The 47526-nt window shown below is 41.6% G+C and carries 49 protein-coding genes (1 of these 49 running past the window's edge); 11 read left to right on the top strand and 38 right to left on the bottom strand.

The features are described 5' to 3' along the window. The 7 genes from RM553_RS04670 to trhO all read right to left on the bottom strand — a co-directional run. Positions 1–557 carry the 5' portion of a CoA transferase subunit B gene (locus RM553_RS04670; RefSeq protein ID WP_311533788.1) on the bottom strand. 97 nt of this gene lie to the left of the window's left edge, so only the first 557 of its 654 coding nucleotides appear in the window; the start codon lies at positions 555–557; its stop codon lies off the left edge, out of view. Positions 558–587: 30 nt separating this feature from the next. Next, a complete protein-coding gene (locus RM553_RS04675) occupies positions 588–950 on the bottom strand; it encodes a four helix bundle protein (RefSeq protein ID WP_311533789.1) in 363 nt (120 codons plus the stop codon). A gap of 32 nt (positions 951–982) precedes the next feature. Continuing rightward, positions 983–1678, bottom strand: coding sequence for a CoA transferase subunit A (locus RM553_RS04680; RefSeq protein ID WP_311533790.1), 696 nt, complete (start codon positions 1676–1678; stop codon positions 983–985). 107 nt (positions 1679–1785) lie between these two features. After that, on the bottom strand, positions 1786–4116 hold the full coding sequence (locus tag RM553_RS04685) for a penicillin-binding protein 1A (RefSeq protein ID WP_311533791.1): 2331 nt from the start codon (positions 4114–4116) through the stop codon (positions 1786–1788). A 5-nt stretch (positions 4117–4121) separates the two neighbouring features. Next, positions 4122–4613 carry a gliding motility lipoprotein GldH gene (locus tag RM553_RS04690; RefSeq protein ID WP_311533792.1) on the bottom strand — a complete coding sequence of 164 codons (492 nt, stop codon included), beginning with the start codon at positions 4611–4613 and terminating at the stop codon, positions 4122–4124. Further along, positions 4606–5775: a PSP1 domain-containing protein gene (locus RM553_RS04695; RefSeq protein WP_311533793.1), complete on the bottom strand. Its 1170-nt coding sequence runs from the start codon at positions 5773–5775 to the stop codon at positions 4606–4608. Before RM553_RS04695 ends, RM553_RS04690 begins: the two co-directional genes overlap by 8 nt. Positions 5776–5896: 121 nt before the next feature. Continuing rightward, complete coding sequence (gene trhO / locus RM553_RS04700; RefSeq protein WP_311533794.1) at positions 5897–6928, bottom strand: oxygen-dependent tRNA uridine(34) hydroxylase TrhO; 1032 nt, start codon at positions 6926–6928, stop codon at positions 5897–5899. A 317-nt stretch (positions 6929–7245) separates the two neighbouring features. Between trhO and recA the strand changes: the two genes are divergently transcribed. From recA to RM553_RS04720, 4 genes are all read left to right on the top strand, one after another. Continuing rightward, complete coding sequence (recA, locus tag RM553_RS04705; protein WP_311533795.1) at positions 7246–8259, top strand: recombinase RecA; 1014 nt, start codon at positions 7246–7248, stop codon at positions 8257–8259. A 104-nt stretch (positions 8260–8363) separates the two neighbouring features. Then, positions 8364–8885 carry a hypothetical protein gene (locus RM553_RS04710; protein WP_311533796.1) on the top strand — a complete coding sequence of 174 codons (522 nt, stop codon included), beginning with the start codon at positions 8364–8366 and terminating at the stop codon, positions 8883–8885. A gap of 12 nt (positions 8886–8897) precedes the next feature. After that, complete coding sequence (locus RM553_RS04715; RefSeq protein WP_311533797.1) at positions 8898–9440, top strand: RNA polymerase sigma factor; 543 nt, start codon at positions 8898–8900, stop codon at positions 9438–9440. A 34-nt stretch (positions 9441–9474) separates the two neighbouring features. Then, complete coding sequence (locus RM553_RS04720) at positions 9475–10920, top strand: hypothetical protein (RefSeq protein ID WP_311533798.1); 1446 nt, start codon at positions 9475–9477, stop codon at positions 10918–10920. On the opposite strand, the gene RM553_RS04725 is transcribed toward RM553_RS04720, so the two are convergent. Further along, positions 10917–11660 carry a lysophospholipid acyltransferase family protein gene (locus tag RM553_RS04725; protein WP_311533799.1) on the bottom strand — a complete coding sequence of 248 codons (744 nt, stop codon included), beginning with the start codon at positions 11658–11660 and terminating at the stop codon, positions 10917–10919. The two genes, RM553_RS04720 and RM553_RS04725, sit on opposite strands and share 4 nt — an antisense overlap. 74 nt (positions 11661–11734) lie before the next feature. Between RM553_RS04725 and trpS the strand changes: the two genes are divergently transcribed. Then, a complete protein-coding gene (trpS, locus tag RM553_RS04730; RefSeq protein ID WP_311533800.1) occupies positions 11735–12703 on the top strand; it encodes a tryptophan--tRNA ligase in 969 nt (322 codons plus the stop codon). On the opposite strand, the gene dprA is transcribed toward trpS, so the two are convergent. Then, positions 12700–13800: a DNA-processing protein DprA gene (gene dprA / locus RM553_RS04735; RefSeq protein ID WP_311533801.1), complete on the bottom strand. Its 1101-nt coding sequence runs from the start codon at positions 13798–13800 to the stop codon at positions 12700–12702. The genes trpS and dprA overlap by 4 nt on opposite strands. Positions 13801–13886: 86 nt before the next feature. Here dprA and RM553_RS04740 point away from each other — a divergent pair, with 86 nt between their 5' ends. Together RM553_RS04740 and RM553_RS04745 are read left to right on the top strand one after the other, a co-directional pair. Next, on the top strand, positions 13887–14819 hold the full coding sequence (locus tag RM553_RS04740) for an HU domain-containing protein (RefSeq protein WP_311533802.1): 933 nt from the start codon (positions 13887–13889) through the stop codon (positions 14817–14819). A gap of 61 nt (positions 14820–14880) precedes the next feature. After that, positions 14881–15390 (top strand): acyl-CoA thioesterase, encoded by a 510-nt coding sequence (locus RM553_RS04745; RefSeq protein ID WP_311533803.1) that lies wholly within the window; start codon positions 14881–14883, stop codon positions 15388–15390. Between the two features lie 9 nt (positions 15391–15399). Here the strand turns inward: RM553_RS04745 and RM553_RS04750 are convergent, their stop codons facing one another. The 19 genes from RM553_RS04750 to RM553_RS04840 all read right to left on the bottom strand — a co-directional run bounded on the left by RM553_RS04750 (position 15400) and on the right by RM553_RS04840 (position 33787). Continuing rightward, positions 15400–16620: a murein hydrolase activator EnvC family protein gene (locus RM553_RS04750; protein ID WP_432271446.1), complete on the bottom strand. Its 1221-nt coding sequence runs from the start codon at positions 16618–16620 to the stop codon at positions 15400–15402. Continuing rightward, positions 16617–17387 carry a lipoprotein insertase outer membrane protein LolB1 gene (gene lolB1 / locus RM553_RS04755; RefSeq protein WP_311533804.1) on the bottom strand — a complete coding sequence of 257 codons (771 nt, stop codon included), beginning with the start codon at positions 17385–17387 and terminating at the stop codon, positions 16617–16619. The genes RM553_RS04750 and lolB1 overlap by 4 nt, the downstream gene beginning before the upstream one ends. Beyond that, on the bottom strand, positions 17387–18760 hold the full coding sequence (locus RM553_RS04760) for a tetratricopeptide repeat protein (RefSeq protein WP_311533805.1): 1374 nt from the start codon (positions 18758–18760) through the stop codon (positions 17387–17389). The genes lolB1 and RM553_RS04760 overlap by 1 nt, the downstream gene beginning before the upstream one ends. A gap of 79 nt (positions 18761–18839) precedes the next feature. Beyond that, entirely contained in the window at positions 18840–19850 is a 1011-nt protein-coding gene (locus tag RM553_RS04765; RefSeq protein ID WP_311533806.1) for a sugar phosphate nucleotidyltransferase, read from the bottom strand. A 23-nt stretch (positions 19851–19873) separates the two neighbouring features. Continuing rightward, the gene (locus tag RM553_RS04770; protein WP_311533807.1) at positions 19874–20503 is read right to left on the bottom strand and encodes a hypothetical protein; all 630 of its coding nucleotides are present in this window, start codon (positions 20501–20503) and stop codon (positions 19874–19876) included. Between the two features lie 20 nt (positions 20504–20523). Further along, on the bottom strand, positions 20524–20958 hold the full coding sequence (gene dut / locus RM553_RS04775) for a dUTP diphosphatase (RefSeq protein ID WP_311533808.1): 435 nt from the start codon (positions 20956–20958) through the stop codon (positions 20524–20526). Positions 20959–20961: 3 nt separating this feature from the next. Continuing rightward, on the bottom strand, positions 20962–22413 hold the full coding sequence (locus RM553_RS04780; RefSeq protein WP_311533809.1) for a lipopolysaccharide biosynthesis protein: 1452 nt from the start codon (positions 22411–22413) through the stop codon (positions 20962–20964). Positions 22414–22472: 59 nt separating this feature from the next. Then, the gene (locus RM553_RS04785) at positions 22473–22916 is read right to left on the bottom strand and encodes a hypothetical protein (RefSeq protein ID WP_311533810.1); all 444 of its coding nucleotides are present in this window, start codon (positions 22914–22916) and stop codon (positions 22473–22475) included. A 205-nt stretch (positions 22917–23121) separates the two neighbouring features. After that, positions 23122–23982, bottom strand: a complete 861-nt coding sequence (atpG, locus tag RM553_RS04790) for an ATP synthase F1 subunit gamma (RefSeq protein ID WP_311533811.1) — start codon at positions 23980–23982, stop codon at positions 23122–23124. Positions 23983–24065: 83 nt separating this feature from the next. Further along, positions 24066–25646, bottom strand: coding sequence for a F0F1 ATP synthase subunit alpha (atpA, locus tag RM553_RS04795; protein ID WP_311533812.1), 1581 nt, complete (start codon positions 25644–25646; stop codon positions 24066–24068). A gap of 42 nt (positions 25647–25688) precedes the next feature. Further along, positions 25689–26243, bottom strand: coding sequence for an ATP synthase F1 subunit delta (gene atpH, locus RM553_RS04800; RefSeq protein WP_311533813.1), 555 nt, complete (start codon positions 26241–26243; stop codon positions 25689–25691). Between the two features lie 7 nt (positions 26244–26250). Further along, a complete protein-coding gene (locus RM553_RS04805; RefSeq protein WP_311533814.1) occupies positions 26251–26745 on the bottom strand; it encodes a F0F1 ATP synthase subunit B in 495 nt (164 codons plus the stop codon). 79 nt (positions 26746–26824) lie between these two features. Next, positions 26825–27046 (bottom strand): ATP synthase F0 subunit C, encoded by a 222-nt coding sequence (gene atpE / locus RM553_RS04810; protein ID WP_311501808.1) that lies wholly within the window; start codon positions 27044–27046, stop codon positions 26825–26827. A 24-nt stretch (positions 27047–27070) separates the two neighbouring features. Then, positions 27071–28159 (bottom strand): F0F1 ATP synthase subunit A, encoded by a 1089-nt coding sequence (gene atpB, locus RM553_RS04815; RefSeq protein WP_311533815.1) that lies wholly within the window; start codon positions 28157–28159, stop codon positions 27071–27073. A 134-nt stretch (positions 28160–28293) separates the two neighbouring features. Then, positions 28294–28677, bottom strand: coding sequence for a hypothetical protein (locus RM553_RS04820; protein WP_311533816.1), 384 nt, complete (start codon positions 28675–28677; stop codon positions 28294–28296). A 1-nt stretch (position 28678) separates the two neighbouring features. Continuing rightward, on the bottom strand, positions 28679–28891 hold the full coding sequence (locus tag RM553_RS04825; RefSeq protein ID WP_311533817.1) for an AtpZ/AtpI family protein: 213 nt from the start codon (positions 28889–28891) through the stop codon (positions 28679–28681). A gap of 41 nt (positions 28892–28932) precedes the next feature. Next, positions 28933–31464, bottom strand: coding sequence for a type IX secretion system periplasmic lipoprotein PorW/SprE (gene porW / locus RM553_RS04830; protein ID WP_311533818.1), 2532 nt, complete (start codon positions 31462–31464; stop codon positions 28933–28935). Positions 31465–31549: 85 nt separating this feature from the next. Continuing rightward, the gene (locus tag RM553_RS04835) at positions 31550–32290 is read right to left on the bottom strand and encodes an ABC transporter ATP-binding protein (RefSeq protein WP_311533819.1); all 741 of its coding nucleotides are present in this window, start codon (positions 32288–32290) and stop codon (positions 31550–31552) included. Positions 32291–32302: 12 nt separating this feature from the next. Continuing rightward, positions 32303–33787 (bottom strand): DUF5687 family protein, encoded by a 1485-nt coding sequence (locus RM553_RS04840; RefSeq protein ID WP_311533820.1) that lies wholly within the window; start codon positions 33785–33787, stop codon positions 32303–32305. A gap of 98 nt (positions 33788–33885) precedes the next feature. On the opposite strand from RM553_RS04840, the gene RM553_RS04845 reads away from it, so the two are divergent. Further along, positions 33886–34932 (top strand): 2Fe-2S iron-sulfur cluster-binding protein, encoded by a 1047-nt coding sequence (locus tag RM553_RS04845; RefSeq protein WP_311533821.1) that lies wholly within the window; start codon positions 33886–33888, stop codon positions 34930–34932. A gap of 156 nt (positions 34933–35088) precedes the next feature. Here the strand turns inward: RM553_RS04845 and RM553_RS04850 are convergent, their stop codons facing one another. The 3 genes from RM553_RS04850 to RM553_RS04860 form a co-directional block, all read right to left on the bottom strand. Then, a complete protein-coding gene (locus tag RM553_RS04850; protein ID WP_311533822.1) occupies positions 35089–36192 on the bottom strand; it encodes a glycosyltransferase family 9 protein in 1104 nt (367 codons plus the stop codon). Between the two features lie 18 nt (positions 36193–36210). Further along, complete coding sequence (locus RM553_RS04855; protein WP_311533823.1) at positions 36211–36816, bottom strand: DUF4254 domain-containing protein; 606 nt, start codon at positions 36814–36816, stop codon at positions 36211–36213. A 111-nt stretch (positions 36817–36927) separates the two neighbouring features. Next, the gene (locus tag RM553_RS04860) at positions 36928–37851 is read right to left on the bottom strand and encodes a DUF6427 family protein (RefSeq protein WP_311533824.1); all 924 of its coding nucleotides are present in this window, start codon (positions 37849–37851) and stop codon (positions 36928–36930) included. 48 nt (positions 37852–37899) lie between these two features. Here RM553_RS04860 and RM553_RS04865 point away from each other — a divergent pair, with 48 nt between their 5' ends. Beyond that, positions 37900–38136, top strand: coding sequence for a DUF6341 family protein (locus tag RM553_RS04865; RefSeq protein ID WP_432271447.1), 237 nt, complete (start codon positions 37900–37902; stop codon positions 38134–38136). Here the strand turns inward: RM553_RS04865 and purD are convergent. Next, entirely contained in the window at positions 38128–39402 is a 1275-nt protein-coding gene (gene purD / locus RM553_RS04870; protein ID WP_311533825.1) for a phosphoribosylamine--glycine ligase, read from the bottom strand. The two genes, RM553_RS04865 and purD, sit on opposite strands and share 9 nt — an antisense overlap. A gap of 85 nt (positions 39403–39487) precedes the next feature. Here purD and RM553_RS04875 point away from each other — a divergent pair, with 85 nt between their 5' ends. Then, entirely contained in the window at positions 39488–40798 is a 1311-nt protein-coding gene (locus RM553_RS04875) for a phenylacetate--CoA ligase family protein (RefSeq protein ID WP_311533826.1), read from the top strand. On the opposite strand, the gene RM553_RS04880 is transcribed toward RM553_RS04875, so the two are convergent. Genes RM553_RS04880 through RM553_RS04905 form a run of 6 tightly spaced genes read right to left on the bottom strand, consistent with a single transcriptional unit; the run spans position 40791 to position 47078 of the window. Beyond that, positions 40791–41567 (bottom strand): glycosyltransferase family 2 protein, encoded by a 777-nt coding sequence (locus RM553_RS04880; protein ID WP_311533827.1) that lies wholly within the window; start codon positions 41565–41567, stop codon positions 40791–40793. The two genes, RM553_RS04875 and RM553_RS04880, sit on opposite strands and share 8 nt — an antisense overlap. A gap of 32 nt (positions 41568–41599) precedes the next feature. Then, on the bottom strand, positions 41600–42466 hold the full coding sequence (rfbD, locus tag RM553_RS04885) for a dTDP-4-dehydrorhamnose reductase (protein WP_311533828.1): 867 nt from the start codon (positions 42464–42466) through the stop codon (positions 41600–41602). Then, on the bottom strand, positions 42463–43008 hold the full coding sequence (gene rfbC / locus RM553_RS04890) for a dTDP-4-dehydrorhamnose 3,5-epimerase (protein WP_311533829.1): 546 nt from the start codon (positions 43006–43008) through the stop codon (positions 42463–42465). Before rfbC ends, rfbD begins: the two co-directional genes overlap by 4 nt. A gap of 6 nt (positions 43009–43014) precedes the next feature. Continuing rightward, positions 43015–44703 (bottom strand): DUF6909 family protein, encoded by a 1689-nt coding sequence (locus RM553_RS04895; protein WP_311533830.1) that lies wholly within the window; start codon positions 44701–44703, stop codon positions 43015–43017. Between the two features lie 5 nt (positions 44704–44708). Then, on the bottom strand, positions 44709–46211 hold the full coding sequence (locus tag RM553_RS04900; RefSeq protein ID WP_311533831.1) for a GH3 auxin-responsive promoter family protein: 1503 nt from the start codon (positions 46209–46211) through the stop codon (positions 44709–44711). A gap of 3 nt (positions 46212–46214) precedes the next feature. Next, positions 46215–47078, bottom strand: a complete 864-nt coding sequence (locus tag RM553_RS04905) for a M23 family metallopeptidase (RefSeq protein WP_311533832.1) — start codon at positions 47076–47078, stop codon at positions 46215–46217. 217 nt (positions 47079–47295) lie between these two features. Between RM553_RS04905 and RM553_RS04910 the strand changes: the two genes are divergently transcribed. Further along, positions 47296–47505, top strand: a complete 210-nt coding sequence (locus tag RM553_RS04910) for a twin-arginine translocase TatA/TatE family subunit (protein ID WP_311533833.1) — start codon at positions 47296–47298, stop codon at positions 47503–47505. The last annotated feature ends 21 nt before the right edge of the window (positions 47506–47526 follow it).

A 47526-nucleotide genomic window follows, 5' to 3' on the forward strand; every position in this document is an offset into this window, starting at 1 on the left:
AGTTTAAATCCTTCTTTAGTGACTTCTAGAACGGCAAGGTTGGTAACAATTTTGGTAACGCAGCCCACCCCGGTAAGCGGCAGCGTGCAGCGTCTTAGCAACTTTGATTCTCCCGCCCTGTTGGTATGCATCATGGCCACAATAATATTTTCTGCGGAAGCCACCAAATCCATGGCGCCGCCCATACCTTTTACCATTTTCCCGGGAATTTTCCAGTTAGCGATGTCTCCATTTTCAGCTACTTCCATAGCACCAAGAATAGTCAAATCTACATGCTGGCCGCGAATCATCCCAAAGCTCATGGCCGAATCGAAAAAGCTTGCTCCGGGCAAGGCCGTAATGGTTTGTTTTCCTGCATTAATAAGATCGGCATCCTCGGTTCCTTTAACAGGAAAAGGGCCCATTCCTAAGATTCCATTTTCGCTTTGGAATTCCACCTCAATATCATCCCGTACAAAATTAGCTACCAGTGTAGGAATGCCAATTCCGAGGTTTACATAATATCCGTCCTTAACTTCTTTTGCTATACGTTGCGCTATGCCTTCTTTGTTTAACATCTTTTTCTAATTAGGAGATTTGAAAATGTGTCAATTTGCTGATTTCTTTTTACTACTTGAAATTATTTTCGATAGAATGAGAGTAATAGATTTTAACTGATCAAACAGTAACTGGCTTGGTCTAGAATAATATTCAGATTTTTCGCAGAGCAGCAGCCAGTACAAAACTTCATCAGCTTCTTTTGCGGCTATTTTGCACTTATGAATAAAATCTGCCCTACTTTCAGCATTTTGCGCTTCATGTACATTAGCACCAATAGAAGTTCCACTTCTAAAGATTTGAGAAGCCATTTCATATTTTTTATGTTCTCTCAACTTTTCGGAAAATGCAATTATTCCCAAAGAGAACTCGAAACTTAACTTCAAAATAAGATTTTCCTTAGCAGGATTCATCTTCACATTAACACATTAATTAATCTTCAAATTTATAAACGTACCGTTCTCTTCTCTATCCTCTTCTCATATTTCTCTCCCTGAAAAATACGCTGCACGAAAATCCCCGGAATATGGATCTGGTTAGGGTCAAGTTCTCCTGGTTCTACCAGTTCTTCCACTTCAGCAACGGTGATTGTTGCCGCCCCACACATAAGCGGATTGAAATTTCTTGCAGTTCCTTTAAAGATTAAATTTCCGGCTTTATCGCCCTTCCAGGCTTTCACAAATGAAAAATCTGCTTTAAAGGCTTCTTCCAGAACGTAATGTTTACCATCAAATTCACGGGTTTCCTTTCCTTCAGCTACCTCGGTTCCGTAGCCTGCGGGAGTGTAAATTGCGGGATAGCCCTGTTGTGCGGCCTGGCACCTGCCGGCCAGTGTTCCCTGCGGAATAAGCTCTACTTCAAGCTCTCCGCTAAGCATTTGCCTTTCAAATTCAGCATTCTCCCCAACATAGGAAGACACCATTTTGTCAATTTGCTTTTTATGAAGGAGAAGTCCGAGGCCAAAATCGTCCACCCCGGCATTGTTGGAAATACAGGTAAGGTTTTTAACATTCAGGCGCACCAGTTCAGAAATGGCATTTTCAGGAATTCCGCTAAGGCCAAAGCCGCCAAGCATAAATGTCATTCCATCTTCAACTCCCTTCAGCGCTTCCTGTACATTATCTACAGTTTTTCGAATCATTTCAGAAAATTTATTCTGAAAAATACAAAAATAAAAGAGCTGTTACAACGTCTAAAGCGGTGTGAATTAAATTTTATACAAAAAGGTAGCCCGGAAAATGAATTATTCTAAAAATCCAGCTCGTCTGGCACCGTAGTATCCGTGTTTTCTGTTTTACCGTATTCGGCGCAATTTACTTCAATAGAAAGATTTTCAGGTCGCTCAAATTCTTCTTTGGAAACCTTTAGCTCATCATTGGCATAGACCTTTTTCATATACATTCCCCAAATTGGAAGAGCCATGGTGGCTCCCTGGCCATAAGTAATACCAGGAAAATGAACAGATCGATCCTCGGCCCCAACCCAAACCCCGGTGGCAAGGTCGGGCACCATTCCCATAAACCAGCCGTCACTCTGGTTTTGCGTGGTACCGGTTTTCCCGGCAATAGGATTTTTAAAATCGTAAGGATAGCCGGTTACCGCACGTTTATAATGATCGAGATTAGCAGCGTAAGTTCCCCTAAGCCTAACCCCTGAACCAGATTGGGTAACACCCTCCATTAATTTAATGGTTACGTAAGCGGCTTCCTTGCTCAAAACATCCCGGGTTTGCGGCACATTTTGATAAAGCACCGTGCCGTTTTTATCTTCAATCCTGGTAACGATCACCGGCTTTACATAAACCCCTTCATTGGCGAAAGTGCTGTAGGCCGAAACCATTTCAAAAAGGCTTAAATCTGCTGTTCCCAATGCAATAGAAGGCACGGCAGGAATATTTCTCGTATCTATGCCCAATTTATCGATAAGATCAATTACCGGGCGCGGACCGGTTCTATCGATAAGCCTTGCGGTAACCGTATTTACTGAATTAGCAAGCGCATCTTTAAGCGTCATCATACCCACGTAACTATCTGGATCATCACCGGCATTTCTAGGAGACCAGTCTTCCAGAAGCCCATATTTTCCAGCTTCAATGGTAAAGCGGTTTTTTGGAAGCGTATCGCAGGGAGACATTTTTAGCTGATCTATGGCCGTTGCGTAGACAAACGGTTTAAAAGTAGAACCTACCTGGCGTTTCCCCTGTTTTACGTGATCGTACTTAAAATGTTTAAAATCTGTACCGCCCACCCAGGCTTTTACTTCCCCGGTTTGAGGACGCATAGACATCATTCCCGCCTGCAGGTAGGATTTATAATACAGGATAGAATCCCGTGGCGTCATTACCGTATCTTTGGTATGTTTTGGGCTGGTCCAGCTAAACACCCGCATTTCCCGTTCCTTATCGAAAGAAGCGCGGATTTTCTCTTCAGACATGTCTTTGGCCTTCATTTGCCTCCAGCGATCGGAGCGTCTCATGGCGCTTTCCACAATCTGGTCTACTTCACTCTTTTCCACATCCCGGAATGGTGCAGTAGGATTGTTCCTGTTCTGCCGTGCAAATTCCTTCTGAAGGTGTGCAATATGTTGCTCCACCGCTTCTTCAGCATACTCCTGCATTTTGGAATCGATACTGGTATAAACTTTTAAACCGTCGCGGTAAATATTGTATTCTGAACCATCCGGCTTTGGGTTTTTATCTATCCATTCCCCTAAAAATTTCTGCACATAAGCCCGGAAATAAGTAGCCATGCCTTCATCGTGGCCTTCAGGAGAAAAATCGAGTTTTAAGGGAAGGGACTGCAGGGAATCTTTTTCAGAAGGCGTTAAATAACCATTTTTTTCCATCTGCTTCAACACCTGATTTCTTCGGGTTAAAGCATTGTCTTTAAATTCTTCTTTGGCAGGATTGTACAATATCGGGTTCTTAAGCATGGCAACAAGAACAGCAGCTTCTTCGGTTTTAAGCTCTTTCGGCTCTTTTCCGAAGTAAATGCGCGAAGCAGAACGAATACCAACCGCCTGATACAGGAAGTCATATTTATTAAGATACATGGTGATAATCTCCTGTTTGGTGTACTGCCTTTCCAGTCTCACCGCAATCACCCATTCTTTCATTTTCTGAAAAACCCTTTCAATTTTACTATCAGGCACATCAGAAAAAAGAAGTTTTGATAATTGCTGTGTAATGGTACTCGCGCCACCTTTAGATCCCAGGTAAGCGACAGCCCTTAAAGTGCCGCGGGCATCAATCCCGGAATGGTGGTAATAGCGTTCATCTTCTGTCGCCACCAGCGCCTGCACCAGGTTCTCCGGCAAATCATCATATTTTACGGGAGTACGGTTTTCGTTATAGTATTTTCCCAGGGTTTTCCCATCGGAAGAAAAAACTTCTGTGGCCAGGTTGGTCTCCGGATTTTCCAGTTCTTCAAAGGTGGGCATTTTTCCAAAGGCTCCCCAACCTGCCATTAAGAAAAGGATTACTACCACTAATAAGCCTATTCCAAAAACGGTCCAGAAACCAATAATATATTTACGCTTACTTTGCCTGGGTTTAGTTTGCTTTTTACGAGATTCAGCCATTTGCTCTAATTGTTCTGTGTAGTTTTTTCTATTCTGAAACCAACATCGGTGATTCCTTCTAAATTTTCTATGCCATCAACTTCGCCATTTTTTCTCATGGCCTGTTTTATACGGACTTCATATTCGCCGGGTTCAGGAAAGCTTACATTTTCCTTATACCAGAGTTTGCTTTCCTTTACGTCACCAAAACCCGTACCAAGCCAGGTACCATCAGGCGCAGCCATCTCATATTCCAGCGTATCGCTAATCACCTTCCCATGCGGAAACTGAATTTGCGTAATCAGGAAAAGATTGCTGTACTTATAATCACTGTTATTCCTGATATTTATAAATAAGTTATAAGCTTCAAGGCTATCCAGCTCCTGAAATTTAAACGTAACGATAGAATCTTTATTCCATGTGGAAACTGATTTATATTCGTCAAATACACGATCTGAATCACAGGATTGTATTCCTAAACCAGTAATCAACACTAGTAAAAAAAAGGCCTTATGCATTTTTTGAAGGTTTTCCTCTCCTCTTTTTTCTCTTCTTATTTCTTTTTTTTCCCTGGGAACCTTTTGGTTTATCAAACCTGGTAAGACTATCCTGCCCAACTACGTTGTTAAAATCAGGTTTTTTGGTTTCTTCCATCTGCAGCACCGCCTCAAATTCTTCAAGGCTGCCTACAGGTTCTTTTTTCTTATTGGATGCGATGATCTTGTTGGCCTGCTCTGCAGTGAGTTTATGCCAGTTCATCCATTCTCCTTCATAAGCGTACCAAAGCACTCCCTGGAAAATGTCGATTTTCTGGCATACCGCAGTTCCTTTTTTGGTGTACAGTTTAGTATCTGTCCGTGGGAAAGATTTTAAGGCTTCAAGATAGGTGTCCAGTTCATAATTAAGGCAACATTTAAGTTTTCCGCATTGTCCCGCAAGCTTCTGCGGATTTAGGGAAAGCTGCTGGTACCTGGCCGCTGAAGTGCTTACCGATCTAAAATCTGTAAGCCAGGTAGAACAGCAAAGTTCCCTTCCGCAGGAACCAATACCGCCCAGCCTGGAGGCTTCCTGGCGCAATCCTATCTGCCGCATTTCAATTCGTGTATTGAATTCGCGTGCAAATTCTTTGATGAGTTCCCTGAAGTCTACGCGATCATCGGCAGTATAATAAAAAGTTGCTTTTGAAGCGTCTCCCTGAAATTCGATATCGCTAATTTTCATGCTAAGGTTTAGCCTGATGGCGATTTCCCGGGCACGCACCTTCATCTTTTCTTCTCTGTCCCTTGCCTCCTGCCACACATCTATATCTCTCTGGGAAGCTTTGCGGTAAACTTTTAAAACTTCTTCGCTATTTGGAGAAACCTTCTTTTTTCTCATCTGCACCCTCACCAGTTCCCCGGCAAGGCTCACTATGCCCACATCGTGCCCGGGGCTGGCCTCTGTGGCCACCACGTCTCCTATGCTGAGGCTAAGGTTTTCTGGATTTCGGAAAAAATGCTTCCTCCCGTTCTTAAAACGCACCTCTACAAAATTAAAAGGTTCTGTGCCGTTGGGAAGAGACATATTGGAGAGCCAGTCGAAAACAGTGAGTTTATTACAACCGTCTGTTCCACAGGTTCCGTTATTTTTACATCCTTTTGGCTGACCGTCTTTGCCGGTCGAGCAACTAGTGCAAGCCATAAACTATATATATGTTGAAACTCCTGCAAGGGCAGCTGCCTTGCGGAGTTTTTGGGTTCATAAAAAAATCTACCGTAAAGATACCAATATTAATTGGCACTACGTTTTATAGAACGGGAAGTTAGACTTTATATTTTAAAACTTCGGAACGTCCTTTTTTGAAAATCTTATTGCTGTTGCCTTTGCCTTTTCTAAGCGCCTTCTGCTCTTCAAATGGTAAGGAATTGATTTTCATACACTCTTCAGAACAGCAATTATTCATCTCCATTGCGCATTCTTCACATTGGATAAACAGCAAATGGCAGGCTTCGTTTGCACAATTTACATGGGTATCGCAGGCTTTTCCGCATTGGTGGCAATGGGCGATAACATCTTCTGAAATCCGCTCGGAGCGGCGATGGTCAAAAACAAAGTTCTTGCCTAAAAACTTATTTTCAAGATTCTGCTTTTCCACCTGCCGGGCATATTCTATTATCCCGCCTTCCAGCTGAAAAACCTTCTTAAAACCTTTATGTTTATAATATGCGCTGGCCTTTTCGCAGCGAATGCCACCGGTACAGTACATTACCAGGTTCTTGTCTTCTTTATAATCTTTTAAATCTTCTTCAATTATTGGAAGGGAGTCCCTGAAGGTATCCACATCTGGCGTAATGGCGCCTTTAAAATGGCCAATTTCGCTCTCATAGTGGTTGCGCATATCCACGAGCACGGTATCTGGATCGTCCAGCAGGGCATTGAATTTTTCAGCGTCTACGTGAATGCCACGGTTGGTGACATCAAAACTGGCATCGTTCAAACCGTCGGCCACAATTTTCTTGCGCACCTTTACCTTCAGCTTTAAAAATGCTTTGGCATCATGCTCTATAGCGATGTTCAGCCTTACATTTTCAAGAAAATAAATTTCATCAATAAATTTTTTAAAGACATCAAAGTTCTTGGCGGGGACAGATAACTGGGCGTTAATTCCCTCATGTGCCACATAAATCCTCCCGAGCACATCCATCTGGTCCCAGGCTAAAAACAAATGGTTTCTGAATAATTGGGGATTGCCAATTTTCGCGTAGGCGTAGAAAGAGAGCGTTAACCGGTCTTCCCCGGCTTCTTCTATTAAAGCTTCCCTTTCTTTAGCGCTTAATTTATTGTACAGTTGCATGCTATACCAATTTAAGAGTTAAAGAAATTTGCGCAAAGATAGGAAAAAGATCTACAGCCTGCCAACAGGGAACAACAGCCTGAAAGAGCCAGGGCCTCAAGAAAAAAGAACCTCACGTGTTTTGCCAAAGCAAAGGAACAGGCGCTTAAGGTTGGATGCCGTAAATAATGCCCATATTAAAACTATTTAAATACCAAAAAACTGATATATTAAAACCTTGCAGCACAAATAATAAACCATGTACTCTTTCGCATCATAAAATTGTGATGCAGCAAAACTTATAGTATTTTAGCAGCACTTAAAAAAGAAAGAAAACCATGAGCAACGATAAAGAAAAAGAGGCCAAGTTAAAAGCCCTGAAACTTACCCTGGATAAAATGGATAAGACCTATGGTAAGGGCACTGTTATGAAGATGAGCGACCAGGCCATTGTAGATGTGGAGGCTATTTCTACCGGATCCCTTGGCCTGGACCTGGCTTTAGGGGTTGGAGGTTACCCCAGAGGAAGGGTAATAGAAATTTACGGCCCGGAATCTTCAGGTAAAACAACCCTTACCCTTCATGCGATTGCTGAAGCGCAGAAGTCTGGCGGAATTGCCGCTTTTATTGATGCGGAACATGCTTTTGACCGCTTCTATGCCGAAAAATTAAATGTAGATATAGAAAACCTTATTATTTCCCAGCCCGATAACGGGGAGCAGGCATTGGAAATAGCTGATAACCTCATCCGCTCCGGCGCGATTGATATTATAGTGATAGATTCTGTTGCGGCGCTTACCCCAAAGAGCGAGATTGAAGGGGAAATGGGGGATTCCAAAATGGGGCTTCATGCGCGTTTAATGTCCCAGGCCCTGAGAAAACTTACTTCTTCCATTAGCAAAACCAATTGTACGGTAATTTTTATTAACCAGTTAAGGGAGAAAATTGGGGTAATGTTTGGAAATCCCGAAACCACTACCGGTGGTAATGCCCTAAAATTTTATGCTTCGGTAAGGCTGGATATTAGAAGGTCTACCCAGATTAAAGATAGCAATAGTAATGTGATGGGTAACAAAACCCGCGTAAAAGTGGTAAAGAATAAGGTAGCCCCGCCCTTTAAAACTGCCGAATTCGATATTATGTACGGCGAAGGCGTTTCCAAAATTGGGGAAATAATCGATATAGGCGTAGATTATGAGATCATCAAAAAAAGCGGTTCATGGTTTAGTTATGAAGACACCAAATTAGGCCAGGGCCGGGATGCCGTAAAAACCATCCTGAAAGACAATCCCGACCTCATGGACGAGCTGGAAACCAAAATTAAGGAGGCGATTAAAGTCGCCAACGAATAACTCCAAATTAAAATCCCTTTTTTAAGGGATTTTTTTTGCTCCCTACGCAACCTTTACGGCCTCTGTGCATCTTATGGGTGTAAACTTTAAATTAAAAAATAAAAATGAAAAAACTTAGTTTATTATTAGTCTTAGCCTTAACGCTTGTAAGCTGTAATGATGATGACGGTGAAAACATTGATTTTAGCTTTGCTGAAATTACAGGGGAAGACCTTCCCGAGTATTTCGAGCTTGGAGAAGAATATGAAATTAATGTCACTTATGAACTTCCAGATGCCTGCCATACGTTTTATGGATTTAACGGGCAGAATTTCAGGGATGAGGATGACGAAACAGTTTATGTTTATGAGATTGTTGCCAACACTTCTTATGACCCAAATGAAACAGATTGTGATGGAGAAGGTGCAGATTTAACTGAAACAAAAACACTTGCTTCGGCATTTAAGTTAGGCCCTTCATTTCAGTATGAAACTGTACGCTTTAAATTCTTAACCGGAGTTTCTGAGACAAACCCAAATGAAGGAGAATACATGACCGTTGATGTACCTGTTGGCGCTCCTGATGATGATGGCGAAGACACCGGGGACGACACAGAAGACGACACCAGCGAAGAAAGCAGTAACTAATAACCAGATTTAGTGAGTCTAAAAAAGCTCATAAAAAACTGCAAAAAACAGGATATTAAGGCACAGGAAGCGCTTTACCGGATTTATGCCGATAAGCTCTTTGGCCTGTGCCTTAAATATTCTTCAAATTACCATGAAGCCGAAGACAACCTTCAGGATGGCTTCCTTACCATTTTTGAAAAAATAAGCCAGTATAAGAACAAAGGCTCTTTTGAAGGCTGGATGAAACGTGTGGTTATTAATACCGCGCTGCAAAAACACAGAAAAACAAAATTCTTACAAATCATCAACGAAAACCAGATAGAAGAACCCGAAGCGGAAGTTGATGATGAGCGCCTAGACCAAAATTTCCTTTTACAAACCGTCCAGGAATTACCAGATCGTTACCGGCAGGTTTTTAACCTGTATGCGCTGGATGGTTATTCCCACAAAGAAATTGCCGAAATGCTCGAAATCTCTGTGGGCACCTCAAAATCTAATCTGGCGCGGGCCAGGAATATCCTAAAGGAAAAAATTGAAAATCATCAAAACAACAATTCCGTGCAATCCCTATGACGGCTAAAGCATACGTCGTCGCAAATTGATGAAGATGAAAGAACGAAAAAACATAGACCGGCTTTACCAGGAGAAGTTCAAAGATTTTGAAGCTGCTCCCAGGGAAGAAGTTTGGCAAAATATTTCTGCCAAACTTAAAAAGAAGGAGGAAAAAAAGCCTCTTATCATTCCTTTCTGGTACCGGCTTGGGGGAATAGCCGCTGCGCTTGCCGTTATCCTTGGCCTTACCTATTTCCTTAACAAAAATAACATCCCTGGTACAGACACAGAAGTGGTTTTTGAAATTGACGAATCTGCCCGGCCCACCATCAATGTTCCTGAAAACATTCCCACCCTTCAAAAAGCCGCGCAACTTTTAGATTCGGTTAAAATAGAAAGCAAACAGAATATTCCAAATTCACAAATTGCGGGCAATTCCCCGGGTGTTTCCCGCGGAAAAGCTTCAGCTTCAGGACAGCAAATTGCTGCTTCCAAAAAAGCCATTCAAACTACACAAAACAGCGATCGCATTGCTTCTGAAAACAACACGCATAAAACTTCAGGAGAAAAAAATAATTCCAGCCCAAAATCTGCCATAGAAAATTCTCCAGCTATCGCTGCAGGCGAGCCTAAAGAACCCGAAGCCGCCAAAGCATCTGCTTCAGAAAAAACAACAAAAGAGAATAGCATGGAAGAAGTTAATCCTAACGCCCTTGCCGAAATCGCCGGTAAAAAGAACAGCGAAGAGGTGTCTGTCCCGGAGGCCCAAAAAGGAAAGGTAAGGTTAAGCACCTTTGCGGCCCCCATTTTCTATGATAACCTTGGCAAGGGCAATGCTATTTCGCCTGAATTTAAAGACAACAATTCCCAGGCGAGGGTAACCGTGGCTTACGGGCTTAATTTGGCCTACCCCATCAGCAAGAAATTAAGCGTCCGCACCGGTGTGAGCAAAGTGAACATTAGTTACGATATCGAGGAGATTGCTTACGGCCCTTCGGCATTTGCGGGAAGCATTGAAAGTATAAACTACCATACCAACAACAATGTACAGGTGCAGGACGAGAGCCCCGCGATAAGAATTCCCAATTCGGGGGGGCAGTTTTCAGAATTCAGTAATAATTCCGGCATTTCCCCGGCTTATGTATCCGGAGAAATCAATCAGCAATACGGCTTTATTGAAGTTCCCCTGGAAATTGAATACGCCCTTATCGATAGGAAATTCGACCTGAACATTATTGGGGGTGGCAGCAGCCTGTTCCTGGATCAGAATTCGGTTAGTATAACGGCCAATAACCAGCGCACCGAGCTGGGAGAGGCAAATAACATCAATAACGTGAGCTTTAGCACCAATATTGGCCTGGGGATGGGCTACGAATTCCTGCCCGATTTCAGGCTGAATGTGGAACCTATTTTTAAATACCAGCTCAATACCTTTAAAGGAACAGATGGAGTGCAGCCGTTCTTCTTCGGAATTTATTCCGGGTTCAGCTATAAATTTTAATGAATGGAAGGATCTTGTAGTTCCTGCAGAATAATTTCCCTTGTGGCTTCCTTCAATGCTTTTTTATCTGAAATGTTTTTTCCTTTTGTGGGTAAAAAATGATGAATTTTCACCCGCAGTTTTCCCGGCCCTCCACTGAAGAATTTATAGGAAAACCTCTTTTTACAGTCGTGAAATGTCATAGGTACAACAGGAATCTGGTGCTCAATTGCCAGTCTAAAGGCACCATCTTTAAACTGGTCCAGAAGGATATTTTGATCATCGGGCACCCCGCCTTCCGGAAAAATACAGATGCTGTTGCCCTGCTTTAACCTGCGCTGGGCTTCATTAAAAGCTCCCTGCCTGCTTCGCTGGCTTTTACGATCTACCAGAATAGAGGTTTTCCGGTAGAAATGCCCAAAGAGCGGAATCCTGGCCAGTTCCATCTTTCCAATAAAAATAAACGGATGCCTGTTAACGGCCAGCATTAACATGATATCTACAATAGAAGTATGATTGGCCACAATCATATAGCTTTTTCCCTTTTGCATTTTTTCAGCAGATTTCACTTTGGGATAGAAGCCCATTCCGTAAAGGATGCATTTTGCCCAAATTCGGGCGCAAATATAGAATTGAGGGTAAAACCGTTCAGCAGAAGCAACTACAAGAAGCACCGGTAACATTACCAAAATGGGCAATCCCAATAAGATGTAAAACCAGATGCGCCATAATAATATGAACAGCTTTTTGAGTGTACCCATAGAAACCAAAAGTACTAAAATGAGTCGACTGAATTCTACAAAAAGGCTAACTTTGTAAAAAATTGAAAAAGTAAATGTCCAGAATACTTACAGGAGTACAAAGCACGGGAACACCACATTTGGGAAATTTATTGGGCGCTATTCTGCCTGCCGTGAAAATGGCCAACATGCCCGGGAACGATTCGTTTATTTTTATTGCAGACATGCATTCCCTCACCCAGATAAAAGATGCCGAAACCTTAAGAAACAACACCTACTCTGTAGCCGCCACCTGGCTGGCGTGCGGACTGGACATAGAAAAAAGCGTTTTTTACCGCCAGAGCGATATCCCGCAAGTAACCGAACTTACCTGGTATTTAAGCTGTTATTTCCCGTACCAGCGCTTAACACTTGCACATTCTTTTAAAGATAAGGCCGACCGGCTGGAAGATGTAAACGCTGGGCTTTTTAACTATCCTTTGCTGATGGCCGCCGATATTCTGCTTTATGATGCCGAAATTGTACCGGTGGGAAAAGACCAGCTGCAACACCTGGAAATTACCCGGGATGTCGCTTCCCGCATCCACGCCAAAGTGGGAGAAATCTTTGTTCTGCCCGAAGCCAAAGTGGAGAAGAGCACCATGTACGTACCGGGAACCGATGGGGAGAAAATGAGCAAATCCAAAGGAAATTTTATCAATATTTTTCAGCCGGATAAAAAGCTGAGAAAGCAGGTGATGGGAATCCAAACCGATAGCACGCCTTTGGAAGAGCCAAAGAACCCTGATACCTGCAATGTATTTGGCCTTTACCAACTTGTAGCGAGCGAAGCTGAGGTTGCCGAAATGCGTCAAAATTACGAAGGCGGGAACTACGGTTACGGCCATGCCAAGCAGGCTCTGTTTGAAGTGCTAAAGGATAAATTCAGCGAAACAAGAGAAAAATATGATTATTATATGAACAACCTGCCGGAGCTGGACAAGGCCCTGAGCCATGGCGCTGAAAAAGCCTCGGATGTTGCAAATACAGTTCTTAAAAGGGTGAGGGAGAAAATGGGGTACTAGACAAGTTCAAACAACTTCCCCGGCAATGGCCTTATAAGGCCTTTAAGCTCCATATTCAGCAATACCGAAGCAGCTTTAAAAGTGGGATATTTGCAATTTAGCGCGATAAGGTCAAGTTCGGCCTTACCCATATTTTGAAGGTATTCTGCTATAATTTCTTCTTCGGGTTCCAGTGATACAAACAGCTGTTTTTGAACTGCTCTTTCTGTAGAGGGAAGCTCCCAGTTTAAAATATACACAAGGTCTGCCGCTGAAGTAAGCACATGTGCGTTTTGGGACTTGATAAGGTCATTACAGCCTTTGCTGTAAATATCGCCGGGGCGCCCCGGTACTGCGAATACTTCCCTGTTGTAGGAGTTCGCAAGATCTGCAGTAACCAGCGAGCCGCCTTTTTCCGCGCTTTCAATAACTATTGTGGCTTCGCTAAGGCCGGCAATAATCCTGTTGCGTTTCAGGAAGTTGTTCCTGTCGAATTTATCGGTGCTCCAGAAATCGGTAAAAAAACCTCCATTTTCTTCTATTCCGGCCATATATTTACGGTGCGCTTTAGGATAGATTTGATTAAGCCCGTGCGCAAGGCATCCTACGGTTTGCAGCCCGTGTTTTACCGCAGCGCGCTGAGCGGTAATATCTACCCCGTATGCAAAACCCGAGACAATAACAGGATCCAGTGGAGCAAGCCCGGCGATAAGCTCTTCACAAAACGCCGCCCCATGGCCGGTAATATTCCTGGTGCCCACTATACTTATGAGCTTTTTCTTCTGTAAATTAATGTTCCCGCGGTAGAAAAGCAGCAGTGGGCCGTCAAAACAATGCTTCAATTTTTCAGGATAGTCCTGATCCCGAAAATATGCCACACCAATCCCGTTCTTTTCAATAAACTTCAGTTCTTCCTCCGCGGCTTTTAAATGCGCTGTATGCTGTAAATTGGCAATCCTGGTTTTTCCAATACCGTTAAGCTTCAGCAAATTCTGCTTTTTTTCCCGAAAAACAGCTTCCGCAGAACCGCAGTGCCTGATAAGCTTTCTGGCCGTGCTATCCCCCAGGTTCGGAACATGTTGCAGGGCCAGCGCATAGAGTAGTTCGGGTAAATTCATCTACTAAAATTACACAAAAAAAGATTTGTTAATAAAATTTCTTTAGGTAACTTTATCAAAACCCGTGAACCCTTATTTTTGTACCGATGAACATAGCAAAGCATATTCAGGATTTACTTTATCGTTACGAATGCATAATCGTGCCCGGGTTTGGAGCTTTTCTTTCCCAAAAACAACCGGCATTTATAGAGCATAAAACAAATACCTTTCATCCGCCCAAAAAGGTGGTTTCTTTTAACAGGCAACTGCTGAAGAACGATGGTTTGCTCGCCAATTATATAGCTGAAGCGGAACAGCTATCCTATAACAATGCCGTTTATAAAATTAATGAATTTGTCGCGTCCCTCGAGAAATCCCTTGAGGACGATAAAAAGGCCGAACTGGAAAATATCGGAGAATTCACTTTTTCTGCGGAAAAGACTTTGCAGTTCGAGCCTTGTACCGAAATAAATTACCTTACCGATTCTTTTGGGCTGGAATCTTTCCAGAGCGAAGTGGTGCAGAGAGAGGTTTATAAAAAACAGGTGCAGGAACTGGAAGAAAAGACACCTTTCCTTTTCACTCCCGAAAAAAGAAAATCTCCTTCTTATCTTAAATATGCGGCCATTGGCCTGCTTGCTTTAGGCTTAACAGGCTATGCCGGTTTAAACATTTACAGCAACCAGGTTTCGGAACATAATATCGCCGAACAACAGGAGGCAGAGAACCAGCTACAGCAGCAAATTCAGCAGGCTACCTTCATTATAGATAACCCGCTGCCTGCCGTAACCCTGGAAGTTGAAAAACAATCGGGCGATTATCATATTGTAGCAGGCGCTTTTCGGATGCCTGAAAATGCTGAAAAAAAGGTAGACGAGCTTAAAGCTGAAGGATATAAAGCCAGGCTTATTGGTGAGAACAGATACGGCCTTCACCAGGTTGTTTATGCCAGCCTTCAGACTAGAAGGGAAGCGATTAATATGCTGCGCGAGGTGAAGAAAACCAATGAAGGCGCATGGCTGTTGGTTGAGGAGCTTTAATTTAATACTTCTTTAACCGGAAATCGGGCTAAGCACCTTATTTTTGCCGAAAATTTAAAATATGCAAGCAAAATCCCCGGCAGAATCCAGAACTACCCTTACCGACCTTGTATTACCAAGTGAAACTAATCCGCTTAACAACCTGTTTGGAGGAGAACTTCTCGCGCGTATGGATCGCGCCGCGAGTATTGCAGCAAGACGTCACAGCCGGAGAATAGTAGTTACCGCTTCTGTAAACCACGTGGCTTTTAACAAGGCCGTTCCCCTGGGCAGCGTGGTAACCGTAGAGGCAGCGGTATCCCGCGCGTTTAAATCTTCTATGGAGATCTTTATTGATGTTTGGGTGGAAGACCGTGAAAGCGGGCAGCGCAGCAAGGCTAATGAAGCCATTTACACCTTTGTTGCGGTAGACGAAACCGGCACACCCATACAGATACCACCTTTAGAGCCTGAAACAGACCTTGAAAAGGAGCGATTTGCCGCCGCTTTGCGAAGAAAACAGCTAAGCCTTGTTCTGGCGGGAAAACTACAACCAAATGAAGCTACAGAGCTTAAAGCCCTGTTTGAATAATATCAAGACCTACATCTGATAAATCCAATCCGCCGGATTCATTTTTTGGGTATTCCTAAAGATTAAAAAATGAAGGGTTGTTTTGCCGGTGGTCCTGTTGGTGGCCACTTCTCCTATCTCCTGCTCTGTACTTACCACGTCTCCCCTTTTCACATAAACCTCATCCAGATTATCGTAAATAGTGATATAATCCCCATGCCTAATCATTACCGCCTTGTTGGCTCCTTTCAGCAATTGCACTTCGCTAACCGTGCCGTCGAAGACCGCGCGGGCTTTTCCACCTGGATCGGTATCTATGTTCACTCCATTATTGTTAATAATGGCTGTTTTGACTATAGGATGCGGATGCTGCCCGAACGACATGGTCACCACTCCAGATTTTACCGGCCAGGGAAGTTTTCCCTTATTATTGGCAAAATCGGCTGCCAGTGCTTTGGCCGCCGGGGTAAGTTTGTATACATCGCGAGAGGTAGAGCCGCTCTCCTCATTTGCTTTGGCAATAGAAGCCCGTATCATTTCCTCAATTTGCTGGTCTATCCTGTTTATTTCACGCTGCCGCTCTTTAATTTGCGCAGCGAACTGGCCTTCCTTCTTATTAATGGTGGCCATTAGGGCCTGCTGGGCCTTACGGTTTTCTTCAAGCTGTTGCCTTGTGTTACGATTTTCGGCAATCAACTGTTCCTTTTCTTCCTTTTGATCTGCCAGGTTTTTGTTTAAACGCTGCAAATCCTCAGTACGGGAACGTATTTGCTCTCCCTGCTCCTTTCTATAGTTTGTGTACTGCTTCATGTACTGAAGCCGTTTATAGGCCTGTAAAAAGCTTTCAGAAGACAACAGGAACATTACCCGGCTTTGCTGAGATTTGCTTTTATAAGACCTCTTTATCATTTTGGCGTAATCGTCTTTTAGCTGCTGAAGCTCCTTCCGCAGGCTGGAGATCTTTTGGGTATTGGCATTAATTTCCTGCGTAAGCAAATTCGCCTGCTGATTGGTAACTCTTATAAGATTTTCCGTGCGCTTTATTTGCTGGTTAAGGTCTTCTACCTGGGTAAGGACAGATTTTTCCTTTTGCTTATTACTGGACCGCAGTTCATTGATTTTCCTGATTTCATTGCGCAGTTCCAGCCGTTTTTTCTCCAGCTCCTCCCGATTGGTTTGAGCGTATGAGCTACGGCTTAAACCGAAAAAACACAGGAGCAAAAGGATATATCCAAATTTCTTCATTCTCATTTTACGCTGATTTCATCATATCCTGAAGGAATATCGAATGGAAAACTAACTTTCTCATTAAAATCTACTGAGCGGTAAGTGATATCAATATTTGTAGATTCCCCTCCTTCATTGGCAATAATCTTAATGTTTTCAGGGAAAACTCTCCCGTCTATAGTTTGGTAATCCGAATAAGTAATCGTTACGCTGCGGTTTTCTGCAGCCTGTGCCAGCTGCTGTGCCGTAGCTTTATAATTTGAAGGGTCTATCAGGAACATTCTTTCTATCGCGACATTTTGTTCAGGTAAAAACTGATATCCCCTGGCTGATTGTTCCATTTCATAAGGCTCTTCCCGAAGATCATAAATCGCCTGGCCAATTAAAAGATTCTGAAGCTTTTGAAAATCCAGCGGGGTTCCCAGCCATTCACTCACCAGGCTAAAGTCCCCGTCGAAATAACTTTTGCTGATTTTTTCATAGTAGCTCACCGAAGTTGGGGTGATATAAACCTTGGCAACAGGAAATCCCAAAACCGTGGCACTCATCCAAATGGCTTTGTCTTTTTCCATCCTGAAACTAAGACTCACCGACTGAGTTCGCTCTTCAGTTTGATAAACCGCCCGCAATTTGCCTGAAGCAGTTTCAAAATCCACCTCGTTCTCATAATGGCGGGCAATCACGTTGGCAGCTTTAGCATTCCTGGTGGCGATTCCTTTGGTTGCCCTGCCTCCTCCACAGGAAACCAACACGAGCATTAGAAAACAAAGGGTAATACTATTTTTAAACATCAGTTTATTTCTTTTAGTGTTAACTCTGCCTTCCTGGAAAATTCGGCAGCTTTTTCTTCATTATCCAATCCCGCATTCGCCAGTGCCAGCTGAGCATAGAAATCGGATTCCACTTTTTTATCATCGATCAAAAAATCAAGTCCAAAAGTAAGGATTTCCTCTGCTTCTTTGTACTGCTTTAAGGCATTTAAGGCCACTCCACGTAATAAATAAAGCACAGGCTGTGCCGGGAAAATTTCCAGGGCTTCTTCGCTTACGGCAGCGGCAGCTTCAAATTTGTTAAAATCGATCTGCAACAATAAAGTGCTTTTGGTAAGTTCAAAATTATCCGGATTTTGCTTCAGCGCCTTTTCAAAATACTCCAGTGCCTCTTCTTTACTACCATTTCTTAGATAATATTGCCCCAGTTCCTGGTAAAGTTCGGGCCGCTCTTCAGCATTAGAAAGCAGCTGGGTCATTTCCATTAAATCATTTTCATATTCAGGATTATCACCCACAAAAAGAAGGAAATCATTTAAAACCTTATACTTGGAATCAGGATCAATTTCTTCACTATGGAAGACCATTTTCATAGAATTAACAGCGGCTTCGGTTTCACCTCTGTCGAGATGAAATTTATACAACGCCAAATGTACCAGTGTAGATCCCGGATTTGCCTCCAGCAGTTCCTGCGCAATTTTAAAAGCCTCTTCATCATTGCCCTCCTGGCTGTATACGTAAATTAGGTTAAGGTAATTCTGTTCATTTTCCGGATCAGCTGAAATTTCTTTCTCCAGATTATTGATTTGGGCAGTAGTATTATTGGTGATCGCGTAGATTTGTCTCCGCATTTTTTCCCTGTAAGAACTGCTGCCAAGCTTTTTATCCAATTCATCTAAAAGTTCAAGCGCCTTTTCATACCGCCCGCTTAACATGTACAAATTAGCCAGGTCTTCATTATAGGAATTCTCTAGCGGAACCAGTTTTTTTACTACCGAAATGGCCTCTTCATAGCTGCTGGTGAGCATGTACATATCGTACCATTCCGCTAGGATGGCCTCTCTTTGCGGCTCAAGGTTAACAGCTTTTCTGAAGTTTTCTTCAGCTAAACTATAGTTTTCCAGCGCCTTGTGATTTTTGGCAATTTCAAAGAAAACCACCGGGTTTTGCGGCTGCAACTGTTCGCACTTTTCCAAAGCTACTATCGCTTTTTCATAATTTTCTATGCCTTTTTGCTTAAGCGCTTCAAAAAAATACTCCTGGAATTCATCGCTTACATTGCCCAGATCATCATTAACCACCACTTTGGCTAGCTGCTGCTCTTCCTGTGACCACAATTGATACGAACCACATAAGCTTGTGAAAATGCCAAATATGACGATGCTCTTCTTCATTTAATCAATCTAAGATTTCTTCCCGGTTATTAATTGATCCTGACATCTTTTGACAATCTGCCAGGATCTGGAACAGTCATTATTCCAAAACAGAATAATCTCCTATGCTTATTTCTTTAAATTCCCCGTCAAAACGTGCAAAATTACCAATCATGGCGTTATCCAGTTTAGCGTTTTTAACTTCGGCAAAAGTCTGGATAAGGCTGTTCTTGATTTCTGAATTTTCAATTTTTGTCCCGTTTCCGATTGAAACATTCGGGCCGATTTTGGCATTTTTCAGCTCTACATTTTCCCCGATATAGCAGGGTTCGGTAATTTCAGAATCCACAATTTTAACCGAATCAGACATCAGCTTTTCGCCGTCCTGATGGAGAAAATTTAGCATTCTGCCGTTGGTTTCTACGGTTACGTTCTTGTTTCCGCAGTCCATCCACTCATCCACTTTTCCAGGAACAAAACGCAGGCCGTTTTGTTTCATGGCTTCTATGCCGTCATTAATTTGGTATTCCCCACCGCGAATAATATTTTTATCCAAAACGCCCTGCAGCTCATTTTTGAGAACGCCAACATCTTTAAAATAGTAAATCCCGATTACCGCCAGGTCTGAAACCTGTTCCTGCGGCTTTTCAACAAGATCGGTAATTTCCCGTTTATCATTGAGCTTCACCACCCCGTAAGCATTGGGATTTTCAACCTGTTTCACCCAAATTACGCCATCGGCCTCTTTGTCTAACGTAAAGTCGGCCTTAAAAAGTGTATCGGCGTAGGCAATAACGGCGGGGCCGCTTAAGGATGCTTTGGCGCACATAATCGCGTGGCCGGTTCCCAGGGGCTTGTCCTGGTAGTAAATGCTGCTCTTTGCGCCAAGGCTTTCGGCGATTTCTTTAAGATCGGTTTCTACCTTCTCTCCAAAATCTTCCCCTATAATAAAAGCGACTTCGTCTATTTTCTCATCCAGCACCTTTGCAATATCTTCCACCAGCCGGTGTACAATAGGTTTGCCCGCAATGGGAATTAATGGTTTTGGAACGGTTAAAGTATGAGGGCGAAGCCTGGATCCACGGCCTGCCATTGGTACGATAATTTTCATTTTAATATTTTTATTTACTATTTCTATTTTAAAAAACCCCTGTTTCTAAGGTCTTTGTGAATATCTGCGATATCTTCAGGTATTTCTGCTTTCAACAACCAGTTTACATCAAATCCGTTATAAATGGCCGCTTTCATTATATAATGATTCTCACCAATTAGATTTCCAAGTTTTTTAAGCCCTTCTTCAAATTCCAGCATATAATCTTCATGTAGCTTATCGATTAATAACATGATTTTAAAAACTCTTGCTATAACGGCAGTACAGAATTTTCTTGCCTTTCCTGGAGTGGCTGAAAGGATATTGCTCCTGTTATGTTTTAAGACTTCATTAAGCATTAGTATATTAAGACTGGCTTCGCCAAATTTATCTTTGGTAATTTTTACATGTTCAGTGATTTCTCCACTCAAAAACCGCACATCCATATTTAGATAACCTACGGAATAAAAAGTTTCCTGCATATGCTTCGCCCTTTCAATGATGCGGTTTTCCATTTTTTCCCGCTGCTCTTCTACACTTCTAGTATTTACTAACTCAAAGTGCAACCGGTTAGCCAACGTCAAATCTTTTTTTAGCAAACGCAGGATCAGTTTATCCTTCTCCTTATCGGGAAGATGAGTTATAGCTTCTTTAAACTCTTTATCAAACTTCATCAAGTATATTATATAATTTGCTATTGATGCCCGGTACTTCCAAAACCTCCTTCTCCCCGCGAGGTTTCTCCAAGAACATCCACCTCTTCCCAGGTGATATGTTCATGTTTCGCGATTACCATCTGGGCCACCCTTTCTCCATCTTTAATAGTATATTCCTCATTAGATAGGTTTACAAGAATTACTCCAATCTCCCCGCGATAATCGGCATCTATGGTACCCGGAGCATTAAGCACGGTAATTCCCTTTTTGGCGGCAAGCCCGCTTCTAGGCCTTACCTGGGCCTCATAACCCACCGGTAATTCTATAAAAAGTCCTGTTTTTACGATAGTCCGCTCTAAAGGCTTCAGGCTAATTTCTTCGGAAATATTTGCCCTAAGGTCCATTCCCGCCGAAGCTTTGGTCTCGTAATGCGGCAGTTTATGTTCAGATTTGTTGATGATTTTGATTTTCATAAACTATGATTGAATGATTTGTTGGATTTGATTTTTTTCTGAAAAATACACTATTCCTATGAACAGTATCAATAACGGAATTCCCACTAAATAATTTCCGGGAAATATATAAAATGATACGGAAGATAATAAAATTGACAGGCATAATAAACCTAATGTTTTCTTGAGATTATAGGGAATAGGATAATATTTTCTTCCGTAGAAATAAGAAAGGAACATCATCACGCCATAAGCCGCAAGCGTTGCGATGGCAGAACCCATATAGCCAATCCCTGGGATGAGCAGCACATTAAGAAGAATAGTGACAATGGCACCTCCTATAGAAATGAATCCGCCAAATTTAGTCCTGTCGGTAATTTTGTACCATACCGAGAGGTTATGGTAAATCCCTAAAAACAGGTTGGCAAGAAGGATTAGCGGAAGGATTTTCATCGCCTCCCAATACTCTGAATTTTGAATGAGCAGCCGCTTTAATAAATCTGAAAAAACAAGCACAGCTATTAAGATAATACTGCCAAAGATGGTAAAATAATTAGTGATTTGAGCATAGGTTTTAGGCGCATTTTTTGAAGAAGCATGGCTAAAAAAGAAAGGTTCTATTCCCAAACGGAAAGCCGTGGAGAAAAGCGTCATAAAAAGTGCCAGCTTATAGCAGGCAGAATAGGCTCCAATTTTTGCTTTGGCGATATCTGCAGGAAGCATTCTATCCAGGATAATACGATCAAAAACCTCATTAATTGAAAAAGCAATACCGGCAATTAATACCGGAACGGCATAGGCAAGCATCTTTTTCCATAGCAGTTTATTAAATTTAAAACTTATATTCAGATAAAAAGATAGCATTAAAACTAAGGTGACCGCACTGGCAACCAGATTTGAAATAAAAACATAGGATATCTCAAAATCGGGACGATAGATCGATGCGAAAATGGAAGATTCCCTTGCCAGGTCTTCCAGGTAAATAAGAAAAAAAACGTTCAATCCCAGATTGATGGCGACATTCAGTATTTTAATGACTGCGTATTTTAATGGCTTTTCTGTGGCTCTAAGCCATGAAAAAGGAATAATAACCAACGCATCCAGGAATAAGATCCAGATCGCCAGATTTATATATTTAAGCGGAATATTTATAAGGTCTGAAATGTAAGACCGGACAAGAAATGCAAGTGCCAGAAATAAAACCGAAGTTCCCAGCAGGGACAAGGCAGAGGTGCTTAAAACGCTTTCCCGGTTTTCAGATTTGTTATAATACCTGAAAAAGGCGGTTTCCATACCATAGGCCAGGATTACATTAAAGAGTACAAAATATGCGAATATCACCGAAATTTCCCCATATTCTTCCATAGGCAACACATCGGTATACAGGGGTACTAATATAAAATTAAGCATTCTTGGCAGCACCGTGGCCAGCCCGTAGAGAAAAGTATGTTGAAATAATTTTTTGAAAGTACCCAATGGGAATGCCTTGATTTCTTACAAATATCTGAATAAATCAGAAGTAATGGCGCCTGGAATTAATCCTTTTCCACAATTCCTTCCAGTTTGTAGAACTTTGTAGCTGCATTTTTGGCAAAAACCAGCAGGGCTTCATCACTTTTAAGTTCTACGGGACTTTTTTGGGGTTTTTGAGGTGGTTTATTTCCGTATTCCTCTTTGGGATCACTGCTCATTATCATGGACGGGTCTTTGGTGTTGAACCTGGCCACATATTCTCCCGGGATTTCCTCATTTTGCTTTAGCGGAGACTTCATCCCGCGAAAGTAAACACTCTCCAGGGATACTCGATTTTCCTGGATGGCCACAACGGGAATATGTAATAGTAGAGCCGCGTCTTCAGAAGTAGTGTAGGCTTGTCTAAATTGGGCCGGTGGGGCTTCCTGAAGTTCTTTATTACTCCCACAACTGGCAAAGAGGCTAAAAACAAAAATACTGCTCAAAAGAAGGTATGCATGTTTCATGATAAATGGCTTTTTTGTGTTTAAAGGTAAGGAAGCAAAACAGATGCCAAAGAAAAACCCGCAGGTTTCGGCTGCGGGTTTCTTTTGTATTATTGAATTTGACGGTTGGCTACTTCTAACCCTTCCGCCCCTCTCGGGCCCACCTACCCTTGAATGGGAAGGAGCGAATTAGTGCTGGAGAAATTTGACTCCGCTAACGCTACGTCTAATTGCTCAATGCTTCGGCGCCACCAACAATTTCCAGAATCTCGTTGGTAATGGAAGCCTGGCGTGCCTTGTTGTAAGTGAGTTTAAGATCGTCCCTAAGCTCTGTGGCGTTTTCAGTGGCCTTGTGCATGGCTGTCATTCGCGCCCCATGTTCAGAAGCAAAGGAATCCCGTAAGGCTTTATAAAGCTGCATTTTCAGGGATTTAGGAATAAGCTCTCTTACAATTTCGATTTTTGAGGGTTCAAAAATGTAATCCAGTTGCTTATTATTCTCCTGTTCAAACTTCGGAATTGGCAGAAACTGCTCTTCAGTTACAACCTGCGTAGCCGCATTTTTAAACTGATTATAAACAATTTCTATTTTATCGTACTTCCCGTCAAGGAACAACTGCATTAATTCTTCGGCAACTTCAGCAACATTATCAAAAGTGAGCTCGTCGTAAATCTCATTATTGTTCTTGTAAATAGTGAAATTACGGGTAAGAATGTCATTCGCCTTTTTTCCGATAGTATAAAATTCCACATTTTTACCGGAATAATTTTCTTTGGCCCTTTGCCGCACCGCTTTGATAATGTTGGTGTTAAAAGCCCCGGCTAAACCCCTGTTGGAAGAAATAGCAACAACCAATACATTTTTAACCTCTCTTTCCTCAGCGAACTTGCTACTGGAATCATCATCAAGGGTAGCGCTAAGATCCTGTAAAAGCTGGGTTAACTTTTCAGAATAAGGACGCATTGCCTCGATCGCGTCCTGGGCTTTGCTCAATTTAGCAGCAGAAACCATTTTCATGGCACTGGTAATCTGCATGGTTGAAGAAACCGAAGTAATCCTGCTACGTAATTCTTTTAAGTTTGCCATAATCCCCTCTTAATCTCCCCAAAGGGGAGAAATTAAAATTTTATAAAACCCCTCCCCCTCGGGGAGGATGGGAGGGGAATTTACTAGTTTTTATATTTCGCTGAAAGCTCTTTAGCTACTGAAGCCAAAGTATCGGTAACCTCGTCTGTAAGTTTTCCTGCTTTCAAGGTGTCCAGAGTATCCCTGTGCTTAGCGTTAAGGTACTCCAGGTAATCTTTTTCGAATTCCTTTACTTTATCTACAGGAACATCCCTTAGAAGGTTTTTAGAACCTGCAAAAATAATCGCGATCTGGTTTTCTACCGGATACGGGTCATTCTGGCCCTGCTTAAGGATTTCCACATTACGCTTCCCTTTTTCGATCACGTTCATGGTGGCAGGATCAAGATCTGAACCGAATTTCGCGAAAGCTTCCAGTTCACGGAACTGTGCCTGGTCAAGTTTTAGCGTACCTGCAACCTTCTTCATAGATTTGATCTGCGCGTTACCACCCACACGAGAAACCGAAATACCCACGTTAATCGCAGGACGAACCCCGGAGTTGAATAAATCTGAAGTAAGGAAAATCTGCCCGTCTGTAATCGAAATTACGTTAGTTGGAATATATGCCGAAACGTCTCCTGCCTGGGTTTCGATAAGCGGAAGCGCGGTTAATGAACCTCCACCTTTTACTTTATCCTTCAAAACATCCGGAAGGTCGTTCATCTGGCCGGCAATTTTATCATTATTAATAACTTTTGCCGCGCGCTCCAACAATCTGGAGTGAAGGAAGAAAACATCACCTGGATAAGCTTCACGCCCCGGTGGACGACGAAGCAACAAGGAAACCTCACGATAAGCAACCGCCTGTTTAGATAGATCATCATACACGATAAGTGCAGGACGGCCTGTATCTCTAAAATACTCCCCGATCGCAGCACCTGCAAACGGAGCATAAATTTGCATTGGCGCAGGATCTGAAGCATTTGCCGCTACAATGGTGGTATAGGCCAAAGCACCTTTATCTTCAAGCACTTTAGCAATACCTGCAACGGTAGAAGCTTTTTGCCCAATAGCTACATATATACAATATACCGGCTCCCCGGCATCATAAAATTCTTTCTGGTTAAGAATGGTATCTATACAAACTGTGGTTTTACCAGTCTGGCGGTCACCAATTACAAGCTCACGCTGTCCCCTACCTACAGGAACCATGGCATCTATAGACTTGATCCCGGTTTGAAGCGGCTCGGTTACCGGCTCACGATAAATTACACCAGGCGCTTTACGCTCCAAAGGCATTTCGTAAGTTTCACCTTCAATAGCACCTTTTCCATCAATAGGATTTCCAAGGGTATCTACTACCCGGCCAACAATACCTTCTCCAACATTGATAGAAGCGATACGCTGGGTCCTCTTAACTACAGAGCCTTCTTTTACCTGTTTATAGGAACCTAGAAGTACAACCCCAACATTATCTTCTTCAAGGTTAAGTACAATACCTTCCAGTCCGCCTTCGAACTGAACCAGTTCCCCGTATTGTGCATTAGACAGGCCATAAACGTTTGCGATCCCGTCACCTACAGTAAGGACGGTTCCAACTTCGTCTAAAGAGGCTTCTGCCTCAAAACCTGATAATTGCCTTTTTAATATTGCTGATACTTCAGCAGGATTTACTTCTGCCATAATTACTTGTTATATAATAACACGCCCAATTGCGTAAATTTTCTAAATTTTTGAAACGAATGTATTGTCTTTAAATTCTCTTTTCAGGTTATTGAGATTCCTGGCGATACTTGCATCATACTGCAAATCTCCAACCCTCAATATAAATCCGCCAATGATGCTGTCATCAATTATATTTTTAATAATAGCCCCGGCTCCTGTTAATTCTTTTATTTTATTCTGAATTTTTTCTTCCAGTTCTTTATTAAGAGGAACTGCAGTGGTTACTATGGCTTCCTGCATTCCGCTTGTGCCATAATACATTTTTAAATACTCCTTTGCAACAGCATTTAAAATATTGATACGGTTATTTTCAAGCAGAATGTCAAAAGCTCCAAGGGTTACCGCATTGCTGCTTTTGAAGATTTCCTTCAGCGCACTTTTTTTCATGCTGTTTTTAACAACCGGGCTGCTTAGCAGGTGCTTTAAATCGTCACTGCCGCCAATTGTTTTTACGATGGAATCCATATCATTCTTAACCTCTTCAGCAACTTTTTTATCCCTTGCCAGAGAAATTATTGCCTTTGCGTAACGTTGTGCTGCTCTTGTTCCCTTCATAGCCAACCTAGTTTAAAGTAACATCACCAAGCATTTCATCAATCATCTGGTGCTGTTTTTCTTTAGTAGACAATTCTTTACGAACTACTTTTTCTGCTATTTCTATGGATAAGCTGGCCACCTGATTTTTGATATCGGCCATTGCCGCTCTTTTTTCCATTTCTATACTTTCTTTCGCCTGGGCCACTATTTGATCAGCCCTTTCCTGAGCTTCATCATTGGCATCGGCTATAATCCTTTCCTTCAGCTGGCGTGCTTCTTTTAAGATGGTGTCCCTTTCTGCACGGGCTTCCTTCAGAAGCTTTTCATTATCAGCTTTAAGATTTTGCATTTCCTTCCTGGCCTCTTCGGCTGAAGATAATGCTTTATTAATCGACTCTTCCCTGTTCTTAACCGCACCAAGAATAGGATTCCAGGCAAATTTTGCCATAAGGAAAATAAGTACCAGGAAAACTATTGTCTGCCAGAAAAATAAACCAAATTCAGGGGTAATTAAATCCATATATCAAATAATAATAGTTAAAACATCATTTAAAAAGCGCCTTCGCAACCAACCGTTGCGAAGGGCTCTTTTCCATTAATTATCTTAGTACACCAAGCAAAGATGCAACTACCCCAAAAAGGGCAACACCTTCTACAAGTGCAGCAGCAATAATCATAGCTGTTTGAATTTTTCCAGAAGCTTCTGGCTGACGGGCGATAGCATCCATGGCAGAGCCACCGATTTTACCAACTCCAATAGCCGCTCCCACAACTGCCAAACCAGCACCTAAAGCTGCAAGACCTACATACAATAATTCCATAATTGAAAAATTTAAAAATTAAAATTAATGATGTTCATGTTCCTCTACCGCCATCCCTATAAACAGGGCCGACAATATCGTAAAAATAAACGCTTGAAGGAATGCTACCAGCAATTCCAGTACTGTTATAAATAATGCAAACGGAACGGAAACTCCTGCAACTCCTGCATTTTCTAATATAAATATTAAAGATATTAAGCTTAAAATAATGATGTGCCCTGCAGTAATGTTCGCAAAAAGACGAATCATAAGAGCAATTGGTTTAATAACCACCCCGGCGCCTTCTACAACTGCCAAAATAGGCTTAACCCATGTGGGGATACCAGGCATCCAGAAGGTATGCTTCCAGTAATCCTTATTTCCATTTATTATAATAAGTGCCAGGGTAAACAATCCCAGGGAAACGGTTACGGCAATGTTGCCGGTAACATTAGCTGCCCCGGGCAAAAGACCCAACAGGTTGGTAATCCAGATAAAAAAGAATACCGTAAGCAAAAACGGCATAAACTTCATGTATTTCTTTTCCCCAATTTGAGGAATTGCAATTTCATCCCTAACAAACAGTACCAGGGTTTCCAGTACATTATTAAAACCTTTAGGGGCATGCGAATTCTTTTTATGATGACTGGCAAGGCTACGGAAAAACAACAACATCAAAATAACGGTTATAAACATAGCCGCCACGTTTTTTGTGATAGATATATCCCAGGGCTTGCTGGCGTTTAAAGGATGGTGTTCAGCATCAAACTCTACTGCTTCAGCACCGTCTTCCAGTCTATAAATATCTTCATGAAGGTTTACAAAGCGCATTCCGTTTGCTTCAACTACATGATGGCCTTCCGTATCATGATGAAATTCACTGGACATGAAAGACACCAGCCCATTTTCTGTCCACAAAATAACAGGAAGCGGGATAGTAAAAGAATTTTCTCCTTCCCCAAAGAAATGCCACCCATGAGCGTCACCAATATGGTGCATAATCATCTCTGTGGCATTAAACTCTTCTTCAACTTCTCCAAGAGATTCGTGCTCCTGTGCGAATGAAAACAGTGGTAGCAGGGCAAAAGCCAGTGCAAAATACACTTTAATCCATAAAGATTTGTGTGCTGTCATAGTACCTGTTCAACTTAAAATTACGGCCTCTAAATTTCCGTGCAAAGGTATACTTTTAATTTTTATCTGAAAGTAGCCTCTTCATTTTTTTGACAATATCGCCATTTTTGATAATGTTATTGATATTCAGCCGCTTATTTTGAATTTATTAATCTTACCGCGAAAAAGGTTTCAAAGATCAGGAATAGAAAATAAGGAATAAAAAACGCCAGCACATTGGCAAACGGGTGCGCAACTTTTGCCAGCAGCATAGGCAACAGAAACAGCACAGCGGCAAACATTTTTAAAAGCCCGGCTCCCATAAAGGCAAAACCGGTTTTATCCTGAAATTTATCGTGCACCAGCAGGAGTAAAAAGTAAATAATAAATGTGGAAAAAAAATGAAACGCATAAACAGAGAAGATGCTGTAATACATTTTTTCGCCCCCAAAATAATTCACGATAAAGTACTGGAAAAGCATCAGAAGAAAAGTGAACGGAAGAAAATATTTTAAAAACCGGAGTAATCGTATCTTCATCCTAATCATCCTTACTCATATTGCTAATGCCCCGGTAGACCTGGTATAGTGCGATAAATACTCCTAAAAGGGAAACGCCAATGGTAAAAGCCGAATATTTATTGGGAAATTTCCCGTCCAGCCAGATACCCAGGAATACCCCTGCCGCTATTATAATGCCCATCTGGAAAGCAATATTTACAAATTCCAGGTATTTACGCTGATCATTTTTCATTTATTGGCTTATCATTTTATTCCCGAAAGCATCTTTAAGATTTAATTGAATTTATCTAAGTAGGTTTGGAGGTTCTTCTTAATTTGTATGATCCTGTAATTTTGATCTGAAACAGGAATAGCTTCACGCTTTACTCTATAATTATCGTTTTTTTCAAGTAATTCAGCAAAACCCAAAGCGGTCATTTTATTCTGAAGGCCATGAACCGTAACAAAATTTATATCGGGATCGTAGGTATCTACAGATGTTGAAAGTTTTTTATAGTCCAGGTCTTCCAGTGCTTTATCAATTTTTTCCTTAAGGGCGAGCATCTCTTCGTGCTGCGCAGAATTAAAGGAAAACAAAAGTTTAAATCCGGTTTGCAGGCTGTCTTCTGCCACCAGGTCCAGCTTCTGAAGTTGTGGAATAGCGGTATTGTAAATATTCTGGGCCTTCTTCCCTTCTTCAGTTTGGGGATAATCCAAAGCCAGTTTATTAAGCGCCGCTTTATATTCATCTAAACCATATAAACGCCCTGTCGCCATTGCTTTTAGCAGTTCTAATTTTGGCACAATTTCGTCCCCGGTATATTGCGTGATAAGTTGATTGCTTTCTTCAATAACTTCAGCGTATTGCTGATCTTCAAAAAGCTCATAAACCTCGTCGTAAGCATCATCGGGAGAATTGCCCTCTACAGCCAGGCTTTGCGGGTTCCTTATGTAGGCAGCATAACGGGAATCTGGATAATTATTTAGAATATCCTGTTTTATTTCTTCCATTTCACGCAATCTACCCGTGGCCTGGTAAGATTTATACAGATTGTACTTTGCGGGCAATACCAGCCTTTCTTCCGGAGTATTTCTAAGTAAGGTCTCCAGCCTTTCCGCAGCAAGGCCATACTCATTATACTTTTCGCTGTAGATAATTCCCAGTTGATAATAGGCAAAATCGCGGTCCCTTGTTAAACTATCCAGGGTATACCGGTCTTCCGGAATCTGACTAATATAAGTCATCGCGTCAAAACGCGGATCTGTCTGAATATCGATCTCAAGGAATTCCTGCTGCACCTGTTCCTGGCTCACGTTGATGGTATTATCCCCCCAGCGCCAGTTATCGGCCAAAGTTCTTCGCCCCCAGATCCTAACGAACTCCCGGGCGCCGTTGGCAATCCTGGCAGGATTGTAGAAATAAAAAGTATTAACCGGCCCGGCGGCATTGGCAACTGGAATGGCAGGGCCAAAATTATTTTGTGACAAAGCGAGATCATTCTGCCCGGCCAGCACTTCTTCAGTATATGCTTCTTTTAATTTGTTGGTGTAATTAGTAAAATAAGCAATCCGTTCTTCCCGGGTCATATTGGCAAGCCGAAGAATACTGTCGTTTTGTTCAGCAATATCCTCATACTGGATGATATCTTCCAGGTTGTTCCTTTTCTTGCTGATGCTCCTGAATTCCCGTAAACGCGGAGACATATTGGCCAAAGTGCTGTCAAAATACAAACTGGCAACACGATAATTGGAATTATCAAAATTCATATTGGCCAGAATCTCGTAATTGATGGATTTCAGGTATTTGTCACTTGATGGGGCTCTTAGCGATTTGTTGTAATATTTTGTAGCAATTTCAGTAGAATCGAGTTTGCTGTAATATTCCCCAATCTGAAAATAAATTTTATCCAGGAAAGGCCTGTTTTCACGGTTTTCTTCAAGTTCTGCCAGCATTTCCCTTAACTGGTAATTGCTGCCCTGGTTATAATCAAAATTCCGCGCTTTTTGAATATAGGCGTTAATCATGTAAACCCTGGGCGATTTTCGGTTTAAATCGATAACTTCATCAAAAGCTGCATTTGCCAGTTTCGGCTCATTTAATTGATTATGAAGCTGCCCAAGGATAAAATAATACCTTCCCTTTTCGTTGTTTTTCCCGGTGAATTCTGCAGCGCGTTCCAGGGGCACCATAGCGCTATCCGGATGGTTCATATTTATATAAGCCTGGGCCAGCGCCGCGTTGGCATCGGCATAATCCTGTTCCTCAAGATTGAAGTTTTCCAGAATCCTCTTTAAATTGGTAATTGCCAACCGATTGTTATCCAGGCGCATGTTTGTTTTTTCCCTCCATATTTGCGCATGGTTTATATTATCACTCCCTGGATATTTATGAAGGATATAATTGAAGGCTTCCAGCGCGGGAATAAACCGCTGATCGAAATAACGCGCTTTGCCCAGCAGCAGGTAAGCTTCGTCTATTTGCGGATTTTGTTCTTTGCCTTTAATGAGCATGGAATGCCGCTGAATGGCTTTTACGGCCTTTTCTTCGGCATAACCAAAATTCTGGTTTCTAACACTGTCCGGCAGCGTGATATTTTCATCAATCTGCATGCGTTCCACCGGCAGGATATCCCAGTAATTATCGGCGTAATTATTATTCAGCTCCTCGCGGCCTTTTTCCAGCGCGAGATTACCGTTATAAAGCGTGTTATACTCGGTAGTCATGGCATGCCAGTTACGGCTAAGAAAAGTGTTCTTCTTGCGCGAACAGCTTAGGCCAAGGCAGGCAATGAAAATAAGGAAAAGTATTCTGGTAAATATCTTCAAAATCAGCGTTTTCTTAACTCCTTGAATAACTGAAAAACAGCTATTTTAGTGTGTAAAAATACGCTTCTTTTTAGAAACACAAAGTTTAGGGCAGTGGGTTTGAATCTTCAGAAGATTGCACCTGGACCTGCTCTCCGGAAAAATACGACTCCAGTTCAGCTAAAGTAGCTTCTGAAGTTTGAATATCTTTTACAATTATTCCTTTATCCAAAACCACAATTCTTTCGCAAACTTCAGTCACATGAATAAGGTCATGGCTGGAAATAAGCACCGTGGTGCCGGAAACTTCAGAGAGTTCCTTTACAATTTTTTTGAGCCTTATTTGGGTGGTGGGATCCAGATTGGCGAAAGGTTCATCTAAAATAACCACTTCGGGATTGCCAATAAGCGCCGCGGTTATCCCAACTTTTTTCTGGTTTCCTTTAGAAAGGTCCCTAAGATATTTTTTGCGCCCGATAATTTCACCATTAAAAAATTCTTCAAACTGTGCCACAAAATTGTCAACATCGGCTTTATTCTGGCCGCGCAATTCCCCTACGAAATAGAAGTATTCTTCAGGAGTAAGATACCCAATCAAAAAGCTTTCATCTATAAAAGAAGATGTAAAAGGTTTCCAGTCTTCACTCTGGCTCACGGTAATTTCGTTGTTGAAAATATTACCGGAAGTAGGCTGGATCAAATCCAGAAGAAGGCTAAAAAAGGTGGTTTTTCCTGCCCCGTTATTTCCCACAAGGCCAAAATTTTGTCCTGAAGGAATGTCCAGATGTTCAATATCAAGCACTTTTGAGCCGTTGTATACTTTGGAAAGATTGGTTGCTGTTATCATGTCTCTTAAAATTTATTCGCCGCTTTGTTTAAATCCGCTAATCATCTGGTATTTTCGTTTTTTGTACATTCTTGCCAGGAAGTCCAGGATTTTTCCTCTTAGTGAAACTCCAATTATTCCTAAAACCGCCAGCGCCACAAGTGCGGCATCATAACTTATAAACTTATAGAAGATGTAAAAAACCAGTACCGGAAACCCAATAAGCGGAATAGCCACTAACCACTGGGTAATTCCTGTGCCCTGATAGTTCATAAAAGGGCTTTTATCCAGGTCTATTTTTTTCTTGTTGAAGGAGCCGGCGTATAAAAGCACGGGGATATTTACCCCTATATTGTAAAGCGCGCAAACCATATTCAGCAATAAAATTCTCCAGCCGAAGTAAACATAAGGAGTAGAGAGAATTGCCAATACCACCACGCTAAAGGTAATTAATCCCGCTTTTGAGGCCAGATATTGCTTCAGCGGAATGTTTTGTGCCATGATCATGGGGTAATATGACGCGTCCCAGGCGGGAATAAACTGCCCGAAATTGATCATGAAAACGCCGGTGATAAAAATTCCGACGAAAACATAGAAAGCGGGCATATTTTCATACGCATCATTCGGGTAAAAGATCAAACCATACAAAAGGAAAAAGAACGACAGGTAAATAGTGGTTTTTGGTCTTTTGTTCCTCCAGATCAACTTTAAATCCTGCTGAAGGAAAGGTGCGATACTGCCAAATTTCCTGGTCCATACAAAATCATTGGTATCTGCAGTTTTGGCTTTGCCTTTAAGCCCGGCATCCAGGTAAAATTTCTTTTCCAGGTTAAGCTGGTTCCATTTATACAAAAGAATAAGCAAAATAACCGGTACAACAGCCAGGTAAGGGTGTAATACCATAAAGTCCAGGATGTTTCCAAACCAGCCTGTAAGACTAAAAATTTCAAAATATTCCAGGGCTGCTAAAATTGCCACGATTAGCGCAACAGGAATTAAGGCCTTCAGGTTATCTGTAAATTTCTTCTTGATGATGAAATTAATGTAGTTCACACACAGGGCAAGGGAATACATGGCCAGCATCCAGGCTAAAATTTGTATGCTGGGATAATCGCCTTTAACCATGCAATATATTCCGAAGGGCACAATTAAAAACAGCGGAAGAATATTATAAAATGAGTAAAGGGATTTTATCAGGACAAAATTGACCACCTTTCGCTTCCTTACAGGCAGGATAAGTAAGGGCTTAATATCCATTACGGGCAGCGTTTGCAGGAAAAAGCGGTAAAGCAGTTCCAGGGCCAGCCATAGTAGCACAAAATTGTTTACCACCTCCAGCGGGTCCTGTTCAGGATAAAATTTCTGAATGCCGGGATATAGGGCAATTCCCATCACCAGGAAAACTGCTGCAAAATAAAGGGCCAGGAAGATTAGTAAAATTCGCAGTCCAATACTTTTTCCAAAACTGGCAGACCTGAAAAACGATTTCCATTCAAGAGATAAAAAAAGCCTAAACATAATTTGGATGGTGTTTATCTACAAGTAGCGAAATTTAGCGATTTGTTACACTTTTAAAACGCCCATACTTTGTATTTTTGCAAACAAATTATTTTTTGATGAGTAAATTTTATCCGCTAGCAGTAAAGGAAGTTATTCGTGAGACTCCACGGGCGGTTAGCATATCTTTTGAAATTCCGCAGGATTTAAAAGAAGAATTCAGCTTTAAAGCAGGGCAGTATGTTACCATAAAAGCTTCCTTGAACAATGAAGAAATACGCAGGTCCTATTCCCTTTGTTCCGCTCCGGGCAGTGGGGAATTTAAGGTTACCGTAAAAGAAGTGGAAGGTGGAAAATTTTCTGTTGTTGCAAATAATAAATTAAAGGCCGGGGACGTGCTGGAGGTACACCCGCCAGAGGGAAGGTTTATCCTGAACCCCGAAAGCGGCCCCAATAGCTACGCGGCCTTTGCTGCAGGAAGCGGGATTACCCCGGTGCTTTCCATCATTAAAACCGTGCTGAAGGAAGAGCCCAAAAGCCGGTTTGTACTTACCTACGGAAATAAATCTCCTGAAGAAACCATATTTTTTAAAGACCTGCTGGAACTTCAGTTAAAATATCCCGACAGGCTTTTTATTGAGTTTGTTTATAGCCGGGCAAGGGAAGAAAATGCCCATTTTGGAAGGATTGAAAAAAGCACGGTAAACTATGTGCTGAAGAACAGGTTTAAAGACCACTCTTTTAAGTCTTTTTTTCTTTGTGGGCCTGAAGAAATGATCAACCAGGTGATCGGGATTCTTAAAGAAAACGGGGTACCTGAGGAAAAGATATTATTTGAACTTTTTTCCAGTAAAGATACGGGAGAAGTAGAAGCCGATCTTGAAGGGCAAACCCAACTTACTGTTTTGGTAGATGATGAAGAAACTACTTTCACCATGGAACAGGGAGATACGGTACTTGATGCCGCGCTGGAAAACGACCTGGATGTCCCCTACTCCTGCCAGGGTGGAATTTGCAGCAGTTGTATTGCAAGAATTACCGAAGGCAGCGCCAAAATGAGAAAAAACCAGATCCTTACAGATGAGGAACTGGAAGAAGGTCTAATTTTAACCTGCCAGGCACAACCCACCACCCCTACTCTTAAGGTGGATTATGATGATGTGTAACACTTTATTGCCTTCACAGAATTATACGAGTCTGTCATTGTGAGGCGAAAGCCGAAGCAATCCCAATATGTCTGCTCAAAGAGTACTGAAAGAATTATCTGGGATTGCCACGCTCCATTTTACTGCGCTCGCAATGACAGTTTGGTATGCTGCTGCTTACACGCGGGTAATATCCAGCACCTCAATAATTTTCTTTACAATAATTTCTGGCGGGATACTGCGCATGGCGTTTTCATAACCTTCAGGAACTGTTTTCCCGTATATGGACGTGGGAATAAGCGGATACTTTTCCAGGTCTGGCAAAATTGAATTTTCCAAAGGCTGATTAAACGGTACAAAGCCAGCATAAGGATGCGTTAATCCCCAGACTGTAATTACCGGTACGCCATACATGGCAGCGATATGCCCGTTGCCACTATCCATAGAAAGCATGGCATCAAGATTTGAAATAAGCGCGAGTTCTTCTTCAAAAGTAAATTTCCCAGCTACGGAATGGATACCAGGAAACGTTTTTTCCCATTCCTGTAATTTCGGAAGTTCTGCAGCGCCTCCCCCAAAAAGAAAAATCCCGATATTTTGATTATTTTGAAGCTGCCTTAAAACTTCTTCCATTAAATCTGAAGGATAACTTTTTGAGGCGTGTTGGGCAAAGGGAGCAATTCCCAGCCATTTTTTATCATGAGAACCTGCAAAATATTCTACTTCAGCAGAAAGGGGAAGAGAATGCTTAAAATCATGATTTTCCAGATCTATAGGATAACCTAAAGCTTCAAATACATCGGCATACCGCTGGTGAGTGGATTGCAGGGGTTGAAAAACCTTATTTTCTAACCGGGTAAGGGCCTTTTTTTCCTTCCGCCCTTTATCAATCTGTTTTACCGGGATTCCGAAGAGATAAAAAACCGAATTCAGCACATTGCTTCGCAGCACATCATGAAGATCTGCCACCATATCTATTTCTTCATCGCGCAGTTCTTTTGCCAGCCTGCCCAATCCAATAATCCCGCTGTGAACACCATTAACATCGGCTTCATACACCGAAACATTGGGAATATTGGCAAACATAGGCATGAAGAACCCGCGGGTCAAAACTGTGACTTTAATTTTGGGGTAAGTGGACACAAGCTTGCGCAAAACAGGAACCACCATGGCAACATCCCCCATAGCAGAAAGGCGAATTACCAGGATGTGCGGGGACTTTTCCCCGGCGGGTCCATTCCCGGAAAAAGAATTTTCTTTCTTTGCAAAAACCCGCCTCATATTAATTGATTTTTGAGCTTATTTCTTCCTTAATACCGGATTTAGCTCTTCGTCGTTATACATTTTCATTTGCCTGTACACCTTCATGTATTTATCACCGTTGGCAATATCTTCCAACAATTGGTTTATTGCTGAAGAAAGGTCTACCCGCTGCTCCAATAAAACATCCAGTTTGCTCCTGCACTTCATCATATGTTCCTGCGTGGCGTCTTTGCGGTTGGCCTCTTCGTGCATGTGATAAATCTTTAGCGCCAGGATAGAGAGCCGGTCTATGGCCCAGGCGGGGCTTTCAGAATTTATAGTAGCATCTTCCTTAGGCTCCACTTCTTTAAAAGTTTCAAGGAAATAACTGTCAATATATTCCACGGTATCTGTCCTGTCCTGGTTGGAAGCATCAATTTTTCGCTTTAGCTCAAGCGCTTCAGCAGGATCGATATTGGTGTCCCTTATAATATCTTCATAATGCCATTGTACGGTATCTATCCAGCATTTGCGGTAAAGCAGGTGTTCAATTAAATTTTCATTCCGGTCATAGGGATTTTCAAAAGGCTGATATACAGTATCTTTTTCATGATATTTTTCGATCACGTCCTGAAATATCTTATTGGCTTTATCTGAAAACATGTATAATTCTTAGGTGTTATTTGACAATTCGGCTAAAAGCGCAAAGGTATTATAATTTAATATAGTTTAAGTTGAAACTGCCATGGAAACAGGAGTTTTCCGAAGGAAAATTTAGAAAAACAGGGGCACGGCAAAGGGCATCAAAATGAGTAAAACAAGCAGTACTTCCTTAAAAACCCTGTCCTTTTTGCTATCAAAATAATTAGAAGCGATAATGCTTAAAGGCACAAAAAAGAAGATAAACTCACTGCCGTCTTTTTGATGTGAAAGTACTGCAACGCAAAGGCTAACGGCAAGGCTAAAAAGCACCAGGTTTAAAACTGGCCGGCGCGTAATGCTGGCTTTCTGGATTACCGAAAAATAAGACATTAGCGTCCAGAGCAACAATGCCAGAATAATGCTTAACGGGACAAGTAATTCTAATTCCTGGTAATTACCGAAATTGAGGTTTACAGGCTGGTACCATTCTGCAAAAGTGTAAAAACTGTCATAAACGAGCAGGTGAAAACATTCTGTAAGGGAAAGAACAGCAAGAAAAGCGATGAGCGGGATAAGAAGGTTCTTTACGTAAGAAGCGTAAAATATTATTCCCACAAAAACTACAGCCAAAAACAGTACAGACCAGAAATAGTAAAGCGAAGCGATACAAATCCAAAATGTGGCGTCAAAGATTTTTTGCTGGACAACTTTCCTGGATTTAAGACTTATAATTCTCCTGAACGCCAGCAGAATAAACAAATTGGCAACAATAGCCTGGTCATTTTTAAGCAGGGCAAAAAACGAACTGCTAAAAATGGCAAAAAGAAGAATTTTATAGGCGCTTCTTTTAGTGAGTTCATTTTTTTTGGCGATAAAGTTGAGTACCAATACGCTCAGAATAAAACACAGCAAAACCCCTAATTTTTCAAAGAAAGGCTGTAAACCAAGGTTTAGAAACCATTCCTGGAAATTGGCAAAAACAAAAAATGCTGCCATAAAAAGCACCACTGCAATAATATTTACAGGAGTTGATTTACCAAAAAAGCTTGTTAGCATTGCCGTTTTTTATATTTTTGTAATATTAACTAATAACGAGGTTAAAAAATGATGCGAGATTTATTTGAAGGTATTGAATGGCTATTTGAAGAAATTCTTTTTATCCCTCTTGATGCCTTACGTGAGTTGCAATTTGATTCATGGTGGTTGGCCAATGCTATAAATTTTATTTTTTTAATAATTGGTATTGCAGCCTTTGCTTACTGGCTTAAGGAACTTAAAAAGTTTCAGGACAGGGATGAAGAAGAAACAAAATCTTCTAAACATTCCCCATATCTAGGATAAATCAAATCCCAGATCCTTTCTATAATACATCTTATCAAATTGTAGCTTTTCTACATTTTGATAAGATTTTTTTAGTGCCTTTTTGTAATCTTCCGCCAGGGAAGTAACCGCAATCACCCTGCCCCCACTGGTAACAATTTTGCCATTTTCGGCTTTTGTGCCTGCATGGAACACCAGGGAGTCTTCCACTTTCTCAATCCCCGTGATTTCCTTTCCTTTTTCATAATTTTCAGGATAGCCGCCAGATACCAACATGACCGTAGCCGCCGCCCGCTCATCAATTTCAAGATTTACCTCATCTAATTTTGAATGATAAGTTTTCTCCAGCACCTCAACCAGGTCCGACTTTATTCTTGGCAGCACCACTTCGGTCTCCGGATCGCCCATTCTCACATTATATTCAATTACATAAGGTTCATTTTCAACTTTAATCAATCCAATAAAAATAAAGCCTTTATAATCAATATCTTCTTCTTTTAGCCCGTTCACCGTTGGTTTCACGATACGCTCCTCCACTTTTTGCATAAATTCTCTATCAGCAAACGGAACAGGTGAAATCGCGCCCATTCCACCGGTATTTAACCCCGTGTCCCCTTCTCCTATGCGTTTGTAATCTTTGGCGGTAGGTAAAATTTTATAGTTTTTACCATCGGTTAATACAAATACGCTTAATTCTATCCCATCCAGAAATTCTTCAATCACCACTTTTTTACTGGCCCCGCCAAACTTTTTTCCTAGAAGCATTTCTTCCAGCTCTGCCTTGGCTTCATCAATGTCATTCAAAATGAGTACTCCTTTTCCAGCAGCGAGTCCATCTGCCTTAAGCACATAAGGAGCATTTAAAGTATTAAGGAAATTCCTGCCGGCTTCCAGGCTTGCTTCAGTAAAACTTTCATACGCAGCCGTGGGAATATTGTACATCAGCATAAATTCCTTTGCACGTTCCTTGCTGCCTTCCAGCAAAGCGCCACGTTTTGATGGTCCAATTAACTGCACATTCTTAAGCTGCTCATCATGCACGAAAAAATCGGCTATTCCTTCAACTAAAGGATCTTCGGGCCCCACCACCAGCATTTCAACAGCATTCTCCAGTACAAATTTTTTAATCGCTTCAAAATCGGTAACTTTCAGGGCTACGTTTTCAGCGATTTTTCCCGTGCCTGCATTGCCTGGTGCAACAAATAGTTTATCGCATTTAGGGCTTTTTGAGATCATGTGGGCGAAAGTATGTTCACGACCGCCGGCACCTAGAATTAAAATATTCATCTGGAAGAATTTTAGTTATGGAGTCAAAAATAATTGTTTGTAAATTGAAGCACCAATAATTTCACTAAAAAAAGAAATTTAGCATTTGGAATGGTTCAGGCTTTCTTTGCAGCTTAACAATTTTCCCATTAACAGGGCAGAAATTTTGTTGCGCCAGATCCAGGAAATTCCTGAAAATGAATACCAGGGATATGTGTATGGCCAGCGTGATTCCATTCTTAAATTTCATCGGGAAAACAACTCTTTTTACAGGCAATATTGTAAGGCAGAAAATTGCCAAAAGTGGAGTGATGTGCCGGTAATGAAGAAGTCCCATCTTCAGCAACCCCTCCAGAACCGCCTGAGTAATGGCTTTAATAACCGTAAAAAGACCTATGTAGGCAAAACCTCAGGAAGCAGTGGTCATCCTTTTATTTTTGCCAAGGACCGTTTTGCGCATGCCCTTAGCTGGGCAGGTTTTAACGATCGTTATAAGTGGCATGGTATAGATTTGAATAAGTCCCTGCAAGCCAGGTTTTACGGAATCCCCCTGGATTTCTACGGAAATTTCCAGGAAAGGGTAAAAGACAGGATAAGCCTGAGGCGCAGATTTAATATTTTTGACCTCAGCGATAAGAAAATGGAGCAATTTCTTAAACGTTTTGAGCGGTCTCCATTTGAATATATCAACGGCTACACCAGCGCCATTTTAATGTTTGCCAGGTTTTTACAGGGCCAAAACCTGGTCCTGAAAGAAATTTGTCCCACTTTAAAAATTTGCATTGTTACTTCTGAAAGACTTTTCGAAAATGATAAAATGCTCATGGAACAGGCTTTGGGCGTGCCTGTGGTAAATGAATACGGCGCCAGTGAAGTTGGGCTGATTGCCTTCGAAAATGCCAGTAATGAATGGATCCTGAACTCTGAAGACCTGTATGTGGAAATCCTGGATGAAGAAAATAATATTTTGCCTGCAGGCAGGGAAGGCCGTGTGGTGGTAACTTCACTTTACAATAAGGCGCATCCAATGATTAGGTATGACATAGGCGATACCGGGGTTTTATCTGAAGAGGGAACCCTAAAGCGACCAAAATTGCAAAAATTAATAGGACGCACCAATGACATCGCGCATTTAGCCGATGGAAAAGTAGTGCCGGGCTTAACATTTTACTATGTGACCAAAACTATTATCGCCGATACCGGCAGCATAAAGGAATTTATAATTATTCAAACCGCCCTGGATGCTTTTAAAATTGAATATGTAAGCGATAAGGAGTTTACAGCAGGGCAGGTAGAAAAAATACTGGCTGCAATAGAAAAATACGTGGGCAAAAACCTGCAGGTGACTTTTATAAGAAAGGCGATTTTAAAGCGCAGCAAAAGCGGAAAACTGAAACAATTTACTTCCCTTATTTAACAGGTTTAATTTGCCGTTTTTTAATAAGTAATTGTTCCCGGAGAAAAATCATCATGCATTTAAAGCTTTTCCAAAAGCTGAAATCAAGAACTCTATAATAGATGTTGAAGTTATACGCCAGCATCTCCAGTTTGTTGCCAGAGACACTGTTTCTTCTTATTCTGTAATAAGCCAGGGATTCTAACATTCCTTTGGCAATTCCGGCCTTTTCTATTGCTTTTAGCCATAAAGCCCAATCCTGCCTTTTCCTGATCTCCGGGGCATAAATTTTTCCAATTTTGGAAGCCTTATAAATTCCTGTAAGATTTCCAACATAATTTGCCTTGAGAAGCTTCTGGTAAATTAGGAATGGAAGCGCCTCTACAATTTCATTTTTTTTCTGCCCATTTTCATAAATGAGTTCGTAACTGGTAAAACATACCACAACGTCATTGCTTATCATAAATTCCAGCTGCTTTTCCAGCTTCTCCGGCTTCCAAAGGTCGTCTGCATCCAAAAAAGCAATAAAATCGCCCTCAGCGGCTTCAATTCCCTTATTTCGGCTAAAACCTGCCCCTTTATTGCTTGTGTTCTTTAAAATTCTGATCCGGGAATCCTCCTCCACAAGTTTTTGAACCTTGGAAACGGTAAAATCTTGGGAGCTATCATCAATTACAAAAAGTTCCCAGTTGGTATAGGTTTGTTTACGCACAGAGGCAATAGCTTCAGTAATAAATTCCGCAGCATTGTAGGCAGGCATTATAATGGAAACCAATGCAGGGTGCTTCATATACACATTTTCCTTCCGTTTTGCCGGAAGCGTTATTCTTTAGCTGCAATTGCAGAAAAATAAAGGCCTTTCAAGCTTTCTTTCCAATCCGGCACTTCAAAGCCAAGGTTTTCCCGTACTTTTTGTTTATTCAGCACACTGTAAGAAGGGCGTTCTGCCACGGTTTTGTAGTCATTGCTTTTTTCCAGCTCCACCTTTTCGGTACTTTCTGAAATTTTTAAAATTTCTTCCGCGAAACCGTACCAGGTCGCTTCGCCTTCATTGCTGAAATGATAAAGCCCAACTTCATTATTTTCAGAAGCAATGAGCTGCATTACCAGCCGGGCAAGGTCGTTGGCGTTGGTGGGAGTTCCCACTTGGGCGGTGGTGATTTTAAGGTTCGCTCTTTCTTCAGCCTTTTTCAAGATAGTCCTAAAAAAATTATGTCCGAATTCAGAATACAGCCAGGAAGTCCGGAAGATAAAATATTTATCTGCCACCTTCTTCAAATTTTCTTCTCCCTTTAACTTGGAAGCGCCATAAATGTTAAGCGGATCTGTTTTGTCTTTTTCTGAATACGGAACATCAGCCTTCCCGTTAAAAACATAATCTGTTGAAAAATGAAAGAGCATCGTTTGAAAAGATTGGCATACTTCCCCAAGGTTTTTGACCGCTTCAGCATTAACCTGGTAAGCTTTTTCCTCTTCAGATTCGGCTTTTTCAACATTGGTATAAGCCGCACAATTAATACAATAGTCAAAATGTTTGGCTCCAAAAAGCTGGTGTAGCTCACATTTTTTACTAATATCCAATTCAGAAGAAGAAGTAAAGAGAAAATCAAATTCGGGATAGTGGGAAGAGAGTTTTGCAAAACATCTTCCCAACTGCCCGGAAGCGCCGGTAACAAGAATTGTTTTCATCCAAATAATTTTTTGAAGGTTGGCTGTTGCAAATCTTTATTAGAGATAATCATTTTCTCCTGAGGAAAATCCCAGTCTATCGCAAGATCGGGATCATTATAAATAATGCCTGATTCTGCCCCGGGGCTATAATAGCGGTCGCACTTGTATGCAAATACAGAAACATCGGACAATGTTAAAAACCCGTGGCCGAAACCTCTTGGGATATAAAGCTGATGAAAATTTTCATCATCCAAAATGACTTTATAGACTTCTTTAAATGTGGGCGACTTCGGGCGTAAATCTACCACCACGTCCAAAACTTTACCATGAATCACCCGCACGAGCTTTGCCTGGGCAAATTCCCCTGTCTGAAAATGCAGCCCACGCAGCACACCATGCTGTGAAACCGACTGGTTATCCTGAACAAATTCGTCCTTAATACCTGTGGCTTCCGCGAAAATTTTACGGTTATAGCTCTCCATAAAAATTCCCCGCTTATCTTTAAAAACTGAAGGTTTTACGAGGTAACAATCTTTTAGCGGAGTTTCTTCTGCCTGCATAGGTACCTATGAATTAAAGATTTGTTCCAGGATTTTTTCAGTAATCAGGTACGTTGGTTTTACCCCGGTGGTGCCAAGACCACCTGAAGCCAGTGTACTTCCGGTCTCCAGCGGGTTATCTGAAGCATAATAGGCATATCTTACCTTTACATCTTCGTCTATATTTCCTCGCAGCCTGGAAGCCGCCTGTATGGCTTTTTGATAATGCGCCCCTTCCATTTCCAGTCCGCTCACATTCCAGGTGGAATCGTGGAAAAACTTTAAAATATCCCTGTTCTGAAGAGAGGTTCCCAATACTGTAATCATACTGCCATCTACCACATTAATCCCATTTCCTTCCAGCGACTCTTTGGTAAGTTCATTTTGGAAAGGGTAATTATCTGCTGTGCCCTCAAAAAGGTGGGCCGTGGGAATCATAATATCGCCCTTGGCGCCTTCCAGGATACCTGCTTTTCCCATGATGGAAATAGATTTCACATTCATGTGAATTTCATTTTCCTCAAAATTGTAGGGTTTTAAAAGCTCATCCATAGTCTCATAAGCCTGTTCCCCAAAAGCATAATCCATCACCAGGATCACCGGTTTTTCCTCTTCTGGTTTTGCGGCAAAATCTGCTATCCGGAAACCTTCTTCCAGTTTAGCGGTATCAAATACCTGAACATCTATATTGGTCCCGCTTTCATCTTCAATAAACTTCATGCCTTTGCCTAAAGCTACTTTTGTCACCTTATTTCTCAGCGCACCATTGCCACTGTCACTTAAATCTTCATAAATCCCCAGCGCAGATTTCTTCTTTAATTCCGTCTTTAAAGCAATTGGAGAATATAACGTGTTCATTACGCTGTGCATATTAGCACTAATAATATGGATTGGCCTGTGCGTAAGATTTTCGCTAAGCAAATATTCCTTTATCTTATCTGCCCAGATCTCTCCGTGAATATGCTGCCCAAGGCGCTCCCGTAAAACCTGGCTAAAAGTGATAATGCGCTTATTGTTCTCTACTATTTCAGAAATAGCCAGTTTTCCCAGCCAGTAAATAAGGCTTAAAAACCGCTCCTGGTTTTCTGGAATGGCGAATTTGGGATAAATCCCGGTGACCTCGTTAAAGGTTCTTCCAAGAATATTGGCGGTGTGTGTAAGGGCAACTTCCCTCTCGGCCTGGGTAAGTTCTTCCTTTTGCAATACTGCCCTTTCCAGTTTTTGCCAGTCCCGGGTCACATTTCCTTCTTCATCTATCACCACACGGCGCATAATCTTATGCGACTCGATAAAAAGAAAAGTGAGGTGGGTTAAAATATCATAGATTTCTGAACGGCCGCGGGTAATTTCAATATTCATCTGCTCCTCATCTATACGATAGCAGTTCCTGCGCCTTTTAGGAGGGATAATTGGCTTAAAATGGGAGTTGCCATAACCTTCATCACTGGTCAGGTTTATGTAACGGCATTCTTCAATCCCTTTTGGAAGCCGGTCTATCACATATAAAAGTCCGTTTAATTCTGCTTTATCATCGGCAACAGAACCATAAATTTCGGGACGTAAAATTAGCAGGGCTTCTCTTAATGTTTCTCCGGAAACCCCCATAGGTTTATAAAAGCCGCGGTTAAAAAGATGGCGCATGGTAATATACATTCGCTCAATAGCGCTGGAACTTTCCTGCGCGCGGGTGCGGCCCTGAATCTTTAAATTAGGCATATAGGTTAATCTGTTTTAATCAATTTTTGCAATTTGTCGGCAATTTTTCTATCATTAGACAAACGCGGAAGTTTATTTTGCCCGCCCAGTTTTCCTTCAGACTTCATGTAATGCTGAAATTTTTCCTGCGGAACTTTTCTGATTTTCAAAGGTTGAAGAATTTTTCCTTCAATCAAATCAAAATAATAAGAATTTTGCTTTTGCATGGCTTTATCCAGAATTGAAATGAACTGTTCCATATCCTGCGGTTCTTTTTCGAATTCCACAAACCACTCATGGTAAGGGAGCTCGTCTCCTTCAGGGTTTATTTGTGGCGCAACCGTAAATTCACTAATCCTGGTGCCGGTTTCAAGAATTGCCTGCTGCATGGCTTCTTCCACTTCTTTGGCAATCACATGCTCCCCAAAAGCCGAAATATAATGCTTGATCCTTCCACTTACCACCACCCGGTAAGGCATTAAAGAGGTAAACTGGATGGTATCGCCAATGTTATAAGCCCACAACCCGGCGGTGGTGGAAACGATCATCACGTAATTTACCCCAATCTGGACTTCTCCAATGGTAAGGCGCGCGGAATCTGCGTCAAAAAATTCATCGGCTTTTACAAATTCATAGAAAATACCGGAATTAAGCTGAAGTAGCATTCCTTTCTCATCTTGGTTATCCTGAAAAGCGAAAAAGCCTTCAGAAGCCGGAAAAAGTTCGATGCTATCCACTTTCCTGCCAATCAGGTTTTCAAACTTTGCGCGATAAGGCTCAAAATTGACTCCGCCGTAAATAAAAAGATCAAAATTGGGAAAAAGCTCCCCTACCTTTTTACCTGTTTTTTTCTGCAGGCGCTCAAAATACATCTGCACCCACGAAGGAATCCCGCTAATCACGGTCATATTTTCATTCCGGGTTTCCTCTATAATGGCATCTACTTTTGTTTCCCAGTCTTCAATGCAATTGGTTTCCCAGCTGGGCAACCTGTTCTTCTGAAGATACGCCGGAACATAATGCGCTACTATCCCCGAAAGTCGGCCCAGTTTCACACCTTTTTTATCCTGCATTTCGGGGCTGCCCTGTAAAAATATCATCTTCCCGTCTACAAAAGAGGCATTCCCGGTCTCGGCGATATAGCAAAGAATAGCATTTCGCGCAGCCTCTATATGAGTGGGCATAGAATCTTTGGTAATGGGGATGTATTTGACGCCACTGGTAGTGCCACTTGTTTTGGCATAATACAAAGGCCTTCCCGGCCAGAGTACACTTTCTTCTCCAGCCAGCATTCTTTCTACGTAAGGTTTTAATTCTTCATAATCCCTTATGGGAACATTATCCGCAAATTCCCTGTAGGTCTTTATTCGCGGAAAATTATGATTCTTTCCAAAAGAAGTATATTTTCCCTTGGCGATGATCTGTTGAAAAACCTTCATTTGAGTATCTTCAGGATTTGAAGACCACTGTTTTATCTTACGCTGAATTTGTTTTGCAAATACCTTTGCTCCAAGAGATTTTAAAGACATAGTTTAATTGAAATCTATATATTCTGTAGGATCCACAGGGGTTCCTTCATTCCAAAGTTCAAAGTGCAAATGGGGGCCGGTACTATACTCACCCGTAGAACCAGCGGTTGCTATCACTTCCCCTGCCCTAACAATATCCCCCTGTTTTTTGGTAAGGGAGGCATTATGCTTATAAACGGACAGTAAATCGTAGCCATGTTTTATAATAATTACATAGCCTGTTTCTGCGGTCCATTCAGAAAAAATAACCCTCCCGTCTGCCACAGATTTTACTGGGGAATTTTTTGCAACCACAATATCGACGGCAAAATGACGGTCTTCAGCATCAAAACCTTCCGAAATGGAACCTTTTACAGGAGCTATCAAAGAAAAATTAATATTTTCAGTAGCACTTGGAAGAATATTGTATTTGTCTTCCTGGGCCACTTCCTCCCTCAGCAGGGAGTCGGCTCTTGAAGGCGGGACCTCTTCATAATCTTCTTCATATTCTGAAGGTGGTAAAAGTGAATCCCTGCTAAGATTATCAGTTTCCAGATCGCCTGTTAACACCCCTTTTATCGATCCCAGGTACTGGTTATTCAGCTTTATGACATTTTGAAGGGAATCTGAAGTGTAGGCAAGTTTAACCGCTTTTTCCTTAAGTTCTGCTGAAGAGTAGCCGGGAATGTATTCCTTGAGTGGTGTAAAGGCAATAATATAAGTGGTGGCGGCAATAAGCAGGATTGCACTAAGGGTGACAATTACAAAAACATTTAATTTGTTTAACCTGAAAGAAAGCCGTTCCTCAAAGGTGTCATCATTAAGAATCACCAGCCGGTACTTATGCAAAAGCTTTTTCGCGAATTTCCTGTTCTTCTTTTCTGCCATTATTCAAAATACTACTACAAAGATAGGGTAAAATTTCAGGGTGTGTAAGGCAAGCTTCTTTCTCTGATTAATTAGAAAATCTCCGGTTGCAACTGGAATTAATTGATGTTTATACATAAAAAACATGAACCGGAGTTAAAATTATATAATTTTGTTTCTTCTTAACGCATAGATTGCTTTATTCTTGTTAAGTTTGTAAACATTAAAATACATAATCATGACTGCATTCATATTACCATTAGCAATAGGAGCACCACAAATTATCTTAATTGTAATTGTGGTATTACTATTATTTGGAGGACGAAAAATTCCTGAATTGATGAGAGGACTGGGAAGTGGAATAAAAGAATTTAAGGATGCTTCCAAAGATGACGACGAGCCACACAGAGCTCCAGATGCAAATAAAGTTCCTGAAGACCGAAAATAAATTTAGTTTAAAATATTAAAA

The organism is Autumnicola tepida (genome assembly GCF_031846485.1).
GTDB classification, from domain to species: Bacteria; Bacteroidota; Bacteroidia; order Flavobacteriales; family Flavobacteriaceae; genus Autumnicola; species Autumnicola tepida.

Bases quoted from the DNA above. Each gene is read 5' to 3' on its own strand.
- atpA (WP_311533812.1), bottom strand. From the start codon at position 25,646: ATGGCAGAAGTAAATCCTGCTGAAGTATCAGCAATATTAAAAAGGCAA.
- rfbC (WP_311533829.1), bottom strand. From the start codon at position 43,008: ATGCAGGCAGAAGAAACTCCGCTAAAAGATTGTTACCTCGTAAAACCT.
- RM553_RS04850 (WP_311533822.1), bottom strand. From the start codon at position 36,192: ATGAGGCGGGTTTTTGCAAAGAAAGAAAATTCTTTTTCCGGGAATGGA.
- trhO (WP_311533794.1), bottom strand. From the start codon at position 6,928: ATGCAACTGTACAATAAATTAAGCGCTAAAGAAAGGGAAGCTTTAATA.
- atpB (WP_311533815.1), bottom strand. From the start codon at position 28,159: ATGACAGCACACAAATCTTTATGGATTAAAGTGTATTTTGCACTGGCT.
- RM553_RS04760 (WP_311533805.1), bottom strand. From the start codon at position 18,760: ATGAAGAAGAGCATCGTCATATTTGGCATTTTCACAAGCTTATGTGGT.
- RM553_RS04840 (WP_311533820.1), bottom strand. From the start codon at position 33,787: ATGTTTAGGCTTTTTTTATCTCTTGAATGGAAATCGTTTTTCAGGTCT.
- RM553_RS04785 (WP_311533810.1), bottom strand. From the start codon at position 22,916: ATGAAACATGCATACCTTCTTTTGAGCAGTATTTTTGTTTTTAGCCTC.
- atpG (WP_311533811.1), bottom strand. From the start codon at position 23,982: ATGGCAAACTTAAAAGAATTACGTAGCAGGATTACTTCGGTTTCTTCA.
- RM553_RS04680 (WP_311533790.1), bottom strand. From the start codon at position 1,678: ATGATTCGAAAAACTGTAGATAATGTACAGGAAGCGCTGAAGGGAGTT.
- RM553_RS04740 (WP_311533802.1), top strand. From the start codon at position 13,887: ATGAACATAGCAAAGCATATTCAGGATTTACTTTATCGTTACGAATGC.
- lolB1 (WP_311533804.1), bottom strand. From the start codon at position 17,387: ATGTTTAAAAATAGTATTACCCTTTGTTTTCTAATGCTCGTGTTGGTT.
- RM553_RS04845 (WP_311533821.1), top strand. From the start codon at position 33,886: ATGAGTAAATTTTATCCGCTAGCAGTAAAGGAAGTTATTCGTGAGACT.
- trpS (WP_311533800.1), top strand. From the start codon at position 11,735: ATGTCCAGAATACTTACAGGAGTACAAAGCACGGGAACACCACATTTG.
- RM553_RS04900 (WP_311533831.1), bottom strand. From the start codon at position 46,211: ATGTCTTTAAAATCTCTTGGAGCAAAGGTATTTGCAAAACAAATTCAG.
- RM553_RS04860 (WP_311533824.1), bottom strand. From the start codon at position 37,851: ATGCTAACAAGCTTTTTTGGTAAATCAACTCCTGTAAATATTATTGCA.
- RM553_RS04910 (WP_311533833.1), top strand. From the start codon at position 47,296: ATGACTGCATTCATATTACCATTAGCAATAGGAGCACCACAAATTATC.
- RM553_RS04690 (WP_311533792.1), bottom strand. From the start codon at position 4,613: ATGCATAAGGCCTTTTTTTTACTAGTGTTGATTACTGGTTTAGGAATA.
- RM553_RS04770 (WP_311533807.1), bottom strand. From the start codon at position 20,503: ATGAAGTTTGATAAAGAGTTTAAAGAAGCTATAACTCATCTTCCCGAT.
- dprA (WP_311533801.1), bottom strand. From the start codon at position 13,800: ATGAATTTACCCGAACTACTCTATGCGCTGGCCCTGCAACATGTTCCG.
- RM553_RS04675 (WP_311533789.1), bottom strand. From the start codon at position 950: ATGAATCCTGCTAAGGAAAATCTTATTTTGAAGTTAAGTTTCGAGTTC.
- RM553_RS04685 (WP_311533791.1), bottom strand. From the start codon at position 4,116: ATGGCTGAATCTCGTAAAAAGCAAACTAAACCCAGGCAAAGTAAGCGT.
- RM553_RS04820 (WP_311533816.1), bottom strand. From the start codon at position 28,677: ATGAAGATACGATTACTCCGGTTTTTAAAATATTTTCTTCCGTTCACT.
- RM553_RS04695 (WP_311533793.1), bottom strand. From the start codon at position 5,775: ATGGCTTGCACTAGTTGCTCGACCGGCAAAGACGGTCAGCCAAAAGGA.
- RM553_RS04765 (WP_311533806.1), bottom strand. From the start codon at position 19,850: ATGAAAATTATCGTACCAATGGCAGGCCGTGGATCCAGGCTTCGCCCT.
- RM553_RS04905 (WP_311533832.1), bottom strand. From the start codon at position 47,078: ATGGCAGAAAAGAAGAACAGGAAATTCGCGAAAAAGCTTTTGCATAAG.
- RM553_RS04750 (WP_432271446.1), bottom strand. From the start codon at position 16,620: ATGAGAATGAAGAAATTTGGATATATCCTTTTGCTCCTGTGTTTTTTC.
- atpH (WP_311533813.1), bottom strand. From the start codon at position 26,243: ATGAAGGGAACAAGAGCAGCACAACGTTACGCAAAGGCAATAATTTCT.
- purD (WP_311533825.1), bottom strand. From the start codon at position 39,402: ATGAATATTTTAATTCTAGGTGCCGGCGGTCGTGAACATACTTTCGCC.
- RM553_RS04895 (WP_311533830.1), bottom strand. From the start codon at position 44,703: ATGCCTAATTTAAAGATTCAGGGCCGCACCCGCGCGCAGGAAAGTTCC.
- RM553_RS04805 (WP_311533814.1), bottom strand. From the start codon at position 26,745: ATGGATTTAATTACCCCTGAATTTGGTTTATTTTTCTGGCAGACAATA.
- recA (WP_311533795.1), top strand. From the start codon at position 7,246: ATGAGCAACGATAAAGAAAAAGAGGCCAAGTTAAAAGCCCTGAAACTT.
- RM553_RS04745 (WP_311533803.1), top strand. From the start codon at position 14,881: ATGCAAGCAAAATCCCCGGCAGAATCCAGAACTACCCTTACCGACCTT.
- RM553_RS04720 (WP_311533798.1), top strand. From the start codon at position 9,475: ATGAAAGAACGAAAAAACATAGACCGGCTTTACCAGGAGAAGTTCAAA.
- RM553_RS04825 (WP_311533817.1), bottom strand. From the start codon at position 28,891: ATGAAAAATGATCAGCGTAAATACCTGGAATTTGTAAATATTGCTTTC.
- rfbD (WP_311533828.1), bottom strand. From the start codon at position 42,466: ATGAAAACAATTCTTGTTACCGGCGCTTCCGGGCAGTTGGGAAGATGT.
- RM553_RS04710 (WP_311533796.1), top strand. From the start codon at position 8,364: ATGAAAAAACTTAGTTTATTATTAGTCTTAGCCTTAACGCTTGTAAGC.
- RM553_RS04835 (WP_311533819.1), bottom strand. From the start codon at position 32,290: ATGATAACAGCAACCAATCTTTCCAAAGTATACAACGGCTCAAAAGTG.
- RM553_RS04725 (WP_311533799.1), bottom strand. From the start codon at position 11,660: ATGGGTACACTCAAAAAGCTGTTCATATTATTATGGCGCATCTGGTTT.
- RM553_RS04880 (WP_311533827.1), bottom strand. From the start codon at position 41,567: ATGAAGCACCCTGCATTGGTTTCCATTATAATGCCTGCCTACAATGCT.
- RM553_RS04855 (WP_311533823.1), bottom strand. From the start codon at position 36,816: ATGTTTTCAGATAAAGCCAATAAGATATTTCAGGACGTGATCGAAAAA.
- RM553_RS04865 (WP_432271447.1), top strand. From the start codon at position 37,900: ATGATGCGAGATTTATTTGAAGGTATTGAATGGCTATTTGAAGAAATT.
- dut (WP_311533808.1), bottom strand. From the start codon at position 20,958: ATGAAAATCAAAATCATCAACAAATCTGAACATAAACTGCCGCATTAC.
- atpE (WP_311501808.1), bottom strand. From the start codon at position 27,046: ATGGAATTATTGTATGTAGGTCTTGCAGCTTTAGGTGCTGGTTTGGCA.